At 69.6% G+C, this 55,709-nt stretch carries 44 protein-coding genes and 6 pseudogenes; 22 read left to right on the top strand and 28 right to left on the bottom strand.

The genetic code is table 11. The annotated features are described in order from the left end of the window. Positions 1–838 precede the first annotated feature (838 nt). The 3 genes and pseudogenes from ACFVYA_RS30290 to ACFVYA_RS30280 form a co-directional block, all read left to right on the top strand. Positions 839–1,114: a hypothetical protein gene (locus ACFVYA_RS30290; protein WP_387049814.1), complete on the top strand. Its 276-nt coding sequence runs from the start codon at positions 839–841 to the stop codon at positions 1,112–1,114. Between the two features lie 316 nt (positions 1,115–1,430). Continuing rightward, complete coding sequence (locus tag ACFVYA_RS30285) at positions 1,431–1,601, top strand: hypothetical protein (protein ID WP_387049816.1); 171 nt, start codon at positions 1,431–1,433, stop codon at positions 1,599–1,601. 22 nt (positions 1,602–1,623) lie between these two features. Then, positions 1,624–2,004 (top strand): annotated as a pseudogene (locus tag ACFVYA_RS30280) (galactosylceramidase); the annotation flags it as partial. Positions 2,005–2,124: 120 nt separating this feature from the next. On the opposite strand, the pseudogene ACFVYA_RS30275 reads toward ACFVYA_RS30280, so the two are convergent. After that, positions 2,125–2,496 (bottom strand): annotated as a pseudogene (locus ACFVYA_RS30275) (serine/threonine-protein kinase); the annotation flags it as partial. 719 nt (positions 2,497–3,215) lie between these two features. Here ACFVYA_RS30275 and ACFVYA_RS30270 point away from each other — a divergent pair. The 6 genes from ACFVYA_RS30270 to ACFVYA_RS30245 all read left to right on the top strand — a co-directional run bounded on the left by ACFVYA_RS30270 (position 3,216) and on the right by ACFVYA_RS30245 (position 7,761). Continuing rightward, the gene (locus ACFVYA_RS30270; protein WP_387049812.1) at positions 3,216–4,076 is read left to right on the top strand and encodes an NAD(P)H-binding protein; all 861 of its coding nucleotides are present in this window, start codon (positions 3,216–3,218) and stop codon (positions 4,074–4,076) included. A 77-nt stretch (positions 4,077–4,153) separates the two neighbouring features. Continuing rightward, positions 4,154–5,095, top strand: coding sequence for an alpha/beta hydrolase (locus ACFVYA_RS30265; protein ID WP_387049811.1), 942 nt, complete (start codon positions 4,154–4,156; stop codon positions 5,093–5,095). Positions 5,096–5,125: 30 nt separating this feature from the next. Next, the gene (locus tag ACFVYA_RS30260; RefSeq protein WP_387049809.1) at positions 5,126–5,566 is read left to right on the top strand and encodes a peptidase inhibitor family I36 protein; all 441 of its coding nucleotides are present in this window, start codon (positions 5,126–5,128) and stop codon (positions 5,564–5,566) included. A 61-nt stretch (positions 5,567–5,627) separates the two neighbouring features. After that, positions 5,628–6,539, top strand: a complete 912-nt coding sequence (locus tag ACFVYA_RS30255) for a hypothetical protein (RefSeq protein ID WP_387049807.1) — start codon at positions 5,628–5,630, stop codon at positions 6,537–6,539. Between the two features lie 54 nt (positions 6,540–6,593). Further along, on the top strand, positions 6,594–7,058 hold the full coding sequence (locus tag ACFVYA_RS30250) for a cupin domain-containing protein (protein WP_387049805.1): 465 nt from the start codon (positions 6,594–6,596) through the stop codon (positions 7,056–7,058). A gap of 424 nt (positions 7,059–7,482) precedes the next feature. Continuing rightward, a complete protein-coding gene (locus ACFVYA_RS30245) occupies positions 7,483–7,761 on the top strand; it encodes a hypothetical protein (RefSeq protein ID WP_387049804.1) in 279 nt (92 codons plus the stop codon). Between the two features lie 372 nt (positions 7,762–8,133). On the opposite strand, the gene ACFVYA_RS30240 is transcribed toward ACFVYA_RS30245, so the two are convergent. Next, entirely contained in the window at positions 8,134–9,573 is a 1,440-nt protein-coding gene (locus ACFVYA_RS30240) for a PQQ-binding-like beta-propeller repeat protein (RefSeq protein WP_387049802.1), read from the bottom strand. Between the two features lie 661 nt (positions 9,574–10,234). Between ACFVYA_RS30240 and ACFVYA_RS30235 the strand changes: the two are divergent. Next, a pseudogene (locus ACFVYA_RS30235) lies at positions 10,235–10,394 on the top strand (IS3 family transposase); the annotation flags it as partial. 351 nt (positions 10,395–10,745) lie between these two features. Then, positions 10,746–11,918: a hypothetical protein gene (locus tag ACFVYA_RS30230; RefSeq protein WP_387049800.1), complete on the top strand. Its 1,173-nt coding sequence runs from the start codon at positions 10,746–10,748 to the stop codon at positions 11,916–11,918. 117 nt (positions 11,919–12,035) lie between these two features. On the opposite strand, the gene ACFVYA_RS30225 is transcribed toward ACFVYA_RS30230, so the two are convergent. Together ACFVYA_RS30225 and ACFVYA_RS30220 are read right to left on the bottom strand one after the other, a co-directional pair. Continuing rightward, positions 12,036–12,536, bottom strand: a complete 501-nt coding sequence (locus tag ACFVYA_RS30225) for a hypothetical protein (RefSeq protein ID WP_387049799.1) — start codon at positions 12,534–12,536, stop codon at positions 12,036–12,038. A gap of 1,061 nt (positions 12,537–13,597) precedes the next feature. Further along, on the bottom strand, positions 13,598–14,251 hold the full coding sequence (locus tag ACFVYA_RS30220; RefSeq protein ID WP_387049797.1) for an HAD family hydrolase: 654 nt from the start codon (positions 14,249–14,251) through the stop codon (positions 13,598–13,600). A gap of 716 nt (positions 14,252–14,967) precedes the next feature. On the opposite strand from ACFVYA_RS30220, the gene ACFVYA_RS30215 reads away from it, so the two are divergent. Continuing rightward, positions 14,968–15,768 carry an intradiol ring-cleavage dioxygenase gene (locus tag ACFVYA_RS30215; protein WP_387049796.1) on the top strand — a complete coding sequence of 267 codons (801 nt, stop codon included), beginning with the start codon at positions 14,968–14,970 and terminating at the stop codon, positions 15,766–15,768. Between the two features lie 375 nt (positions 15,769–16,143). Here the strand turns inward: ACFVYA_RS30215 and ACFVYA_RS30210 are convergent, their stop codons facing one another. Beyond that, the gene (locus ACFVYA_RS30210) at positions 16,144–16,725 is read right to left on the bottom strand and encodes a hypothetical protein (protein ID WP_387049794.1); all 582 of its coding nucleotides are present in this window, start codon (positions 16,723–16,725) and stop codon (positions 16,144–16,146) included. 28 nt (positions 16,726–16,753) lie between these two features. Here ACFVYA_RS30210 and ACFVYA_RS30205 point away from each other — a divergent pair, with 28 nt between their 5' ends. Then, the gene (locus tag ACFVYA_RS30205; RefSeq protein WP_387049793.1) at positions 16,754–17,176 is read left to right on the top strand and encodes a winged helix-turn-helix transcriptional regulator; all 423 of its coding nucleotides are present in this window, start codon (positions 16,754–16,756) and stop codon (positions 17,174–17,176) included. A gap of 1,063 nt (positions 17,177–18,239) precedes the next feature. Here the strand turns inward: ACFVYA_RS30205 and ACFVYA_RS30200 are convergent. Together ACFVYA_RS30200 and ACFVYA_RS30195 are read right to left on the bottom strand one after the other, a co-directional pair. Then, entirely contained in the window at positions 18,240–19,562 is a 1,323-nt protein-coding gene (locus ACFVYA_RS30200) for a ricin-type beta-trefoil lectin domain protein (RefSeq protein ID WP_387049792.1), read from the bottom strand. After that, a complete protein-coding gene (locus ACFVYA_RS30195) occupies positions 19,559–20,923 on the bottom strand; it encodes a PHB depolymerase family esterase (protein WP_387049790.1) in 1,365 nt (454 codons plus the stop codon). The genes ACFVYA_RS30200 and ACFVYA_RS30195 overlap by 4 nt, the downstream gene beginning before the upstream one ends. A 471-nt stretch (positions 20,924–21,394) precedes the next feature. Between ACFVYA_RS30195 and ACFVYA_RS30190 the strand changes: the two are divergent. Further along, a pseudogene (locus ACFVYA_RS30190) lies at positions 21,395–21,733 on the top strand (transposase); the annotation flags it as partial. On the opposite strand, the gene ACFVYA_RS30185 reads toward ACFVYA_RS30190, so the two are convergent. Beyond that, positions 21,696–22,091, bottom strand: a complete 396-nt coding sequence (locus ACFVYA_RS30185; RefSeq protein WP_387049788.1) for a hypothetical protein — start codon at positions 22,089–22,091, stop codon at positions 21,696–21,698. The pseudogene ACFVYA_RS30190 and the gene ACFVYA_RS30185 overlap by 38 nt on opposite strands. A 363-nt stretch (positions 22,092–22,454) precedes the next feature. Here ACFVYA_RS30185 and ACFVYA_RS30180 point away from each other — a divergent pair, with 363 nt between their 5' ends. The 3 genes and pseudogenes from ACFVYA_RS30180 to ACFVYA_RS30170 all read left to right on the top strand — a co-directional run. Beyond that, the gene (locus tag ACFVYA_RS30180) at positions 22,455–22,703 is read left to right on the top strand and encodes a hypothetical protein (protein WP_387049787.1); all 249 of its coding nucleotides are present in this window, start codon (positions 22,455–22,457) and stop codon (positions 22,701–22,703) included. Between the two features lie 75 nt (positions 22,704–22,778). Beyond that, positions 22,779–23,624 carry an SAM-dependent methyltransferase gene (locus tag ACFVYA_RS30175; RefSeq protein ID WP_387049785.1) on the top strand — a complete coding sequence of 282 codons (846 nt, stop codon included), beginning with the start codon at positions 22,779–22,781 and terminating at the stop codon, positions 23,622–23,624. After that, positions 23,624–23,896 (top strand): annotated as a pseudogene (locus tag ACFVYA_RS30170) (transposase); the annotation flags it as partial. The gene ACFVYA_RS30175 and the pseudogene ACFVYA_RS30170, both read left to right, overlap by 1 nt. A gap of 100 nt (positions 23,897–23,996) precedes the next feature. Here ACFVYA_RS30170 and ACFVYA_RS30165 read toward each other — a convergent pair. Then, entirely contained in the window at positions 23,997–24,062 is a 66-nt protein-coding gene (locus tag ACFVYA_RS30165) for a hypothetical protein (RefSeq protein WP_387049815.1), read from the bottom strand. 154 nt (positions 24,063–24,216) lie between these two features. Continuing rightward, positions 24,217–24,636 (bottom strand): annotated as a pseudogene (locus ACFVYA_RS30160) (DNA ligase D); the annotation flags it as partial. A 191-nt stretch (positions 24,637–24,827) separates the two neighbouring features. On the opposite strand from ACFVYA_RS30160, the gene ACFVYA_RS30155 reads away from it, so the two are divergent. Continuing rightward, positions 24,828–27,275, top strand: coding sequence for a glycoside hydrolase family 3 N-terminal domain-containing protein (locus ACFVYA_RS30155; protein WP_387049783.1), 2,448 nt, complete (start codon positions 24,828–24,830; stop codon positions 27,273–27,275). Between the two features lie 171 nt (positions 27,276–27,446). Here ACFVYA_RS30155 and ACFVYA_RS30150 read toward each other — a convergent pair whose 3' ends face one another. From ACFVYA_RS30150 to ACFVYA_RS30095, 12 genes are all read right to left on the bottom strand, one after another. After that, positions 27,447–27,668, bottom strand: a complete 222-nt coding sequence (locus ACFVYA_RS30150; protein WP_387049781.1) for a hypothetical protein — start codon at positions 27,666–27,668, stop codon at positions 27,447–27,449. Between the two features lie 34 nt (positions 27,669–27,702). Further along, positions 27,703–28,203, bottom strand: a complete 501-nt coding sequence (locus ACFVYA_RS30145) for an RDD family protein (RefSeq protein WP_387049779.1) — start codon at positions 28,201–28,203, stop codon at positions 27,703–27,705. 37 nt (positions 28,204–28,240) lie between these two features. Beyond that, entirely contained in the window at positions 28,241–28,861 is a 621-nt protein-coding gene (locus ACFVYA_RS30140; protein WP_387049778.1) for a response regulator, read from the bottom strand. After that, positions 28,861–30,048: a sensor histidine kinase gene (locus ACFVYA_RS30135; protein ID WP_387049777.1), complete on the bottom strand. Its 1,188-nt coding sequence runs from the start codon at positions 30,046–30,048 to the stop codon at positions 28,861–28,863. The genes ACFVYA_RS30140 and ACFVYA_RS30135 overlap by 1 nt, the downstream gene beginning before the upstream one ends. 25 nt (positions 30,049–30,073) lie before the next feature. Continuing rightward, a complete protein-coding gene (locus ACFVYA_RS30130) occupies positions 30,074–30,520 on the bottom strand; it encodes a hypothetical protein (protein ID WP_387049776.1) in 447 nt (148 codons plus the stop codon). Next, positions 30,517–30,888 carry a TetR/AcrR family transcriptional regulator gene (locus ACFVYA_RS30125; RefSeq protein WP_387049774.1) on the bottom strand — a complete coding sequence of 124 codons (372 nt, stop codon included), beginning with the start codon at positions 30,886–30,888 and terminating at the stop codon, positions 30,517–30,519. The genes ACFVYA_RS30130 and ACFVYA_RS30125 overlap by 4 nt, the downstream gene beginning before the upstream one ends. 229 nt (positions 30,889–31,117) lie before the next feature. Continuing rightward, entirely contained in the window at positions 31,118–31,357 is a 240-nt protein-coding gene (locus tag ACFVYA_RS30120) for a hypothetical protein (RefSeq protein WP_387049773.1), read from the bottom strand. A gap of 40 nt (positions 31,358–31,397) precedes the next feature. Next, positions 31,398–31,544 (bottom strand): hypothetical protein, encoded by a 147-nt coding sequence (locus tag ACFVYA_RS30115; protein ID WP_387049771.1) that lies wholly within the window; start codon positions 31,542–31,544, stop codon positions 31,398–31,400. Positions 31,545–31,565: 21 nt separating this feature from the next. Beyond that, positions 31,566–31,715, bottom strand: a complete 150-nt coding sequence (locus ACFVYA_RS30110) for a hypothetical protein (protein ID WP_387049769.1) — start codon at positions 31,713–31,715, stop codon at positions 31,566–31,568. 721 nt (positions 31,716–32,436) lie between these two features. Next, positions 32,437–32,856 (bottom strand): putative quinol monooxygenase, encoded by a 420-nt coding sequence (locus tag ACFVYA_RS30105; RefSeq protein WP_387049767.1) that lies wholly within the window; start codon positions 32,854–32,856, stop codon positions 32,437–32,439. Beyond that, positions 32,853–33,608, bottom strand: a complete 756-nt coding sequence (locus tag ACFVYA_RS30100) for an MBL fold metallo-hydrolase (RefSeq protein WP_387049765.1) — start codon at positions 33,606–33,608, stop codon at positions 32,853–32,855. The genes ACFVYA_RS30105 and ACFVYA_RS30100 overlap by 4 nt, the downstream gene beginning before the upstream one ends. Further along, positions 33,605–34,396 carry an alpha/beta fold hydrolase gene (locus ACFVYA_RS30095; protein WP_387049763.1) on the bottom strand — a complete coding sequence of 264 codons (792 nt, stop codon included), beginning with the start codon at positions 34,394–34,396 and terminating at the stop codon, positions 33,605–33,607. Before ACFVYA_RS30095 ends, ACFVYA_RS30100 begins: the two co-directional genes overlap by 4 nt. 65 nt (positions 34,397–34,461) lie before the next feature. On the opposite strand from ACFVYA_RS30095, the gene ACFVYA_RS30090 reads away from it, so the two are divergent. Continuing rightward, positions 34,462–34,884 carry a MarR family winged helix-turn-helix transcriptional regulator gene (locus ACFVYA_RS30090; protein ID WP_387049761.1) on the top strand — a complete coding sequence of 141 codons (423 nt, stop codon included), beginning with the start codon at positions 34,462–34,464 and terminating at the stop codon, positions 34,882–34,884. 131 nt (positions 34,885–35,015) lie between these two features. On the opposite strand, the gene ACFVYA_RS30085 is transcribed toward ACFVYA_RS30090, so the two are convergent. From ACFVYA_RS30085 to ACFVYA_RS30075, 3 genes are read right to left on the bottom strand one after another with little or no spacing between them, the layout of a single operon-like run. Beyond that, the gene (locus ACFVYA_RS30085) at positions 35,016–35,267 is read right to left on the bottom strand and encodes a hypothetical protein (protein ID WP_387049760.1); all 252 of its coding nucleotides are present in this window, start codon (positions 35,265–35,267) and stop codon (positions 35,016–35,018) included. Between the two features lie 3 nt (positions 35,268–35,270). Beyond that, positions 35,271–37,523 (bottom strand): hypothetical protein, encoded by a 2,253-nt coding sequence (locus ACFVYA_RS30080; RefSeq protein ID WP_387049758.1) that lies wholly within the window; start codon positions 37,521–37,523, stop codon positions 35,271–35,273. Positions 37,524–37,556: 33 nt separating this feature from the next. Next, positions 37,557–46,766 carry an RHS repeat-associated core domain-containing protein gene (locus ACFVYA_RS30075; protein ID WP_387049756.1) on the bottom strand — a complete coding sequence of 3,070 codons (9,210 nt, stop codon included), beginning with the start codon at positions 46,764–46,766 and terminating at the stop codon, positions 37,557–37,559. Between the two features lie 230 nt (positions 46,767–46,996). On the opposite strand from ACFVYA_RS30075, the gene ACFVYA_RS30070 reads away from it, so the two are divergent. Continuing rightward, on the top strand, positions 46,997–49,885 hold the full coding sequence (locus tag ACFVYA_RS30070) for a BTAD domain-containing putative transcriptional regulator (RefSeq protein WP_387049755.1): 2,889 nt from the start codon (positions 46,997–46,999) through the stop codon (positions 49,883–49,885). Between the two features lie 1,070 nt (positions 49,886–50,955). On the opposite strand, the gene ACFVYA_RS30065 is transcribed toward ACFVYA_RS30070, so the two are convergent. From ACFVYA_RS30065 to ACFVYA_RS30055, 3 genes are all read right to left on the bottom strand, one after another. Then, a complete protein-coding gene (locus ACFVYA_RS30065; protein ID WP_387049753.1) occupies positions 50,956–51,141 on the bottom strand; it encodes a hypothetical protein in 186 nt (61 codons plus the stop codon). A gap of 238 nt (positions 51,142–51,379) precedes the next feature. After that, positions 51,380–52,198 (bottom strand): DUF427 domain-containing protein, encoded by an 819-nt coding sequence (locus ACFVYA_RS30060; RefSeq protein WP_387049752.1) that lies wholly within the window; start codon positions 52,196–52,198, stop codon positions 51,380–51,382. 45 nt (positions 52,199–52,243) lie between these two features. Continuing rightward, positions 52,244–52,474, bottom strand: coding sequence for a hypothetical protein (locus ACFVYA_RS30055; protein ID WP_387049750.1), 231 nt, complete (start codon positions 52,472–52,474; stop codon positions 52,244–52,246). A gap of 523 nt (positions 52,475–52,997) precedes the next feature. On the opposite strand from ACFVYA_RS30055, the gene ACFVYA_RS30050 reads away from it, so the two are divergent. Next, positions 52,998–54,953: an NPCBM/NEW2 domain-containing protein gene (locus tag ACFVYA_RS30050; RefSeq protein WP_387049749.1), complete on the top strand. Its 1,956-nt coding sequence runs from the start codon at positions 52,998–53,000 to the stop codon at positions 54,951–54,953. A gap of 261 nt (positions 54,954–55,214) precedes the next feature. Beyond that, positions 55,215–55,658: a pyridoxamine 5'-phosphate oxidase family protein gene (locus tag ACFVYA_RS30045; RefSeq protein ID WP_387049747.1), complete on the top strand. Its 444-nt coding sequence runs from the start codon at positions 55,215–55,217 to the stop codon at positions 55,656–55,658. Positions 55,659–55,709 lie beyond the last annotated feature (51 nt).

The raw sequence follows: 55,709 nt of genomic DNA, 5'->3' as shown, positions 1-55,709 counted from the left end.
CCACTGCGGCACCCGGGGTCCTCAAGGGTAGGGATCTTCACCATTGTCAACCGGCGCGACCGCCGGCTTCCTGCACCCGCGTCCGGCCGAAAGCCGGATCCCGCGGGGATCGCTTACTCGTGACCGAGCACCACCTCCGAACTCGATGGGACTGCGGTACCCGCGCGGCGCTACCCAGCCGCTGCGGGCGATCCAATGATGTTCCCGTTCCCTTCTTTCCTGTGTTTTCCACTTACCAGTTACTACAACTGCTACTTCACTGCTCGATGCGCACGTCACTGCCGGAACCCTTCCACTGATCGGTCCCAGCACGCTGACGCCGCTGGTCACTGCCCGAAGCCCCGTTCACTGATCGGCCCCGGCCACCTGACATGTCCTGCAACTGCACTTGCACACAACAACTACTGGTACTGCTGATCTTCAACTACCGATACTGCAACTGCTGTAGTTACTGATACTGCTGAACGTCGCGGGCACACGTCCTCTGCCCGCGTCCTGCACTTCCGCTCCAGGACCGGTACTGCTCGGTCGAACCTTCTTCACGACCCGGTCCTGGAGTAATGCTCCCGGTCACCAGCCGAAACCTTGTTCCCTTGATCGGCTCCGTACTGCCTGACCGTCTTGTCTCACCTCGCGGGTAGTTACGTCCTCTCCCGCGCCTGCTTGACGTTGTCTCTCTCGGTACGAGGTGAACACTACACACGCCGGTCGTTGAATGTCTACCCCGGGCGACATAGATTTTCTGAAGGCAGCCGATCGGGTGACGAAGAGCGTGCACGACCGTGAGCGACGACATCACGCAGCAGAGCCCGCTCGATGGCGGTACGGCCTGGTCGGCGTGCGTGACGTGGCCGAGCACACCGAAGCCTTGACGCGGTTGCTGGAGCAGGGCCGGCGGGAGCGGTGCGCGGCCATGCTGTCGGAGGCCGAGGCCTACGCGGCGGCGGAGCCGCTCGGGCAGTTCGCGCAACTCGACCCGCCGGCCGCGTTGAACCAGCTGGCCAGCGCATTTACAGCCGTCTCGGCCCTGACACCCGACGGCCAGCCGCTCTGTCACGCCTGGATCTGTGATCCGGTCCTGCTCGGAACGGCCCTTGGCGCTGCCCTCCGCTGACCGCTCACCCGGGCAACCGTCAGGCGAGACGTCGTCGATCCGCCCTTGCGACGGCGGTTCGACGATGGTGAACAACTCGGCCACCCCCGCCACAGTCAGTACACGCCGGACATGTCCAGCAAGAGCCGCTGGGGTGCCTCGCGGTGAACCGGGTCGAGTTCGTCCGCATCCGCGGAGCGGTGGCCAGGCCCTCTCGCCCCTGATCGCCACCACCGCCACGCCGGGCTCAGGACGAGACGTCCGGAAAGCGGCCGAACACCCGCGCCGCCTTCCGGGCGCCGCCGAGATCTGTTCGCGGTCCTGCACGGGCTCATGAATGACCTGCCGCTACCGCTGCGGTGACACCTGCCCGAATCGACACGGCGGGCACCCGTCGATCATCTGCAGGAGGTCGATCACCGTCAACGGCGCCTCGGGTGGCCGCACGTTCGACGGGGTCGGCGCGGTCAGCGGTGGCGGGGGCAACAGCCGGCTGCTGATCGACTAACCCCGAGCCGCAGCGCGGCCAGATCCTCAAGGTCGAGATCGGCGGGGATACCAACTCCACTTCCGGGGCGGAAGCCAGCATCGAGCACGCGCGCGGGGTGATCAACTGCAACGCCGGTTACGAGTGGTGGATCATGGAGCAGGCCAAGGCGCGCAACCCCAGCATCAAGCTGGCGGCGTTGGCGTGGGGCGCGCCCGGCTGGATCGGCAACGGCACGTTCCTGTCCACCGACATGATCGGCTACTACCTGTCGTGGCTGGGGTGCGCGAAACAGCACAACCTCGAGATCGACTACCTGACCCCCGTGCAGAACGAGCGCCACTGGGACGTCGACTTCACCATCGACGTCCGCAACGCGTTGAACGCCAACGGCTACAGCGACGTCAAGCTCATCATGGGCGACCAGTACCCGGGGTGGGCCGGGGCCGACCAGGTCTCCGGGAACGCGACCTTCCGCAATGCCGACGTCGGCCGGCGGCCCGGCCAGCTCCCCCAGGATCTGTTCCGGCGCCAGGTAGGCCGCCGTGCCGGTGACCAAGCCGGTGCCGGTGATCCGCGTGGAGTCCAGCGCGTGCGCGATGCCGAAGTCGGTGATCACCGGGCCATCGGGACCGAGCAGTACGTTCGCCGGCTTCAGATCGCGGTGCACGATGTTCAGGCCGTGGACGTGGGCCAGCGCATCCGCCAGCCGGACCGCCAGCTCGCTCACCTCCTCCGCCGTGAACGGTCCGGTGCACAACCGCTCGGCGAGGTTCTCCCCGTCGATCAGCTGCATCACCAGGTACGGCGAGTCCCCCTCGGCGCCGCTGTCGAACAACGCGACGATCCCGGGGTGCTGAACGCTGGCGCACCGGTCTCGTACCGCCCGCCGATCATCCCGGCAGCTCGTCGTCATCGGCCCGTCCCATCCCGCTCGGCTGTTCCTCCGGTACCCACCACGGAAGCGCCCGCAAACGCGACTTCGTGTGCAGACCGGTCACCGCCGGTCGAGGTCACCGTCCGAAACACCGCTTCGCCGGTGCCGCTCCCGCCGCCGCTACCGGGGCTTCCCGCGCGGGGCAGGCGTCAGCGTCGCCGAACCTCACCGGAGACAGGGGCGGTGCCCCGATCGCCGCCCGGAAGGGGCACCTGTCCGCTGCGCTGATCACCTCGAGCCGGATCCGGGCCCTCTCCGGGTGACGAGCTGCTCGTTGACCCAGATGGCGACCTGGGTCCGGTTGGCGAGTGAAGGACGGACGTCTCGGGCAGCTCCGAGTCCACGTCCCGGAGCCATCCGGAGCGCCCTCGCAGTCGAACCAGATAGCTGCCCGCTCTGGTTGTCGAGGCGCAGGCGACCGCCCCGGCCGAACCGCAGCAGTGTGGCGCCGACCTTCGGCTCGCCGTCGACCTGGTCCATGGCGAACAAGGCTTCCCCTTCCGCACGCCACCTCGGGCCGAAAGCTGATTGTGCAGGTCGCGCACCGACTCGTTCGGCGCCACGGCCGTCCGGTGCCGCGATAGCCCGTATCGAGGACACTTGATACGTTCTTCATATGATATGGTCTCCGTATTACCTGAAATTCAGGCAGGCGGGTGACCTCGAACGGGGCCCGCCGCTCGGGGGAAGGGCTTGCCATGATCGTGCTCACCGGGGCCACCGGACTCATCGGACGCCTCCTGGCCGCCGAACTCGTCGAAAGCCACCAGGTTCGCGCCGTCACGCGCTCGCCGCGAAATGCGGGGCTGCCCGCCGGTGTCGAGGTCGTCGAAGGCGACCCGCAACGGCCGGGAACCCTCGTGGGCGCGTTGCGCGGCGCGGACGCGTTGTTCCTCCACTCGCGCGCCGTCGGCGATGCCGCCCATGACGTCGTCGCGCTGGCTCGAGACCTCGGCGTCCGCCGGGTCGTGGCGCTCGCTGCGGCCAATGTGGACGATCGGCTCGACGCGCAGCCGTCGCGCTTGCGCGGCGACCGCAACAAAGAGGCCGACGACGCGGTCGCGACCAGCGGTCTCGGCTGGGTCAGCCTGCGGCCCAGCTCGTTCGCGGTCAACGCGCTGACCGCGTGGGGCGGGCAAATCCGTGCGGGCGACGACGTCCGTTACGTGTACGCCGGCTTCGAGGAGTCGCCGCTGGACGAACGCGACCTGGCCGCGGTGCTGGCGAAGGCCCTCACCGACGACGAACTGCTCGGCCGGCGCATCGACCTCACCGGCCCGGAGTCGCTGTCCCATGAGGAGATGGTCCGGCAGATCGGCGTCGCACTCGGGAAACCGCTTCGGTTCCACGAAGTCCCGGCCGGAACCGCGGCGCGCGGCATGGTGGCCAACGGGCTGCCGGAGCCGTTCGTCGCCGCGATGATGGCTCGCTACGCCGCGCACCGAACACGCCCGCAGTTCCCGCCGACGCCGGAACTCGAGAAGATCCTGGGCCGCCCGCCGCGCACCTTCGCCGAATGGGCCGCCGACCACGTCGCCGACTTCGAGGCGGCCGGGTGACACCGGAGACGATCCGTCGCGGACGTTTCCGCGAGAAGGCTTTGCCACCGCCGAGTCGCATCAACCGGGAGGTCGTTGTGCGCGTGTCCGAAGACCGGGAAAAGGTCCGGTTCGTCAGCGGTGACGCCGAGTGCGTCGCCTGGCATTATCCGGGAACCAACGGCGCCTGCGTGATCATGACAGCGGGCGGTGGGGTGACCAAGGAACCGGGCACCGACCCGTTCGCCAGGCGATTCCACGAGGTGGGGTTCACCGTCCTCGCCCTCGACTACCGGCACTTCGGGGAGAGCGGGGGCCGGCCGCGCCAGGTCATTCGCGTCAAGGAGCAGCTGGCCGACTGGCAGGCGGCGATCGACTTCGCCCCCACCTTGCCGAACGTCGACCCGGCGAAGCTGGCGATCTGGGGTTTCTCCCTCTCCGGCGGCCACGCCTTCCGGCTCGCGGCGCGCAACCCCCGGCTGGCGGCGGCGATCGCGCAGACGCCGCTGGCCGACGGCCGGGTGGCCGCGCTCAAGACAATGCGTCACCGGAAGCCACTCCCGATGCTGCGTCTCATCGGCCGAGGTCTCCTCGACGCCGTGGGCAGCCTGTTCGGCAGGCAGCCCCTGCTCGTGCCGCTCGCCGGGGAGCCGAGCACGGCCGCGTTCCTGACCACGCCGGACGGTCTCGACGGCGACCGGGCGCTCAATCCGGGTAACCGCTACCCGGAATGGCAGCAGTCGATCGCCGCCCGTACCCCGCTCTGGTTCGGCTTCTACCGGCCAGGCCGCGACACTCCCCGCGTGCGGTGCCCGCTGCTGGTCCTCGTCTGCGACCAGGATCAGACGGCGTTCGCCGAACCGGGCGTCCGCGCGGCCCGGCGCGCACCCCGCGGGGAACTCGTCCGGATGCCCGGCGGCCACTACGAGCCCTTCCTGGACGGCCACGAGCAGGCCGTCGAGGCCGAGTTGTCCTTCTTGCACCGCCACCTGCTCGATCCTTCGCGAGCGGTTCGACCCGACAAAGCACAATCACACTGAGGAGAGCATATGATGTCGAAAGTCCGGAAAATGGCGATCGGCGTGGCCGCCGCCACCACTTTGATGGCCGCCGCGGCCCCGGCTGCCGAGGCCGCTCCGGCGCAGCCGGCGACGGTGATCCACGGATGCGATGCCGGCTACTTCTGCTTCTACTTCAACAGCAATTTCGCCGGCGCCCGCGCCGACTACGTGGATTCCGACGGCAACCTCGACAATGAGACGTTCAACGAAGGCGGCACCAACGGCCGCGGCGTCCAGGTGAAGAACAACGCCGCCTCGGCCGTCAACAACTGGGCCTACTACGCAACGGTCTACTACAACAGCGGTTGCAACGGCAGCTTCGCGTCGCAGACGTTCGGCGCCTACGCCTCGGGCAACTTCAACGCGACCATGAAGAACGAAAACGCGAGCTTCAAGTGGCCGGCGAGCTTCGGCGCCTACTCCGACTGCGCCAACCGCGATCAGTTCTAGCCGGACAGTTCGGGGTCGCGCCCACGCGGCGCGACCCCGAACGCCCCTCGGAGGTCCAGCCGTGGTCACATCCGACCGCTTGCCCCGCCGAGCGGCCGGGTTCGTCACCGCAGCCGTGACGATGGCCGCGCTCGCCGGCTGCTCGACGGCACCCGTTGCCACGTCCGGCTTCGACGCGGCTGATCTCGACGCCGCGCTGGGGAAGGTGCCCGCCGATCTGTCTGCGGTGCACGGCCTCGACCTCCCGCTGGACCGGTCAGTGCTGACACCGACCGAAGAACTGGAGGTCGTCAAGGCGCGCAACACCTTGATGGAGCACTGTCTTGCCGACCACGGACTCGAGTTCACCTTCCCCGTGGTCGATCCCGTGCGGGACGCGGCCAAGCCGCGGCGGTACGGTCTCGTCGACGCGGGCGAGGCCGCGGCCTACGGCTACCGCGACCCGGCGGTCTTCGCCGCACACGGCACCGGCACCACCGCTCATCAGCCTCCGCCGGACGTCGTCTCGGCGATCACCGGCGTGCACGCCGGCAAGGTCGGCGGCCGCGACGTGCCCGCCGGGGGTTGCGCGGGCGAGGCGAACCGGACACTCGCAAGCGACGCGAAGCCCGGCCAGGAACCGGTGAGCTTCGCACTGAGCGGCCGCAGCCACGAGATCACCCGGACCACACCGCCGGTGACCGCGGCGGCCGAAGCGTGGTCGCGGTGCATGGCGGCAGCGGGTTTCCACTACGCGCGGCCGGACGCCGCGATCAACGACCCCGCGTTCGCCGCGGGCCGGCCTTCTCCGCACGAGATCACCGTCGCCACCCAGGACGTGCGGTGCAAGGAGAGCGTCGGTTGGGTCCGGGCCTGGGTCGGGGTCGAGCGGGCCGTGCAGGACGTGCTGGTCCGGCGGCACACCACCGATCTGCTCCACGAGCGGGAGCACAAACAGCAGCAGCTCGCGGTGGCGCGCGAGGTCAACGGCTGACGACGAACCAGGACCGGAACTCCGATTCCGGTTCCCCTCGAGCAAAGGACACCCATGACCGACGACCGTTTCATCCTGCTCGAACCGGGCGCCGTACGACCCGGTCGAGTCCCGTTGCCACCAGCATTCGCGGTGAAGGCGATGACCGCGGACACCGAGGGCCGGTTCTCCATGCTGGAGACGACGGTGGCCCGTGCCATCCCCCGGCATGCGCACGACATCGCGGACGAGTGCATCTACGTCCTGGCCGGTGACCTCGGCGTCGAGTTCGACGACCGCGCGTTCACCGCTCCGAAGGGCACGTTCGTGTTGTTGCCGCACGGAGTGCCGCACGCGCTGCGCCCCGCGTCCGACCCGCCGCCGCGAGTTCTGCAGATCTCCTCGCCCGGCGGCTGGGAGTGCTACCTGGAAGATCTTTTCGAGGCCGGTCCGTCGGTACTCACCGATGGCGAGCTGGATCCGGTGAAGGTCAATCCCATCGCCTCCAGGCACCACATCAGGTACGAGGAGCCCAGCTGAGGCGTGTTCCGGCCGCGGACGAGCCCATCGATGGAGGCGCGGATCCGCAACTCCCGGCGGAGTCGCGCCAGGACGATCGGGTAGCGGGCGGAGCCGGCAAAGCTCCCGACCACCCACCGCGCCCGGCGCCGGCCCGCGACCCGTCAACCTGTCTCGTCGGAACATCCGGTCCTGCCGCTGATCGGTTGTCCGTCGGGGTGCACTCTCATGCGGCGTTGAAGGCGTTGAGGCGGGCACCCCGGCACCTCCCGTCGAGGCTTGAGTTCCCCGGCCCCGGCCCGGCTCGAGCGGGCTGCCACCCCCACCGTGCGACGGGCAGGACGCACCCTTGCCGGGTGGATACGCCTTGGGCGGGCTCATCGCGACCGCAGGTCTGGGCACGTGCCGTGGCGACAGAATTTCGCCCGCGGTGATACACGCGCTCATGGCTCCCGCGAAGGCGTTCACCGAAGAGCTGCCCCGGACGGCACGGCGGGAAATCCCCTCGGCGTTCATCGTCTGCGACGACGACCGGGCGATGCCCGAGCCGATCGTCAAGCGGGCCATCACGGAACGGATGACGACCGTGGTCCGGCACCTGCCCGGCAGTCACTCCCCCTTCCTTTCCCGGCCGGCCGAACTCGCCGAGCTGATCGACGAGGTGACGGCGGCGCTGCCGCTCGCGCGGCAGCTCGGCCGGCCCGGCCGCCCGTCGCTCCGGTGACCACGATTCGCATCCACCGTGGTCATCCGGCGCCCCGCGGACAACCCTGGTACCTTCGGGCCGAAGATCTCTTTCGAGGAGCGCAGTCGTGGCAGGTGACGTCGACATCTCCGGATAGCTCCGGAGTGTGCAGGCCCCCGGCAGTGCCGGTGCGGGCCCTGTCGACGTCCCCTTTTTTCTCCCGTCACATCGAGGTCTTCACCATGTCCGAAATCGTGACCGAGAACGCCGGGCATGCCCGGCGTTCTCGTTGCCTTGACGCACAGTGGACGGATCGCGGCCAGCAGCCTCACGGGCGGCCGGCCCGAACTCAGCTGGTCGGCCGCCGCAGCACCCGATCCCGGGCAGACCTGGTGATTCCTTGCCGAGGTACTAGCCGACCATTACGACGGGTGGTTCCTTGGTGCCGTCGGAAGCGATGACGGCGTACCTGTCGCCCACCTTGCGCAGGTCGACGTCGTAGACCCACCACTCACCGCGGACCGGGAGCGTCGCCGTTACGGCGCCGTCGGCCGGTGACAGCTCGTCGAGGTAGAGCCGGTTGGTCGCCACCACCAGCCCACCGGTCGTCGACTCGACCGTGACCACGTCACCGTCGATGGCCGTGCGCCACAGCTGTGTCCCGGTCTTCAGCGAGAACGCGGCCACGGCAGTGCGCCGGTCCTCACCAGGGGCGCTGACGGGAGCGATCAACAGGTCGTCCCGGACGACCAGCCGGCGGACCGGTCGCGCCCGCCAGTAGGCCTGCTCGACCGGCGGCATGTCGTAGTCCGGGCCGGAGCGGGGGATGCGGGCCTGCACCTGTCCCTCGTCGCTGAAGGAGATGACGACGTCCTCGGTCCGGCTGCCCTCCTCGACGGCGCGCACCACGACCGGGCGCGCCGCCAGCAGCGCCACCGAGGCCATCGGCGGTTCGACCGGCACCTCCGCCCGCCAGCGTTCCCGCCCGCTCGCCGGGTCCACAACGACCACGCGCAGGCCCGCGTTCCCGCAGTTGACCAGCATGGCCACCTGGTCGGCACTCGCTGCCACTCCGGCAGGTGTGCACCCCGGTTCAACGTCGAGGCGCCACCGTTCGTCGTGCTCGCGCAGTCCCACGGCGCTCAGCCCGGTGGGTTCGGTGAAGACCGCGAGCCCCGGGGTGACCGCCAGCTCGTCGCCGGCAATTGTGTCGCCGTACCGGTCGCTCGCCGTCCGCGTCAGCTGCCACAGGGACTTGCCGGTGCGCAGGTCCACCGCCACGACGGTTGCGCACGGCTGGCCGTCGGCCGCCCACCCGACCAGGCCGACGCCGTCCTCGACGTCCCGGCTCATCGTGCACAGCGCCGCGCGGCCCGGGACCTCCGTCGTCCAGGCGGTCCCCGTGGTGGTGTAGCCGACCAGCCGGTCGGTGCGGGCCCGCACCACGAGGTCACCGTCGACCCAGCTGCCCACACCCGTCACGCCGGCGGGCCGGTCCAGCGGAGCGGACCACCGCACCTCCAGGAACTCTCCGCGCAGTCCGTCGTAGACCAGCGCACCCGGCCAGACGCCGGCCAGCACCCCGACGACGGCGATGATCGCGCTCCAGCGGCGGTGGCGCCGTGGCAGTGTCCCCCGCTTCTCGAGGGCGCTGTCCATGAAGGCCAGTCCGCCCAGCCCCGCGAAGGTGCACCCGAAGGCGAGCAAGAGCACCCCGGTCAGCCCCTGCGGGCAGGGTCCCTCGAACCGGCCGCAGTTGCCACCCGCCTCACTGTTCAGCGCGGTCCACCCGAGCACGTGGAGCACGATCCCCATGCCCAGCACCGCCGCGGCGAGCACGAAACCCGCCATCAGGACAGGCGCACGCTTCCTCGGGGAAGGCGGACTCGGCGTCTCGGAGGGTTGTGCAGCGGGCACGGGTTGCCGGCGGAGGTTCGGCCTGCGTCTGCGGCGTCGCCGATCGGCCTTGTTCACGGTGCCCCTCCGCTCCGGACCTCAACGAACGCGGGACGATACCAAGATCCGCAACCTGGGAGGTGAACGGGACCGTGCACCGGTTGCAGCCTCCCGCCCGGCGATCCGTCGACCGGATGGATTCGGTACCGATGCGCGGTGCGTGCTCCGGCTGGGCGTCGTCCAGCCGCCGGCGATCGGCCTGCTGAGCGGCGGCCCACGGTCTCCCGGTGCAATGCCTGCTGTCCACGCGCCGACCCCGGGGTGATCCGATGCCAGGCGCTCAAGCCGGCGGGACGTGATTGCCCTGCCACCACGCTTGTCGACCCGTACTCCCGAGGTGACCCACCGTGATCGCGGCAGCACACCCGCCGCGGCGAGGCCCGATCTCCGATTCCTGCCCGGCCAACTGGTTGCGCGGCGCCGGCGTCGAGGACGGCACCCGGGACGAGTCCGCTGATCTGCAGGAACTGCGTAACGCAACCGCTTGCTCGAACAGGAGAACGAGATCCAGCGAAACGCCGCCTACCTCGCACAGGGCAATCTGCCGGATAAATAGATGGGCCGGGTCGGCGCGTGCGGTGACAACGCCGCAAATGGAATCATTCTTTCCTTACTGCAAAGAAACGTCCTGGACACGCGTCGCCGGCGCCCCCCGCGAAGAGCCGATACTGGCGATCGTGTCCTGGGTCGAGACGAAGTACCACCGCGAGCGTCGCGTCTGGGCAGCCCAACCCCGTATTCACTCCATTCAAAGAAACCCACTCGCATGGGGGTGACTGGCCACCCATCGTCTTGCCAACCGAGCTGAGGGGGTGAACGCTGTGGCCCGGGTAGTGGTCCCGGACCCTGGTCATCAACCCACTCGGAACCGTGGCAACAGCCCGGATCCACCCCACGAGTGGAGATTGATCATGAGACCGACAGCACGGATGACCACGGCCGGACGGGTCTGTCGGGGCCTGACCGGTTTGGGTCTCGCGACAGGGTTGACTTTGCTGGCCCCTGGCATAGCCAGCGCTGATCCGGTCGGGTGCACCCGAACCCCCAACGGGTCCGGGGACAACATCGTGTGCACCGCAGGCATTCCCGGCGGTCAAACTCTCACCGGCACCGCTTTCAACGACAGCATCACCATCACCGGCGCCCCCGTTGCCGGCAGCATCCTCGCCGTCGGCGGCAACGACACGATTCTCGTTACCGGCACCGCAGGCTCCATAGGCACCGCGGGCGGTGCCGGCGCCAACGGCACCAGCACACACCCGGCCGGTTTCGCCGGTGGGGCCGGCGCGGCCGGTGGTGTCGGCGGTATCGGCGTCACCACCGCCGGGATCATCGACGGCGGTGACGGCGTGGACGGCATCACCGTCATCGGTGGCGCAGGCGGCGCGGGCGGTCTCGGCGGAGGAGGCGGTAACGGAGTCCTCGGTGGCGCAGGGGGCGCAGGTGGTGTCGGGGGCGCCGGCGGCGCCGGCGGTATCGCCAGCGCGGGAGCCATCCACGGCGGTGCCGGTAACGACACCGTCACCGTCACCGGCGGCGCCGGTGGCCTTGGCAACACCGGCGGCAACGGCGGCAACGGCGGCCCCTCCGCCGGTGCGGGTGGCGTAGGCGGCGTCGGTGGCGCAGGTGCCGTCGGTGGGATCGGCAACTCCGGGAGCATCACCGGCGATGCCGACACGAACAACATCACCGTCCTGGGCGGCCTCGGTGCCGCAGGCGGTAACGGCGGGAACTCCGGCGCGGGGCACGGCGGCGGCACAGGTGGTAAAGGCGGCGTCGGCGGTGCCGGGGGTCTCGGTAGCTCCGGCACCGTCACCGGTGGTGGCAACGTTGACACGATCAAAGTCACCGGCGGGGCCGGTGGCAACGCCGGGACCGGCGGCAAGGGCGGCAACGGCAACGGCCTCGGCGCGCCCGGTGGCGCCGGAGGAGCCGGTGGCGCGGGCGGAGCAGGCGGTGTCGGTAACAACGGGACCGTCAACGGCGGGCTCGGTGACGACACCCTCACCGTGACCGGTGGCAAGGGTGGTAACGGCGGCGCAGGCGGAAACGGCGGCAACGGCTGCCTCCCCGGTGCGGCCGGCCCCGGCGGCTCCGGCGGCACTTTGGGTGCCGGCGGTGTCGGTAACTCCGGGACCGTCACCGGCGGTGGCGGCACGGACGTCATCGCCCTCGTCAACGGCATCAACGGTGTCAACGGCGCCAATGGCGCGGCCGGCGGCATTGGCGTCTGCCTCTGACGAACGGCAGCAGCGGCATGAAGGGCCAATAGCACCGGAAGGCAGCGGCAACACCACCGGCACACCGAAGGTGTTGCCGCTGCCGAGCAGCGGACAGACCCGGCAACAACACCACGGTTAGTGGACGGCCTTGAAGTGGACGAACCATGTGGTGTGGTAGGTCATGCCCTGGCAGCGTACGTCGGTGTCGGCTTTGAGCTTCACGGCATCAATCATTTTGTACGGGTGGTTGGCCTCGTGCTTCGCGAGGGTGGGCAGGTGGGGGTCCGCGCCGACGGTGGACAGTTCGATCTGGTCGTGGCAGTAGGGCTTGTCGGCGGGGTTCGCGAGGGTGTCGATGACGATGTCGCCGGCGGAGATGGGCTGCACTTCGGCCTTCGTGTTGGCGTGCGGGTTCGTCAGGGTGAGGGTGACGTACGCGGTTTCACCCGGCAGCAGAACGCCGATTTGTGTGCCGGGAACCGTGGCGTGGATGACGGACTCGGGCGAGCCTGCCGCGCCGTTCGCGATGTTGTGCTGGACGACCGCGCCGATCGAGAAGACACTGACGGCCACTACGGCGGCGTGGATGAGCGGCAGTGGATTGTTCTTCCCCTTACTACGCATGGTTTTCTCCATTCTCGCATCCATCGATGGTGTGCGACAACCGCGAGGCCGGGGCAGTCTCGTGGTTGTCGTTGGTGCCGCCCGTTCGGGGGTGGTTCCCGGCCTAGCGGACGGCCTGGAACTGGGCGGTCCAGGCGGAATCTTTGGTCCGAGGGCCAGGAAATGGGTCGGTCGTGAACCTGGGCGGAGCGGTGGTGCACTGCGGGACGGTTCCGGCGGTCAGGGAGTAACGGGCTCCGGTTCACTGGAGCCGGAGGGCTCGTCGATGGACGTGGTATCGGTCGGCGCGAGCGGGGTGGTTCCGGGCGCGGAAGGCGTCGCCGGGGCGATCGGCTGACCTGAAAGCGAATCGGGGGATGCCGTGGGGGCCCGCGTGGCCCAGCTCGGCGACGACGATCAAGGCGATGACCGCGCCACGTCGGATGGTGCGTCGGCGAGCAAAGGCCTTCACGGCCAGGCTCCCGCAGAATCCTCTCTTCCAGCGACTGGCTCGCCGCTGCGCCGACCCGGTCTGCCCTTCATGGGTTACTCTTCCTGTGCACAATTTCAGAAGGCTTGAGTGAATTGCTCGTCGAATGGGTTGCCAAAAAACGGAGTGCGACGAGGTCTCGTAGGTTGACAGCCAAGGTAGCGGGCCGCCAACTGCCACTCAGCGGCTCCGCTGTGATCGACCAGGTGAATCATGTGGTGTCACCATGGATGTCGTGCCGCAGACACCTCACCGTTACGCACTTTCTTGGTTTATGCTTAGACCGTTACAATTGGGCAAAGCCAAGGAGGAAAAAGGTGCAGACGGGTCGTTCGTCCAGGTATCGGACCAGCAGGTTACGAACAGGCCGACATCGAAGCCCGTAGGAATCCTACCGGCACGGCAGTGAAAAAGTGTCCGTAGTGGATTGTTTCTGCAGCGTGAAGTGCTCGCTGAGGTGCCGTGGCGAAGCACTTATTACTACAAGGCACTCGGGCGGCGCGTGGTAGAGCATTCGTGACGATGTGCGGGACTACGTGTGGGTTGCAAAAGTCGGTCACCGGCGCTGGCCAGTGGCTTTACGCGGCTCGTTCGTACTCGTTGATCATGCCTCCGAGAAGCCGCTGCCGCTTGACTCGCTGAGAGTTGAGGTCTGCCAGGACGGCGTCGAAAGAGGCTGCGAACTGGCCGGCCTTTGCGATGTCAGTTGTGCGGCCGTCGGAAAGTCCAGCACCGCGGTGACCGGGTTCGGCACCGCCACGCATGAAATCCCGGCGGCATTCGCGGCGGTGACACCGACCGGCGTGTCCTCGAACGCGATCGCCGCCTCCGCTCCGACCGCGTCGAGCGCGGCCAGGTAGACGTCCGGGGCCGGTTTCGACGGACGGCCGTCGCCGGTGACCACGGCGTCGAACGCGTCCAGCAGGCCGACGTCACGCAGCCGGGGAACCACCCAGTCCCGAGTCGCTCCCGACGCCACCGCGAGCCGAAGGCCGTGTTCACGAGCGGTGTCGAGATACGTCACCACGCCGGCACGAGGGCCCTCGTCCTCGAGCAGTGCAACTATCCGCGCCTTCGCCTTCAGCCAAGTCTCCCCTGGGTCGAGCGTATCCGTGCGGCGGCCGAGCCAGGCGAGCATCGCCGACCGGGGAAGCTCGGTATCGTGCTCCCTGAACGTCTCCTGCCACGCGCGCAGCGCCGCAGACTCGGTGTCGACGAGCAGGCCATCGAAATCGAAGAGCAAGGCGCCGGTGAACATCCTGCGCACTCTTCCCAGGAGCGACTCGCTTGGCAACCGCTGACTCCATGAACACCCGAAGATCAACGAGTAAGGCCGGGGCGAGACCCTCAGGCGGTCGATTCATGCTGCCAGGCTCGCCCCGTCCAGTGCCTCGCCAAGCACGTCGCCCGCGGGGCGCCGGGCATCGGCCTGCTCCTCGAACTCAGACCGGACGATCTTGACGAGCCGGCGAGCCCGAGCAGCGCCACCCCGAGTCGGACAGGCAAAGTCGAGGTTGACTCTCCGGTACACCGTCGTCCGAGTTCGCATTGACAGCCGGCTCCGGCCGCCCTGTGACGCCGGCGACCGGCACGCGACTCGTCGCCCCGATCGCCGGCAACAGGCCAGGGCCGACCTCCGACCAGCCGATCAGCAGTCGACGCGGTGGCCGGGACTGGGCATGCCCCAGGTTCCTCAACGACTGGGTGGCCGACCAACAAACTGTCCGATATAGAATCAAGCCGTTTCCGGCACCCCTCGGCGAATTCGTCGAATTCGCACGACCGCTCGCATCTTATAAAGCCGACGACTTTCGACGGGACCCATTCGCTCCAGCGCGTTGCCGCAAATGTCGTAGTCAAGACTCAATAGAAAGCGATATCCGCGCGCGATATCAAAACGTTGCCGAATTCCCAGCGTTCTCCTAGATTGCCGTTCGACCCTGTGTTCCCATCACCCGGACACAGGAGGCGTTGGTGACAAACCACCACGACCACGACATCTTCGACCGCGGGCTGGCCGCGGATCTCGAGACGTTCTACGACCGCCGTCGCGCGCTCAAGCTCCTCGGCGCCGTGGGCCTCGCCGCCGGCGGCGCCGTCGCAGCCATCGCCGCCGGCGGGGCCGGAGCCGCGAGCGCGGCCGTGGAAGCGTGCGTCGGCAAGGTTCCCTCGGAAACGGCAGGCCCCTACCCCGCCGACGGCAGCAACGGTCCCGACATCCTGACGCAGAGCGGCATCGTCCGCAGCGACATCCGGTCGAGCTTCGGCCCCTTCAGCGGCGTCGCCACCGGTGTCCCGCTGCGGTACGAGATCACTCTCCTCGACGCGGCCACCTGCGCTCCCCTGAGCGGCGCCGCGCTCTACATCTGGCAGTGCGACAAGGACGGCGCCTACACCCTGTACTCGGCGGGGAAACTGAACCAGAACTACCTCCGCGGCGTCCAGGTTGCCGACCGCACCGGCACCCTCGCCTTCCAGGCGATCTTCCCCGGCTGCTATTCCGGCCGCTGGCCCCACGCCCACTTCGAGGTCTACGACACCCTCACCCAGGCCACCGCCAGCGCCACGCCGCGGCGCACCTCGCAGCTCGCCATGCCGGCGGCGATCTGCGAAACCGTTTTCAGCACCACGGCCTACGCGACCAGTTTGTCGAACTACCGGCGAATCAGCCTCAGCAGCGACATGGTCTTCAGGGACGGCTACAGCCGGCAGATGCCCACCGTCACCGGTGACGTCACCACCGGGTACACCGCCAAGATCACCGTCAGCGTCTGAGATATCCGTGGCCGGCCGGCGTCGGGGCCGGCCGGCCGCCTCATCCGCCGTCAGGCATTCATCTGGTGTAAGCGTTTACATCACTCAAGCCCTTCTCGTCTGGTTCCGCCCCTGAGGCATGCGCAGGTGGTGGTCACGGAACCATGGCGCCGGCTCTGGTTGCCGGGCGGTCCGATGTCCCGCGTCGCGACGCGCATCAGGTTCGGTGGCGAGGGTACGGGGTGCTGACTGCCTGACTCCGCCGACGACAAAGTCACGGAGTGGTACCGCGCGCGATGTGTGGGGTGGCCTGGTTCGGCCACCCCACCCGCCGCAGGCTCGTGCAGTCCGCCACCGGACGGCGCGACTCCGAGGTGCACCTCCCTCGGATTTTTCTCAGCGGCGAATCCGGCGATCCACAGCCATCCAGTTTGTTTCCCACGTCGTTCCGCCGTCAGCCGAGAACGCCTGCTCGAACCTCGCCTCGTCCGCGGTCGGCCGGGAAATGAGGAACCGGACCTCGATCGGCTGGCCGCCGAGCTGGTCGTCGCCGTAGAACTCGCCTCTGCCGTTGTGGAAGCCGCCGTACACCGCTGGGGTGAGCAGGCCGTCGCGGATGTTGACGAACGTCAGGCTCCACCGCTGTGACTGGGGCTCGTACAGCCGCATGTTGAGGGCGTCGATGCGCCCGTTCGGCCCTGAGACCTGGAACTCGAGGACGTTCGCCCGCCCGTCCAGGAGTGGCCGCACGGTGCTGGTGCCCGCGAACTGGAGCCAGGTGTCCGCGGTCTCCGACAGCGGCTCGGCGAGCACCCGCACCGTGCTGCGCCACGTGCCGATCTCCCACGCGAAGTCTTGTTGGCCATCGGCGGTCGTCGACGACGCGGGCGGCGTTGAAGCGTCGCCTGACGCCGCCGTCAGGACCAAGATGAGGGCCGAGAGGCCCGCGATGAGGATTCGTCTGTATGGCACCGTCATGGTTCGACTATCCGAGTGGAGCACCGCCATGAACAAGAAGGCACCTGCGGGTAACCCCTCCCGCCCCAACCCGCTGCCCGGCTGCCCGATGGCCGCGGCGTTCGCCGCGATCGGCGGGAAGTGGAAGCTGACCCTGCTCTACTGGCTCGCCCACGGCGAGTGCCACTTCGCCGGCCTTCGCCGCCGAGCCACGCCCATCGCGCCCAAGGTGCTGGCCGAACAGCTGCGCGAACTCGAAGCCGACGGTCTCGTCGAACGCGTGGTGACCGGACCGGTCCCGGCGCGCGTCCTCTACCGGCTCACGCCCTACGGGACCACTGTCCTGCCCGTCGTCGAAGGAGTCAGGGTCTGGGGCGAGACCCACCTCCAGCGCACCGGGGCGGCCCCGGACTCGGCGATGAGCTGTGCCAATGCTCTCGAGCCCGCTGGAATGACTTCGGCCGTTCAGTGAGTTCGGTGCTGTAGCCGCCGTCGACGGTGAACACGGCGCCGGTGATGGTGCCGGCCACCGGTCACCGGCCAGGAACGCCGCGAGATTCGCGACCTCCGCGGGCCGGGTGAAGCGGCCGGTGACGGCGTGGGCGGCGGCCTCGCCGGTGACCGACCCCGGATTCGCCCCGGTGGTGGCCGCGACCGTCTCGGCGACGCCGCCGGTGCCGAGACACAGGTCAGTCGCGACCGGGCCCGGGATGATCGCGTTGGCCCGGACGCCGCCCGCTGCTCACGCGCAACAGCCGCCACGTCACCCTGACCTCGCGCGGCGAGCGGTTCCTGTCCCCTCGCCCACCGGTTGCCGGCCACCGCCGACCGGATGCTGCGCGAACCCTGCGCCGCAGCACCTGCGGATCGCCCACATCTTCGAACTGGACATCAGCCGGGTCGTCGCCGACGCGTTCCTCCTTGCTCGAAGACCACCTCGACGTCGCGGTCGTCCGCGTCACCACCGCCATGAAGACCGAAGTCGGGCTGTTGGCCGCGGCGCTCGCCGAGTAGTACATCGTGGCCAAGCAGGCGAACAGCCACGGCCCGGACGAACGCCGCTCCACGATCACCGGCACGTCCGAGCCCCGCGGCAGCTGCATCACCTTCTGCTCGGCCACCACCGCCGTCGCGGCGTACCTGTTCCCCCGGCTCGCCAAGCCGGGTCCCGCCGCCACCATCCCCGCGGCGTTCGTCCTTTGCGGACTCGTCCTCGCGCTGGCCTCCTCGGTGCCGGTCGTGGTGCTCGGCGCGGTCGTGACCGGCCTCGGCAACGGGCTGCTGCTGCCCGCCCTGCTCACCCGGGCACTGGGGCGGCGCCACCACCGGCCTCTCCCCGGCCCTGCTCGTCGTCGGTGCCGGCGCACTTCTGCTCGCCGTGGCCGTCGGGATCGTCCGCCCAGCACGATCGGCCGCCGGTTGATCCGCCGGCAGCTTCGCTGCCCGGGCCGCTTTCTCCAACTCGCTGACGGCGTGTACGCGCTGACCGCCGACGGCGACCCGAACATCGGCGTGATCCGGGATGCCGGCGTGTGTCAGTTCCGGGTCCATTGCTGGTTGGCGCCGTGGTTGCAGGTCCACACGATCACCTTGGTGCCGTTGGCCGTTCCGGCACCGGAGGCATCCAGGCAGAGTCCGCTTTGGACGTTCGTGATCGTGCCGTCGGCGTTGGTGTTCCACCGCTGGGCCGTTCCGCCGTCGCAGTCGCCGATGACCGCCTTCGCGCCGGGTGAACTACCGTCGGCGCCGAGGCACTTGCTGCCGTAGACCTGCAGCTGCTTGCCCGCGGTGGTCTTCCAGCGCTGGTTGTCCCCGCTGTTGCAGTCCCACAGCGCCACTTGCGTGCCGTTCGCCTGGACCTGGCCCGGCACGTCCAGGCATCGGCCGGCGTTGGCGTTGACCAGCCGGGACGTGTCCGTGGGCGGGGTCGTCCCGCCGGGCCCGAGCGGGCAGCTCGCCTGGTACTTCGAGATCCCCCTCGTGTCGGACAGGGACGGGCACAGGAACGACGAGTACCGGGTGTCGGCGTCCATGAACACCTTCATCCACACCATCATCACCCGGGCGAAGGCGCCGGAATTCCCGCCGCCGCCACCGGCGGCGAACCCGTGGCCCTCACCGGCGATCTCCGGGTAGGCGCGCTGGGTGGCCGCCGGGATGGTGGAATAGGCGCTCGCCAGGTACGACGGCGTGACCGTCGTGTCGGTCTGCCCACCGAACAGCACGGTCGGGATCTTGATGCCGGACAGGTTTCCGTTGGGCACATACGGTGCCATGCCGACGGCGGTCAAGAGCGAAGGCCGGCGCGTACCCGCGACCAGTGCGCCGCCGCCGCCCATCGAGTGGCCTCCCACCGCCAGCCGGTTCCGGTCGACGCGGTCCCGCACCGGGCTGCTCGTCACCAGCCAGTCCAGCGCGGCGAGCAGCTGATCCGCCCGGGCGTCGGCGTAGTCGTCGAGGCTGTTCGTCTCGATGCCGACGACGACGAACCCGAAGGACGCCAGCCGCGGGCCCAGCCACGCGTACCACCGCCACTCCGTGCCGTAGCCCGGGGCGATCGCGATCGCCCCGAAGGTCCCGCCGGTCGAGTCCGCCGGGTAGTACACGACCCCGCCGCCGAGACCGTTGCCCTTGGGCACGGTCGTCTGCGCCGTGGCGAACGTGCCGTGATCCGCCGCGATACTGGCCGCGGTGGGATCCGGTCCCCGCTGGTAGGGGTTGTCGGCGGCCGACGCCTGCGCGGCCGTCGTCAGCGCGAGCACGACCCCGAGCACGGCCAGGAGCACCGTGCCGCGTCGCCGGAACCGTCGCCACATCGTGGTGTCCTCCTTCTCGCGCGAGCCGGCTGCCGTGGTCACCGGGCGGCCGTGGTCGAGGCCGGGCCGGTCCACTTCTGGTTCTGGCCGGCGCTGCAGGTGCCCAGCCGCACGGCGGTCCCGTTGGCGGTCGAGCCGGCCGCGACCTCCAGGCAGAGTCCGGACTGCGCGCCGGTGACTGTGCCGTCGGCGTTGCTGCGCCACTTCTGGTTGGCCCCGCCGTGGCAGGCCCAGATGATCACCGCCGTGCCCGGGCTGGTTCCGCCCGCCTCGGCGTCGAGGCAGCGCAGCGTGTCGCCGGAGTAGACGGTCAGTTCACCGGCGGCGGTGGCGGTCCACGTCTGGTTCGACCCGCCGTTGCAGTCCCAGAGCTGCAACCGGGTGCCCTGCGTCGTCGACCGGCCCGGAACGTCGAGGCACCGCCCCGCGGCCACCGAGCGCACCGGACCGCTGCGGGTTCCGGTGCCGCCGCCGTTGTCGAGACCGAGGAAGGAAATCGCGTACGCGAGCATCCCGGCCTGCGGCAGGGTGTGGCCGGTGCCCGAGACGACGATGCCTTCCACGGCGGCGTGGGTACCGGTGTCGCCGTAGCGGTTCCGCGTCCAGGACGACTGCGGGCGGTCGGTGGCCGACGGCGTCTGGTTCAGCCCGTGGAGGGCAGTCCACTGTTTGATCTCTTCGCCGTAGTTGGGGTAGGCCAGCGTGGTGTCCTGGTCGCCGTGCCACAGCTGCATCCGCGGGTAGGCGCCGGAGTAACCGGGGTACATGGCGTGCGCCTGGTCCGCCCACTGCTGTGCGGACTTGACGACGTTCCCGCCGGCGCACTGGCTGTTCCACAACGAGCCGTCCGTGGTCGCGAAGCATCCCGCGGGCACGCCGGAGAACGCGGCCCCGGCGGCGAACACGTCCGGGTATTCGGCGGCCAGGACGTTCGTCATCATGGCCCCCGAGGAGAAGCCGCTGACCACGATGCGGCCCGGGTCCACGTCGTAGTGCTGCCGGGCCCACCCGACCATCGACATGATGCCGGTGGAGTCGCTGCCGCCGTTGCGGGTCAGGCCCGCCTTCGTGGAGACGTCGAAGCAGTGCCCGTCGCGGGTGGCCTCGGGCACGACGACGAGGTAGCCGTACCGGTCGGCCGCCGTCGCGTAGTCGTGCCCGTTGCCGTTGAAGATCCCGCCCGCCGAGCCACCGCAGTAGTGGACCAGCACGAGCAGCGCGGGTTTCGCCGCCAGCGAGTCGGGCGCGTAGACGTACATGCCGAGATTGGTGGGGTTGGCGCCGAAGTCGGTGACCCTGGTCAAGGTGGCGGCCGCCGCGGAACCGGCGGTCAGGAACGCCACGGTGACGGTCAACGGCAGCATCAGCACCACCGCCAGCAAGCTGCGGATCACCCGTTTCATCACTTCCTCCGCCCTCATCGCCAGATCCACTGCTCGGCAGACCGCCGGAAGCGGCCTTCCCGGGGTCAGGTCCGCATCGCGACCCGGACGGGATTGGGGTACTCCCCCTTCAGGAATGCGGCTGCTGCGCGCCGTGAATTCGTCCGGTTGCCGAACCAGAGAGACAGGAATCACGATAAGAGCGGTCGACGACGCGGTCAATGATCCTTGACCCGCCGGTGAAACTTACTTTTCGGCGCGGTTCCGGGCTCGGCCGGGAATTGTCCCGAATCCGAGGTGTCGAGGTCTTCCCGGGATCCGTGCGGGAGTACAGGTGGAGCACGCAACGACCGGATCGGGTTCGGCTGCACGGTCAACCGCAAGGACCGGGGTATCACCTGGAACGCGCCACCGGACCGGCGCAGGACTCGCCGAAGCCGAGCAGGGTGAAATGCGGGCCGCGGAAGGCGTCGAACAGCCGCCGTGGCGCGCCGGCGGCTGACCGAATGGCACGAGGCCGGCGTCTGGCAGCAGCTGCACGAACGCCTGCTCGCCGAACTGCGCGCCGGCGGGCTGCCGGACCTCTCCGCCGCACTGGTCGACTCCACCCACCTGCGTGCCCTCACAGGGGGACCACACCTGATCCAGGCCCGGTCGACCGGCCTCGGGCACCATCCGCTGGCCGGTCGAACGCACCTTCGCCTGGCTCAAAAACTTCCGCCGCCTGCGCATCCGCACCGAACGACGAGCCGGCTCCTCAGCTTGGCCTGCTCGGTCATCTGCCTCCGCAAACTCATTCTGAACCGTCCTCTTGACCCAGGTTGCAGATGATGGTCTGCTGGGCTGAGCCGGTGTTTCCGACGCTGTCGCGGACCGCGACTGTCACGACCAGGACAAAGCTGAAGCACTGTCCGGCGAAAAACGGCTGGGATGCGAACGAGCCGCCGTTCCAGGACTCGACGTACGGCGCGGTTCCCCCGGCTGGGCTGACTGAACACACGAAGACACGCCCGCCGCCGCAACTGAGGTGTGGCACGACGGTGTCGGCAGGACGTACCGTGGCCGCCTGGGCCGGGAAGGGAGCGACGGCCAGCGCGGCGCCCAGGCCGGCGGCCGCGAACCAACGCGCGGCTTTCTGTTCCTTCGTCATCAGATCCCCCGCCTGGTAGTCCTGGCGCCATTGCGCCATCGACCATATATCGGGCGTATGCCGAATAGGAAGCTCCGTCCGGTCCGCGACAACGAATTGACCTTCTTCGAGTCATCTGCCCGCAGTTCTGGACCAGCGTCGCTCGCCTGACCGTGGTTCTCGTGTGCCGCGGCCGCCGGCGAACCGGCCCCGCAGCGTGCCGGGGCGCCCAGGGCGGACAGGCTCATCGACATCGCGCGCCTCCACGAACTGGAGCGCATCCAAGCCTTCGCGTTCTCGGCGGCGACGTCGAGAACGAAGGCCGCTTCTTCATCGTGTCGAGCCCCATCCGGACGCCGGGTCGCCTTACCACGAAGCCAGCGGTAACACCGAACGGGCCGTCGGCTTGCGTGACGAGGCGATGTGAATCGGCTGGCCGATCTCGATCGCGTCCTGGATGCGGTGTCGCATTCCCGCTCGGCGTTCGAGCAGTACCACGCGTTGTGGACCGCCTGCTTGATGCTGGGGTCACTCGAACCTCGCCAACGCGAGCGAATCGTCGAGGCCGTCGAGGAGCAACTGGGCGCGACGGGGCGGATCAAGGCGGGCTCTCAGCGTCACGTGCTGGCGCAGCGGATTCTTCGCGCCCTGTCCGTACGAGAAGATGCGTGAGCAAGCAAAATCCGGTCGTGACCGCACACCGGCTCGGCTCGCTAAGGTGGGCCGAGCCAACCCGAGGGAGCGACCATGACCGATCAGGAAGGTGCCGACTGGATTCCGGCCGGCGCGGATCTCTCCCGGCCCAGTGCGGCGCGGATCTACGACTACCTTCTCGGCGGGGACCACAACCTCGCCCCCGATCGAGATGTTGCCCGGAAGCTCACGGCCATCCAGCCCCGAGTCGCCGGTGTCGCCCGGCGGAACCGGGCCTTCCTCGGGCGGGTCGTGCGGTTCATGCTCGACCAAGGCGTCCGGCAGTTCCTCGACCTCGGCTCCGGCATCCCCACCGTCGGCAATGTGCACGAAGTAGCCCAGGAAGTCGATCCGCTGGCCAGGGTCGTCTACGTCGACTACGAACCCGTTGCCGTTGCGCACAGCCGGATGCTTCTCAAAGACAACCCCCGCGCCGAAGCCCTTGAAGCCGACGCAACGAACGCAGCAGCCGTTCTGCAGTCCGAGACAGCCAAACGGCTCCTCGACTTCGACCAGCCCGTCGGGCTGCTGGCCATCACCCTGGGCCACTACCTGCCCGAAGTCCGCGGGGTCTTCGCCGCCTATCGGGATGCCCTTCCGCGCGGGAGCTACTTCGCCCTCACCCATCTCACCAACGACTTCGCCGTCCTCAGTGATCCGCGGATTGCCGAGACCATGCGCTCCACGCAAGACAACATCTACCCGCGGACGAAAGACGAGGTCCTTGCCCTTCTCGACGGCTTCGAACTTGTCGAACCCGGGCTGACCACCTCGGCGAACTGGCGGCCCGATCGGCTCGCCGGCGTGGTCGATCCTCAAGAGGACGGGTTGTACGCCGGGGTGGGGGTCAAACTCCGGTGTCCTGAGTCGTTGGTTCAGCGCCAGACTGGGTTGTGGTGATGCCGAGTCCGAAGCCGGCGCCACTGACCCTGTCCGACGACGAACGTCGAACGCTGGAGGGTCGGACCCGGCGCAGGACGACCGCGCAGGCGCTGGCGTTGCGGGCCCGGATCGTGCTGGCTTGCGCCGAGGGCGGATCGAACACCGAGGTGGCCGGGCAATTGAACCTGGACCGTCACACGGTGACCCAATGGCTGACGCGGTTCGTGGCCGACCGGTTGGACGGCCTGAGCGACGAGCCGCGGCCGTCGGCACCAGGAACTCCTCGGGTTCCTGCACACCATCGACAAGAACGTGCCCGCCGAGCTGGACGTGCACGTCGTGCTGGGCAACCTGGCCACCCGCAAACACCAGCGGTGAAAACCTGGCTGCTCAAACATCCGGGTGATTCTGGGACCAGTCGATGAAAACCCGGCCGGTCCGCTGGTTCTTCGCCATGACCGCGGTGACCGGCTCCGGGTGCCGCGGGCAAGCTGCTGGGCGAGCCTCTTGGCGTAGGCCGACGGCGCCGCCGGGTCGTCGGTCGTGATCGCGGCGTAGAGCTCAGTTCGAGCGTGGCCATGTTCGCCGCCCACACCAGCGCCGGCAGCTCCTCCAGCAGCGCGTAGTCGATCGTGCCTTCGCCGGGGCCGGCGCGGGAGCCCGTGCTGGGCAGCGCGACGGTGGGCAGCCAGTCCGGGGCGCCGTGGGGGACGTTCTTCTCGAAGAACTGCTGCTTCCCGTCGCCAACGCCGTCGGGGAACCGGATGAACCTGACTGGGCGGCCGGCGAGATGCGGCAGAAGAACCTCGGCGATGCGGGAGTGGTAGTTGATCACCTCGCCCTTGGTGAATCCCGACGGATAGAGCTGTTTGTCGAGGTTGGACAGGGTGAGGCGCCGGTTTCCGGCCTGCACGGCGACCTTCGGGCCGATCGGTGCCGGCGCGGTCGCAGGTGGGTCTGGCCCATTCGTGCGCGCTGCCGGCAACGGCAGGGCCGACGACGGTGCCAACCCACGCCGGCAAGGGTGCATTGAGATCTTTCCCCGGGGATCAGAGCGTGCTGCAGCAGAGGCGACCCCGGAATGCTCAGCAACCCGAAAGGTGAACGGCAAGCCAGTCGGTGTGACGGTGTCTCAGTGCGTCGCGGTCCCACGCATGCGGAAGGTGCCGGTGCGCGCACCCATGCGGCCGGTCCGTGCCGACCACGGCTGAAGGAGGTCAGGTGTTCCGCAACCACAGGCGCAGTACCCGCGCCACCGTCACGGTGCTCGCCGCGGCGGCCCTGCTCGCGGTCCCCGCGTTCACCGCCGGCAGCAGTGCCGCCGTCGATCCGGGCCTCGCGCCGTGGCTGGACGCCCGCCGCCCGGTGCCGGCGCGGGTGGAGGCCCTGCTGCACGCGATGACGCTGCCGGAAAAGGTCGGCCAGATGGACCAGCAGCTGGTCACCACGCTGACCGACCCGAACGGCACGACGTGCGGGAACAACGGCTTCAACCTGCCCAATCCCGAGTGCCTGCGGAAGATCCTGGTCGACGCCCACGTCGGCTCGGTTCTCGCGAGCGGTACCGACAATCCGGTCGACACCACGGGCAAGGGCGGGGTGGGCAACACCGGCTACGACTGGGCCACCGAGTACAACATCATCCAGCAGTTCGCGATCAAGAACTCGCGCCTGCACCTCCCGGTGGTGTTCGGCGTCGACGCGGTACACGGCTTCGGCCACCCGTGGCAGGCGCCGCTGTTCCCGCAGTCCATCGGCATGGGCGCCACCTGGGATCCCGCGCTCGCCCAGGCCGGTGGCAAGGTGACCGCGGACGCCCTGCGCGCCACCGGCTGGAACTGGAACTTCGCACCGGCCCAGGACATCGCGCGGGACAACCGGTGGGGCCGCACCTACGAGACGTGGGCCGAGCAACCGGCCCTGGCGGCCGCGATGGGTGCCGCGAACATCAAGGGGATGCAGGCGCCCGGCAAGCGCGGTGAGCTGAACGTCAGCGCGACGGTCAAGCAATTCGCCGGCTACTCGCAACCCGTCAACGGCCACGACCGGGCCGCGGCGCTGCTCCCCATGAACTACCTGCAGACGACGATCCTGCCGCCGTACGCGGCCGGGATCGACGCGGGCTCCGGGGCGGTGATGGCCAGCTCCGGTTCGATCAACGGCGTTCCCGCCACCGCATCGCACCACCTGCTGACCGACATCCTGCGCGACCAGCTGCACTTCCCGGGCGTCGTGATCAGCGACTACCAGGACGTCTCCGCCTTGCAGACCGCCTACCACATCGCGGCGGATCTCCCGGGTGCCATCGCCGCCGCCGTGAACGCGGGCGTCGACATGAGCACGCAGGTCTTCGACCCGGCGGGGTGGCAGGCCGCGATCCTGCAGGCCGTCGACACGGGCAAGATTTCGCACGCGCGGATCGACCAAGCCGTGCGGCGCATCCTCACGCTGAAGTTCCGGCTCGGCCTGTTCGACCAGCCGTGCGTGGCCGACCCGGCGAAACCGTGCGTCGACGCGAACGCCGCCGACGCCGCCGTCACCGCGGGCCGCGAGCAGACGCTGAAGGCCGCGCGGGAGTCGATCACCTTGCTTCGCAATGAGAACAACGCGCTGCCGTTGCCGGCAGGCGCGAAGGTCGTGGTGACGGGCCCGAGCGCGGACTCGATGACCGACCAGCTCGGCGGCTGGAGCGTGAGCTGGCAGGGCGTGGCGGGTGCCGGGCACGTGTGCTGCATGGGTCCCGAGAACCAGATCCCGCCGGGCACCACCGTGCTGGACGGCATCCGGGCGGCGGACCCGGCCGCGGTCTACGCGCCGGACCAGGCCGGCGCCGTCGCGGCCGCGGCGGACACCAGTGCCTATGTGGCGGTGGTGGGTGAGAAGGCCTATGCGGAAGGGCTCGGCGATAACCCGGCGCCCGCCCTGGCGCCCGACCAGCAGGCCCTCATCGCGGCACTGGAGGCGACCGGCAAGCCGGTGATCGTCGTGGTTGTCGCGGGCCGTCCGGTCGGGCTGGGCCCGGCGGGGAAGGCGAACGCGGTGCTGATGGCCTACCAGGGCAGCACGGAAGCCGGCACGGCGGTGGCGGATGTGTTGTTCGGCAAGACGAATCCCGCGGGCAAACTGCCGATCAGCTGGCCGTCCGACGCGCCGGCCGTCGCCGGTGACTTCGCCGGCACGGCGCCGTCCCCGCTGGGGGACCAGCCGAAGTTCTTCGACCAGCTGCCCAGCACCGCCTACGGTCCGGGCAACGCGTACAACCCGCAATTCCCGTTCGGCTACGGCCTCTCGTACACGACGTTCACCCACACGAACCTGGCGATGACGCAGAACGTCGCGCGCGACGGCACGGCCACCGCGACGTTCACCGTCACCAACACCGGAACCCGCGCCGGCACCGACATCGTGCCGGTGTACGTGGCACAACCGGTGAGCCCGGTGGTCGTCCCGCCGCAACGGCTGGTCGGCTTCGCGCGGGTGACGCTCGACCCGGGCCGGTCACAGGTGGTGCGCGTGTCGTTCCCGGCGGCCACGCTGGCCGAAAGCGCGCCGGACATCGACGCGTCCGGCCCGCCCGCCGTGGTGCCGGGCAGTTACGTGGTGCAGCTGAACAAGAACGAGACGACACCGTACACGGTGGACGTGTCGGCGCCGTTCGTGATCCAGTAGCGCTCGCCGGTCCACCCGGTCGGAGCGTGCCGCAGCCGACTTCCTCTCGATCCGGTCGCTGCGCCAGGAAGCCGCCGAAGCGCAGAACGACACGAGCAAGGAGAACAGCTTCCGGCAGTACCGGCTCACCCAGTGGGTGCAGCGGGCGCACCGCTGGATGCCGATGCACCTCTACCGCCGGTGCGCGGGCACCGTCGCCCCGGCGCCGGATCGGCTGCGCGCCGACCTGGCCGGCCGCCGGGCCTGCGGCGGACTCGATCTCGCGGCCGAGCTCGACATGACCGCGTCGTCACTGCTCGTGCCGGACGGCCTCGACGGCGTGCCCTCGATGCTCTGGCGGTTCTGGCTGCCGTCGAGGTCCGCCACCCGGCCGCCGTCTCCTACCTGGAGCACCGGACCTCGAGCGGCTGACGCACGCCCGGTCGCGCTACGCGCGGTCGGCCCGGACCACGAGCGTCCGCGCCACCAGGTCGCCGATCCGCTGCCGCCGCCTGGTCGCCACGATGCTGACGACGGCCACAAGTCCGAGCAGCAGCCCGTCGACCGTGAGGAGCACCCACCGGATCAGGTAGGCGCGCGCCCTGGGCTGCCCCCCGCGCAGGGTCTGCACCCGCAGACCCATGACCAGCATCCCCGGGGTGACCCCGCCCCGGCGCACCGGAACCCAAATCTGGATGACGATGTCGCAGGCGTAGGTGACCGCGAGGAACGCGATCGCCGGTCCCCACAGGATGAGCTTCGGTGGCGCGAAACCCCACTGCACCAACGGAATGGCGACCAGACCGGCGCCGAGCGCGGCGAACACCCCCACGCCGACGGCAAGAGCCCAGTCCAGTACCGCTTGGACCACCCGGCGCGCGGCCATCCCCCACCGCTGTGCCGGTTCACCCGCGCGGTCGGTGGCCGGCGGTTCCGGTGAAGTGGTCACCGCGCTGACAGCACACTCGGCGAGTCTTCCACACCGGTCAACCATCGCCGTCAGCCGAGCGAAGCCCGAGCTTGCGCTGCACGCTCGCCAGGTGCGTCTTGACCGTCGACAGCGAAACGCGCAGGTCGTCGGCGATCTCCGCGTTGGTCCGGCCCCTCGCGACCGCGAGCACGACGTCGGACTCCCGGTCGGTCAGGAGAGCCGGCGTCCCTTCCGCGCGTCGCCGGGCCTTTTCGGTGAACCGGGCCAGCAGGCGCACCGTCACCGACGGCGACACCATCGCCTCGCCGTTGGCCGCGGCGCGCACCGCGTCGACCAGCACGCGCGGCCCGGCGTCCTTGAGCAGGAACCCGGAGGCGCCGCCGAGCAAGGCGGCGTAGACGTTCTCGTCGGCGTCGTAGGTCGTCACCACCACAACCTTCAGAGGGTCGACCACGGCCGGTCCGGCCAGCAGCTCGGTCGCCCGCAGACCGTCCACTCCGGGCATCCGGATGTCCATCAGCGTCACGTCGGGCCGCAACCGCCGCGCCAGCCGGACCGCGGTCTCCCCGTCGGCGGCCTCGGCGATCACCTCGATGCCCGGCGCGGCGTCGAGCACCAGCCGGAAACCGGTGCGCACCATCACCTGGTCGTCGGCCACCAGTACCCGGATGCTCATCAGATCCCCCGCGGCAACGCGTCGAAGGGAGCGTCTTCGCCGCCGAGCGGCAAGCGGGCCGCGACCCGCCACCGCGAGCCCGCCTCGGGCCCCGCGGTCAGGGTGCCGCCCAGCATGGCCAGCCGCTCGGTCATGCCGATGATCCCGAACCCGCCGGGCGACGGCAGCGGAGTCGCGGGCACGCCGTCGTTCCGGATCTCCAGCACCAGCTCGTCGGCCTCGACGCGCGCGGAGACCGCCACTTCGGTCGCCGCCGGCGCGTGCCGCCGGGCGTTGGTCAGCGCCTCGGTCACCACGCGGTGGATCGTCGTGGCCAGCTGGGCCGGCACCGGAAGCTGGTCCAGCTCCTCGGCGATGTCGGCTCGTGCGAAGGAGCCGGTGGCCGCGCGCACCACGTCACCGAGGGCGGCGCCGGCCGGTGGCGGCACACCTTCGGTGTCCCGCAACATGCCGACGAGCCGGCGCGCGGCGGCCAGCGCCGCGCTACCGGCCTCCTCGATCTCGCGGTAGACCGCGGCGTGGTTGTCCGCATCGGCCTTGGCCTCGGTGATCGCGCGGGCGGCCTGCACGCGTACGACGATCCCGCTGACGTGGTGGGACACCAGGTCGTGCAGCTCCCTGGCCAGCTGCAGCCGTTCCTGGCCGCGCACCCGCTCCAGCGCGTCGCGTTCCCGGCCGTCCGCCGCCCGCAGGATGAGCCCGACCCCGAGGCAGGCGCCCCAGTACGCCGCGGCCGCCACGGCCAGCAGCGCCTCCGGGAGGTCCGGTCGATAGCGCAGCAACGGCGCCGCGATCATCACGACGCCCAGCGCCGGTGCCAGCGCGGCCGCGCGTCTCGGTTCGAGCTTGCGACCGGCCGAGGCAGCGAGCACCCCGGTCGCGACGATTTCGGCGATCGGCGGCTGGCTCCGCGCGCCGGTGATGCTCGGCACAACCGTGCCGAGCACCGACAGCGCGGCGACGACGCTCCCCAGGACGCCGATGTGGCGGGGGAAGCGCCGCCGCAGCACGACCAACACCGGGACAGCCGTGCCGGTGGACACCAGCCCGCCCAGCGGGGCGGCCCAGCCGGTTCCACCCCCGGGCCCGCGCAAGGCCAGCAGCACGTCGGCGACCATCGCCGCGACGAGCACCACGATCTCGGTGCCGAGCATGCCGCGCCGGGCTCGGGCTCCCGTTCCGCGCATGGCTGTCATGATCCACCGGCCGGGATCAGCCCGCGCGCCGGGCTCCGGCGATGTAGCGGTTGGACGGTGGCAGGTAGCTGACCACGGTCGCGACGACCGCGACCCCGCAGCTGACGTAGCCCGCCCACGACGGTTCCGTGGTCAGCAGTGAAGCGCCCTGGAGCAGGGTGAACACGGTGAGCGTGACGCGGGCCCAGTTGCGTCCGGCCTTCAGCTTGAACGACAGCCACAGGTAGACCAGCGCGATGACCACGGCGATGGCGACCGGGACGGCCTGCGCGACCAGGGTGAGCCGGTCGAGCTGGTCCTGCGTCATCGACGGGTTGGTGCGGCGCAGGGCCGCCGCGATTTCGTCGCGCGCGCTCAGGACGAGCAGCCCGCCGGCGATCGCGGAGACCGTGGACACGAGGAAGCCGAAGAAAGCGGCGATGATCGTGCCGGGCGGGTTCGCCCGGACCGTTTCGGTAGTCATACCGGGAAGCTAGGTCCCGCGGCGGCCCGGCACCCGCTGAGTCGCGCCCCTCTCGTACTTTCGGCCGAGGAAAATCTCATGCTCGACCACCGCGCGCAGCCAGCCGAACAGCGCCGTGCCGGGCGGATCGGTGGCCCGCACCCGGACGGCCAGCGCACAGAGCGCGCGGATGCGCTCCCATACACCGCGTCGATCAGCTGCTGCCGGGTCGGGAAGTGCCGGTACAGCGTCGCGTTGCCCACCCCGGCCGCGCGCGCGATGTCGTCGAGGGACGCACCCGCCCCCTCGGGGTTGAACGCGGTTTCGGCGGCCACCAGCAGGTTCTGACGGTCGCGCCAGGCGTCGGCGCGCAGCCGCGGGTCGGGCATCGGAGCACCTCTTGCCGATTCGGGGACTAACCCCGTATCGCACCGGGGAGCAAACGGGAATGGTCCCCGTTACGCGCAAGGAGGACACTCGGGTGACGACCCCATCGTTGAGCCCACCGAGGTGAACCGGGTGATCCTCGCCGCCCGCGCCGCCGGCGACTTCGACACGGCGTCGGTCGGGATTGCCACGGGTGAGCCACCCGCGTCGAGCGCTCGCCGATGCAGGTCGTCAACGCTGTGGACCTCCATGTTGTCCCCCGGGGCTCGTGGCGATGCCGAAGAACTCACTGCCCACGCGGGCCGAGCTGAACCCGATCCGCGCGCCGGCGGCCTCCACTTCGATCTGGTGGGGCTCGCCACGCGAAGGGAAGCGGAACTTTTCGGGAATTCCGAGCCCCCGGAAGAACGCGGCGCAGCGCTCCACGTCATCGCACCACAGGTTCACTTGGACAGCGTCGAAGTCCGCCACGCCCGTACGCTATTGCGCACGAGCCCCCCGGCCACAACTTTTACGCCGTGGCCCCGTGCCGCAGTGAGCCCCGGAAAGCCGGGCCGTCGAAGCGCATCAGCTCGTCGACCACTTCGCCCGTGACCGGGTGCCCGGCGATCCGCTCTCTGGCGCCCTCGGTGAGCAGCACCGCCCGGCACGCGTTCACGATGAGGCCCGCGGTGGCCAGTTAACCGGCGAAGACGAGCTCGACGCCGTCGCCCGGCCGGCCGGGGGAACCGTGGACCAGGCGGCTGATGAACGAATCTCCCGGCTCGGCCGCGACCGCCGAAAGCAGCGCCTCGAGGTAGTCCCGCAGCTGCTTCCCCTCCGGCGTCACCGCGGTGTGCGCTCTCGTCGACGGAGCACCCCGATCGACACCAGAGGCGCGCCCGGGAGACCGACGTGAAGGAGCTCGCAGCCATCCCGCGGCTCGTTGGCCGGCGACTGGCGTCAGGTTTTTCGATCCTCCTCCGCAGGCCTGTTCTCGCCGAAACCGGTGACCACGTCGGCACATGCCAACGGCGTCCGTCCGATGGGTCCATTCCCCGACGTCGAGGAACTCCCCGAATTCGACCAGGAGTGACTTCCACGGGTTGTTCTCCTGTGCGTCAGCGAAGAACCCGTAGTACGGATTCCGGAGATCCCCATAGGCACGGCGGGCATGCTCGAGCAGCTCCTCCGACCGGTCGTCCTTCCCTAGTGCCGTGGCGAACCGTGCATTGCCTTCTCAGGGTGCGTGCTGACGCGCACAGTCCACTGCCACTTGCCCTTCGAAGTACGACCAACAGGGTACGGCAGTCGGAGTTTCCGGATATGCGGCTGCCCCTTCTTGGCCTGGCGGCGCTCTACGAGCAGGAGCCGGACTGGGCGCACGCCGCGCTCGGCTTCGGACCCCGACTCGGTCTGCTGCAGCGCGCGAGGGCGATCGGTCCCGTCCAGATGCCACAGCGGTAACGCCGAAGCGGTCGGCTTCGACCATTTCCCGGCCCCCGCGCACCCGGCCGGTCGTCGTCCCCCCGCAAGGCCGCGGTGATGGTGCCGCCGGACGACGCGTTCGCTCACCTCGCGCCGGTAGCCAGTCTGTCCACTGTGGTCGGTCCGCACCCTGGCTCCAGCGACTTGTCGGACAGCTCCTGGCCCGGCAGCTCGACGAGCTGGACCAGCGCGCCGGCGTCGGCGGTGCTGTGCTGAGCCAGCTCGGTGAAGAAGTGCGCCACGTGGCCGGTGGCCAGGTGCGCCCGGAACGCCTCGGTGTCGGCGTAGATTTCGTACAGGTGGAAAACGCCCGGCTGCGCGGCGTCCCGGAAGGACCGGAACTCGACGCAGCCCGGCTCCTGCCGGACCGCCGCGGTGAGCGTCGCGATCGCCGCCGCGAGCTCGTCCTCGTGTCCGGGGATCGCCCGGACGACGGCTACCATCGGCCGCTCGCCGGGCGGGAGGTCGTCGGCGACCTCGGGCATGTATCGGCGCTCGCTCACGGGACCACCACGGGGGTTCCGGGCAGGACCATGCGGACTTCGGTCTCCGGGGCGAGCCGAGCCACGGCGTCGGCGTAGTGCCGTGGGTCCTGGTCGCCCTTGGTGATCAGCTTGTCACCCATGCGTCCACTGTGGAACGCGTAGTGGTGCGGGATGGCCATCGCCGGCTTCAGCGCGGCCGTCAGCCCGGCGGCTTCTTCGGCGTCCATGACGACCTGGGTGAGGTTCATCGGCCGGATGCACAGGCCGTTGGTCGGCAGGATGGCCAGGTCGACGGGGCCGAACCGGTCCGGGATGGTGTCCAGCTCCGGGACGCGCAACGAGTCGCCGCCGAAGAAGACCGTGCGCCCGCCCGCCTGGAGGACGAAGGTGACTTCGTGGACGCCGTGCTTGCCGGGCGCGGCGGTCACCGTCAGGTCCCCCACCGTCGCGGCTTCCCATGCCTCGACGACGCGGACGTCGCCAAACCCCTTGCCCCGCGCGATGGTCGCTACCGTGCCCGGGCCGATCAGCGGCGTGCCGAGGTCGAACCCGCCGTCGACGAGCGCGTCGAGGTCGCAGTGGTCGTAGTGCTCGTGGGTGACGACGACCGCGTCGATCCGCCCGAGCGACCCGACGGTCGCGGCGACCGGTTCGCCTTGGTAGTAGGTCGGGGTCTGGGTGAACCACGGGTCGGTGAGGACGCGGCTGCCCCCGATTTCGATCAATTGGCAGGCGTGCCCGATCCGGGTCACGGTCAACGAAGTGGTCATGCCTGCTCCCCGAGGTCGAGCAGCGCGCCCAGCAGTTCTTCGGGCGTTTCGAGCTGCGGCAGGTGGCCGGTGCGCGGGAGCAGGGTGAAGGCCGACATCGGGATCGCCGCGGCGTAGGCCTTGCCGTAGTCGGGGTCGACGATGCGGTCGCTCTCGCCCCACACCACGTGCACGGGGAGGTCGAGGCCGCCGAGCCGGCTCGCGAGCGTCGGGTCGGACATGCTCGGGCCGGTGTAGCCGATGAGTGCCTGGATGTCCGGGCTGGGCCCGGTGCCGCCGCCCGGCGGGACGGGCGCCTTCGCCGGGTCGTGCCAGGAGAGCGCGCGGATTTCGTCGACGCTCAGGCCGCTGACGTCGGTCGGCGGGTGGCTGTCGACCTCGATGCCGATGCCGTCGATGATCACCGCGCCGCTGACGCGCGGGCTCTCCTGCAGGGCGATCTCGGCGGCGAGCCAGCCGCCGAAGGAGTTGCCGATCACCGTCACGTCGGTGAGGTCCAGCTCTTCCAGCAGTGCGACGTACAGGCGTGCCAGCTCGGCCACGCCGGTGAGGCTTTCGGACTTGGGGGTGCCGCCGAAGCCCGGATGGGTGGGCAGCAGCACCCGGGCGTGGGTGCGTTCGGCGAGGAGGTCGGCGAAGCCGGACATCGTCGCGGCCCCGCCTCCGCCGTGCAGCAGCAGGTACGGGCGCGTGCGGTCGCGGTCTTCGACGGTCACTTCGACCGGGCCGAGGGTGTGGGTTTCGGTGCGGGTGGGCCGCAGCGAGCCGGCGGCGGGGAACGTGGTCATGTCAGCAACCTTATATAAGGTTGCTGATGTAAGCAACCTGTCTTTCGTGAGTTACAGTGAGGCCCATGAAGTACCACCCGGGCGAAGTCTCGCTGGCCGTCAAGCGTCTGCAGCACCGGCACCACCGCGCACTGAGCCGCGCGCTGGCGCCGTTGGGCCTTTCCCTCGTGCAGTGGGACACCCTGCGCCACCTGCACCGCAAGCCGGACGCGTCGCTGCACGACCTGGCCGTGCTGACGTTCCAAACCGACCAGTCCTTCGGCTCGCTGGCGACGCGGATGGCCGAGCGGGGCCTGATCGAACGCGTCCCGGGACCGGGCCGGGCAGTGCGGCACCGGCTCACCGAAAAGGGCGCGCGACTGCGGGCTGAAGGGCAGGAGCTCGTCGACCAGGTCGTCGAGTCCTCGTTCCGGGACCTGTCACCGGCCCAGGTCGACGCGCTGGGCGACCTGCTGGCCATCGCGCTGGGGCCCGATCCGACCGCTTAGCCGGCGGCCCGCCACACCCCGGAGCAGTGCCGACGGCAGGAGCTCTCGGCGGCGCCCGACGGCCACGATGTTCCAGAGCGTCGTCACGAACCCGGGCAGCGGCAGGAAGGCTGGCTCAACGGTCTCGTCCACTACGACCGCGAGTACCACCTCTTCGCGCGCCCATGAACATCCGCCGCCGGCCCTCGGCCCTCGACGCGAAGAAGGCCCCGGTCGATGCCCTGGCCGGTCCCCCAGACCAGCGAGTACAACCGCTGCTCGGAGACGACCTGGTTGGCCTGCAACAGCAACGCGGCCAGTACGGCCCGCGGCTTCGGCCCGCCAAGGGGAACGGGCCGGCCGCCCAGGATGGCGGCGACCGGCCCGAGAACCTGATACTTCATGCGTTACGAGGTCGGCAGCTGCCGGTCGTAGAACCGCACCGCCCCGTTGGTGTTCCGGAACGCGATCAGCCAGGACTGCCCGTTGGAGTTCACATACGGCGTCGTGGCCGGATCCGTCGCGGCCGGATCGGTCGCCGCGATCGTCTTCGTCCAGTCGCCCCAGGCGTTGCTCCCGGTCGCGGTCTCCCAGACGTGGTAGATCTCGTTGTCCGTGCCGCGGACGACGAGCGCCACGCGGCCCAGCGCCGGGTCCAGGATCGCCGAGGGCGCACCGGCCGAGACGAAGTTCCCGATCGCGGTGTAGTCCGCGGGCCAGGAACCGTCGCCGTTCTGCAGCTTCGACACGATCGTGCCGTCGGCGCCGCGGACGAACACCTGCAGCAGGTAGCCGGGGCGCACGACGACCGCGGGCTGCCCGGACAGTCCGGAGCCGCCGAGATCGGTCCACGCCGACAGGCTGCCGTCGTTGTAGTACTCGATCGTCTTCAGCGCGCCGGCGCCGTTCAGGCCGAACACCCGCACCCCGTCGCGAACCTGGACCACGGACAGCGTCGCGGTCAGGTTCTGGTCACCAAGGCTGCGCCAGAACGGCACGGAGCCGGACTGCGCGTACGCCCAGAGCTTGCCGTCGACATCCACGGCGAATTCCACGACGGTCCCGTCGGCGAGCTTCGACGTCACCGGCGCCGAAGCCATGGAACCGCCGAAGTCGGACCACGCGTTCCACGCCGGCCCGCCCGCCGTGGTCTGGCTGTCCGTCCAGATGTCGCTGTCGGAGTACTGCGCCGCCACCTGGATGCGGCCATCGGACAGCTGGGTGAGCGTCGGCTGCCCGGAGAACGCCTCGTTCCCGGAGATCACCGTCCACTGCACCGAACCGAAGTTGTCCACATCGGACTGGTGGCCGTAGACGACCCGGCCCGCATTGTCCACATAGGAGTATTCGAGGGTGCCGACGGTGGCGCCCGCGACCGGAGCCGCCTGCATCGCCGTGATCCGCGTGTTCTGCGCGACCGGCACGCCCGGCAGCGGGTCGGCGTACCAGCCCTGCAGGTCGGCGATCAGGTGGACGGTGCCCGCGCTGGTGTTGCGGACGCGGATCTTGCCGTCCGTGCCCGGCTTGAGCACCACCATGTTGTCACGCCAGTTCCCCGCCTCGAAGTCCATGACGGACAACACCGATGGTTCGGTCGTACCGACCGGCCACGCCTTGAGATACCCGGCCTTTTGCGGGCTCACCACGATCAGGTTCAGTGCCGCACCTTCGATGCCACGGGTCGGCAGCCCCTTGGTGCCGCCCACCTGGATGTCGAGCGTGGCGTTCGCGGCGATCGGCAGCCCGGCACCGACGGAACGCGTGTCAAGCACCCGGCCGGCCACCTGCCGGTAGCCGGCGCCCTGCGTCGAACTCGACGAGTAGTAGCCGTCCACAGCGACGATCAGGTCGACGGCGGCACTGCCCTTGTTGGTGAAGGTGACCTGCCCGCTCGCCGGCAGGCTCAGCACGGCACCCGACTGGGTGGAGCCGGTCTCGTAGTTGAACACCGGCCGCGCGGTGCCGCCGGCAGGCGACACCGCCAGCCAGCCCGCGGCCGTCGCGCCCGGCACGGTCAGGTTCACCGATGCCGCCGCCGCTCCCGCCGGCACCAGGCTGCCGGTGATGGTCACCGTGCGCGTGGCACCCGCCGCGATCTTGCCGGTCGACGTGCCCGTCCCGTTGCGGGTGTCGATCACCCGGGTGTGCGTCACCGGGAAGAACCCGCCACCCGTCGTCCCCTGCTCCGCTTTGTAGTAGCCCTGCACTTCGACTGTGACGTCGGTCTTGCCTGCCGAGTTGTACAGCGACAGCTTGCCGTTGCTGCCGACCTTCACCACGGCCGTGTTCGAGATCTGCTCGCCGGCGGCCGCGGAGACCATGGTCAGGGTCGGGCGGGTGGCGCCGTCCGGCCACAGCTCGGCCCAGGTGGCCACGGTCGGCTTGATCAGCGACACCCGGACCAGCACCGCGCCGACACCCGTGGCGGGCACGGCGCCGACACCCAGCACGGGGAAGTCCACCGTGGCGGCGGCGCCGACCTCGGTGCTGATCCCGCCGGTGCCGTTGCGGGTGTCGAGCACCACCGGTGTCGACGGCAGCGGCACGTAGTCGCCACCGTGCCCGGCCGCGTCCGCGTGCGCCGCGGGGGCGTGCGGCGCCGTGGTCACGGCGGTGAGCGCGACCAGCGCCGCCAGTGCCACTGTCATCTTTCTGAGCACTGCTTTTCTCCTTGTGCGATTACCATTTCGTGGCTACGGCGTGCTTCCGACGGGCACCGGTCTCCCGTCCTTGATCCCCTCGCCCATGTTCATCCATTTGTGGTATTTCGGGCTCCATACCTTGTTCTCGATGGGCTTGTGCAGGGAGAACGTGTTTCCCGTTTCGAGGCTCGCGCCCTCGGCATCCATGTCGTACTCGTAGGGCACCGTGCGGGGTCCGTGGTAGTGCTGGATGACCGTGTAGAGGACGTAATCGACCTTGCCCGTCTTCAGCTCTTTCTCGGTCTTGTCCTCGAACCAGCGCATGTTCGGCGAATGGTCCCGGTCGTTGGCCGGGTCGGCCACGTTGGCGTTCGTGCTGCGGCTGCAGGTCGACAGGTTCCTCAGGTCCGTGCCACTACCGCCCAGCACTGAAGCGAGCGAATGGCAGTTGTTGACCCACGAACGGGGACTCCCGCCGCCGATCGCCTTGACGAACGTGCCTGCCCACTGGTAGCCGGGCGGCCTGATTTTCGAACTGGTGCCGGTGCCTTCGCCGAGATCCGCTTTGGTGACGCAGGCGATCACACCGACCGCGCGATCGCCGTTGGACGAGTCCCGCTCGAAGTAGAACGGTTCCGGGAACTGCTGGCGGCAGTCCCGGGCCTGCCTGCTCTTGTTCTGTGTCTTGTTCTCGGGTTCGGTGTTGACCTGCGACGCCACCGACACCACGGTGACGACCACCCCGGCCGCGTCGACCGCCGCCTGGTAGATGTTCTTGGCCTGGGCCTTGGTGTCGGTGACCACGTTCTCCACCGTGGACACCACCGCCGCGGCCGCCGTCGGCGCGGACGAAACGAGCGTCGGCAGGTTCGTCACCGCCGTGGTCGCCGCCGCGCCCACCGCGATCGTCACGGTCTTGGCCGCGTGTTCCGCGGCGTCACGCGCTTCCTCGGTGATGCGCAGGGCACGCCGGTAGGCGGCCTCGGCGGCTTCTTCGGCAGCCTTCTTTGCCCAGTCCACATAGGACCCGCCGCCACCGCCACCGCCGCCGTTACCGCCACCGCCGCCGTGCGAGCCGCCACCGCCGCCGCCCGAGGAGTACGGCGACCGGCCGCCGCCACCGCACTGGCTGGTCCATGGGTGCGTGTCGCAGAACATGTCGTGCACCGACTCTTTGTGAGCACTGCGGAAAAAGGCGTCGCAGGACATCCCGTAGTAGGCCTCGCAGGAGTCGTCCGCCATCCTGGTCGGCTTCACGACGTTGTAGAGCATCTTGAGTTCCTGCTCGACCAGGTCGAACTTGATGCTCCAGTGGCCGGTCGGGTCGGTGCTGTTCACCGGGTCGGCATTGCCGTACAGGTAACGGTTTCCGTTGCTGGAAGGGGTCGGCGACAACGACACGCTGTCGCGCGAGCCGAACGAGCCCGTGCCCGGGTCGTACCACCGCGCACCCATGTCGACGCGGCCGGTGCCGGGGTCGGTCCAATCGCCCTGGTAGCCGAGGTTGCCGGTGGTCCCGGTATGCGCGATGACCTGGCCGAACGGGCCGTACGCCGTCGATCCGGACAGTCCGTTCAGCGCCGTGTCGGCCGGGTCGAACGCGCCGACCACGTCGTCGTGCCGGTCGCTCAGGGCCAGCCGGTTGCTGCCGCCGGAGCGGACCGCGAGCAGCTCGCCGCCGGAGCCACGGGCATAGGTCTCGCTGCCGTCGGACACCGGGTCGTCGTCTTGTCCCGCATAGGTGAACGCGGTGCCGTTGCGGCTGTCGACCCGGTCGAACCCGTCGTAGCTGTAGGTCTGCCCGGGAGCGGACGTGAGCCGGTCGAAGCCGTCGTAGCCGAATTGCGCGGTACCACCGGAACCGGTCTGCGAAGCCAGCGTGCCGCGCGCGGTGTAGGTGTAGCTGGTGCCGCCCGCGGTCAGCAGCCGGTTGCGCTCGTCGTAGGTGGCCGTGGCCGACCCGGCCTTGGTCCGGTTTCCGGCGGCATCCCACTCGTACCCGGTCGTCACGCCACCGGTGGTGTCGCTGGTGAGCCGCCCGGACTGGTCGTATTTGTAGCTGACCGCGCCCGCGCCCGCGGTGCCCGCGGTGGTCTTGTCGGACAGCTGGTTGTTCAGGTCGTAGTGGTACGTCGTGCTCGCGACCTGCTGCGACGCCGAGTTGGTCAGGATGTCGGTGCCGACCCGGCCGAAGTCGTCGTAGGTGAAGGTCCGCACGCGCCCGGCACCGTAACCGACGGTCTTGACGTTCCCCGCGCCGTCGTAGCCCAGCTGCTCCTTGACCCCGGTCAGCCCGTCGGTGACCGAATCGAGCCGCGCCTTGACGTAGCCGTAGTTCGTCGTACCTGCCGCGTCGGCCCGGCTGGTCTGGTTGCCGTCGCCGTCGTAGGTGAAGGCTGCGGTACCGGAAGGACCGGTCGAGCCGAGCAGGTTTCCGCGGTCGTTGTAGACGTAGGAGTTCATGCCCGCGCCCGCGTTGGTGCCGACCGCGCGCCCGGCCAGGTCGTAGCCGAGGTGGCGCGGTGTCGTGGGCGTCTCGGCGCCGGTTGCGGTGCCGTCGGTCGGCCGGTTCGCCGCGTCGTAGGTCACCTGCTGGACGACCCCGCCCGGTGCCACGTCGCGGACCGCGTTGCCGTTCTCGTCGAAGCTGGTGGTCCAGGTTCGGTCGACGGCGTTCGGCTGGGCCGCGGTGGCCGGCTCGATCGTGGACTCGACCAGGCCGAGGCTGTTGTACGTCGTGGTGGTGGCGTTTCCGCGCCCATCGGTGAAGCGGGTCATGTTGCCCGCGGCGTCGTAGCCGAACGACGAGGTGATACTCGTCTTGGCGTCGACCGGCTCGACCTGGCTCACCAGCTGGTTCGCTGCGTCGTACGCGAACGTCCTGGTCGCCTGCAAGGCATCGGTGACCGAAGTGCGGTTGCCCGCCAGGTCGTAGCCGTAGTGCGAGGTCCGCAGCGTGGTGCCGTCCGGCTTGAGGTCGGCCGAGGCGATCACCTGGCCCAGCAGGTCGTAGCCGGTCTGCGAAGTGCGGCCAAGGCCGTCGGTTGCCCGGACCTGGCGACCCGCGAAGTCGTACCCGTACTGGGCCGGGATGCCGGACGGATCGGTCGTCGTGGTCAGCTCACCGACGGCGTCGTAGCCGTTGACCGTCGTGGCCCCGGTCGGCGAGGTCTGGCCGACCACGTTGCCGGCGTCGTCGTGGCGGATCAGCGTGGTGTATGCCGCCGACACCGGACGGCGTTCGACCTGCGTTCCGGTCGCCTGGCGGTCCAGATCGTCGTACGTGGACTCGCTCCGCGCGCCGGTCGGATCCACTATGGACAGAACGGCACCCGTACGGGAGTAGGTGTACGACGTCACGGCACGGTCGTCGTTGGTCGCGCTCGGCGCGTCGACCGAAACCGTGCGGTCGAGCTGATCATAGGTGCCGCGGATGGCGTTGCCGCGCGGATCGGTGACCGTCGTGACGTTGCCGTTGGCGTCGTATTCGTACCGCGTGGTCGGCGTGAGCGCCTGGCTCGCGCCCGGCGGCAGGTAGCTCGGCGCGGTCCGGCTGGTCATCCGGCCCGCGTTGTCGTAGGCCACGTGGGTGGTGTTGTTCAGCTCGTCGGTCAGCTCGACCTTCTCGCCGAAGGTGTTGTAGCCGACCTTCGTCGTCGGCGCGACCGGGCTTGCCGGGTTCCCGCCGGACTCGACTGGCCGGACCGGTCCGGTCACACCGATCGAGCGGCCCAGCTCGTCATAGCTCAGGTGCGAGGTGAACGCCGCCTTGTCCGCACCGGCCGCGTTGCCGCGCGGGTCGGTCACCGCGGTCGGCAGGCCACGCTGGTCGTAGGCGTACGTCGTGGTGCGCGACGTGGTGCCGTCCGTCGTGGTCGTGGTCAGGCGATTGCCGGCGTCGTCGTAGGTGTAGTCGGTCGTCGCGGGCGTGGCCGAGACGATCCACGGCACGTTCGACGCATTGCCGGAAACCGCGACATGGGTGACGTTCCCGGCCGGGTCGTAGGTGAAGCCGGTCGTGCGCGCGAGCCCACCCGGATCGACCACCGTGGACAGTGGACGGCCGTTGCGGTCCGGCGTGTGCTGCGTGACCGTCGTGCCGTTGCCGGTCACCTGCTTGGTGAGGTGGCCCGCGGCGTCGTAGCTGTCGTCCTCGAGCACGTAGTCCTTTGTGGACCCGTCGGCATTGTGGAAGTTCTTCAGCACCGCGCGGTGCAGCAGACCGTCGCCGTAGCGTTGGTACTCCGTCCGCCTGCCCATCGCGTCGGTCGAACTGGCCAGCCGCCCCGCGAAGTCGTAGCTGTAGGCCTGCAGCACCAGGTAGTCGCCGGTGCCGGTGGGCGGTGCGCCCGCCGGATCGCTGTGCCAGTTCCGCAGCCGCACCTCGGCGACGCTGTTGCGCGCGGTGTAGGCGTAGTCGTAGTGGTTGCCGTTCGGGTCGGTCACCGAGGTGAGGTTGCCGAACTGGTCGTAGCCGGAGCTGGTTTCGTTGCCGTCGGGGTCGGTGACCCGGATCGGCCGGTCGTGCTCGTCGTAGTCGGTCGTGGTGACCCGGGCGGGGTCGCCGCCACCACCGATGTCCGCGACCTGGACGCGGGTCGGGTCGCCGTCCGCGTCGTAGGTGGTCGTCGTCTGCTGCTGGTGCTTGACGCCGGTCACCGCGTCGGTCGTCGCCGCCTCGGTCACCGTCGCCGGGCGCGACCAGCCGTCATAGGTGTAGGTCGTGACGACCCCGCCCGGGAAGCTGTCGGAAATCTCCTTCTTCGTGGTCGTACGGCCGATGGCGTCGTACGTGTACTGCGTGACCAGCCCGGACGGCGCGGTCACCTGGGCCAGGTCGCCGTTGGCGTAGTAGGCGTACCGCGTCACCTTGCCGCGTGCGTCCGTCGTGGTCGCCGGGAGCCCGGCCGGATCGCTGCCGCCGCCGAACGCCGCTTCGGCGCCGGAGGTGTAGGTGTTCACGATCTGGCTGCCGTCCGGGCTCGTCTGCGTAGCCAGTTGGCCGGTCGAGTGGTACGCGTACGTGGTCCGGTAGGTGTTGTCCGTCGCGCTCGCCGAACGGGCGTCGCGGGACTCGGTCGGCAGGTACGACTTCGGGTCGTACTGGTTGGCGATCGTCGCCGGGTACGTCGTGCGCGAGGTCTGGCAGTCGTTCACCGCCCGGCACGTGGTGGTCGAAATGACGTCACCACGGGCGTCGTACGTCATGGACGTCGAGTCGCCGTTCTCGTCGGTGACCGTGGCGAGGTTGCCGTTGGTGTCGTAGCCGTACGTCCGGATGCTCACGCCGTCGGCGTCGTAGCGGACGAACACCGGGCCGCCGGAGTCGCCGGGAATGGTGGTGCAGAACGCCGGATCGTTCGGATCGGGCTGCGTGCAGCTCTCGACCGGTGGCGGCGGTGTCTCGGCCGGTTCGCCCGGCGTGTCCTCGCCGCGGGCCTCGATGCCGAGGGGCTTGCCCTGGCGCAGCAGCCAGCCGCCGATCGCGTCGTACTCGTACAGGCTGGGCCGGTTCGCCGGGTCCAGCACCTCCACACTGCGACGCAGGTCGGTGTCCCCGCCGTAAACCGTCGGCGTGCCGAGCTTCCACGTGCCGCCGTTGTGGTCGGTGTATTCCTTGACCCGGTCGCGCACGACGTCGTAGGTCACCGACGCGACGACCTTGCCGCTCGGCAGCGTCACCTTGGCCAGCTGGTCGGCGGCGGTGGTGCCCGCCTTGTAGTGCGCGGAGACGATCGCCGCGCCCAACGGTCCACTGTAGACGGACACGTCGTCGATGGCGCCGGTGTAGGACCGCTGTGCCGCGGTGCCCCATGACGGCCACGACGCCGGCGTGGTGGCGTAGGCGGCACCAACCTGGTTGAAGGTCAGCAGCGAGGCGTCGATTTGCCGGCCGGTCAGGTCGGCGACCTTCGCGCCGTCCAGATACAGGGTCTGCGTGGTGCCCATCGAGGACAGCACGACCTGATGCCACTTGCCGTCGTTGACCGCGGTCGCCGACGTGATCGGGTTGATGCTGCCGGTGGCGAACTGCCCACGCAGCTTGCCGTCCGTGCCGACGTACAGCACCGGCACGCCGGTGGTGGACGCGGTGCCCAGCGCCTTGTCCTGGTAGCCGAGCAGCGGGCCGCCGGAACCGGTCAGCGAGTTCTTGAACCACAGCTCGACCGCCGCGTCACGGTTCTTCTTCAGCGTGCCCTTCGGCAGGTTCACCGAGGACGTCGTGCCGTTGAAGGACGCCGCGGTGTCCGTCGAACCGGCGAGCGGACCGGCCGTGCCGAGCGTGACGTTGGCGTACGTGCCGACGTCCTTGCCGAGGTTGACCGAGACCTCGCTGCCCGCCGAGGCGCCGTCGGGTTCGCCGAGCCGCCAGTACGACTCCGGATGCGAGTCCAGCACGGCACTGCGGTAATGCGATCCGGCCGTGTAGTCGTAGTTCGTGCAGGCCGAGCCCGGTCCGCACACCGTCTTCAGCGCGTCGGTGGTGTAGGTGTACGCCCAACTCAGCGGAGCACCGTTGACCGCGTCGGTCTGGATCGAGGAGACGTGGTTGCCGGTCCAGAAGAAGTTCAGCGCGCGCCCCGCGGTGTTGGTCACGCTGTTGGAAACCTGTGCCTTGGACAGCTTGCCGGTGTTGGTGTCGTAGGTCAGGATGACGGCGTGCCCCGCGTTGTCGGTCATCCGGCTCAGGCGGCCGGCCAGCGAGAACTGGTACGTCGTGCCGGACTTGTCCAGGAGCTTCCAGGACGTCGAGTCCACGGTCAGCGACGCGGTACGACCGGCGGGCGCGGCGTAGCTGCCGTCGGCGTTCTTGCCGAAGCGGACCTGCTGACCGTCCGGATAGGTCACCACGACGTTGCCGGAGCCGTCGTTGTCCGGCACCAGCTTCATGTCGTAGGTCGTCGACCAGCCGGCGCCGAACAAGCCGTCACGGCGCGGGTCGAGGCTGTTGTAGGTACGCGACAGGCTCAGCTGCGGCCCGACCGTCACGATCGTGGCGTCGACCGCCGCGGTGCTGTAGTTGCCCACCACCGGGTCGAAGGCCTGCTTCCGGTCGCCGGCCAGATGCGAGGTGATGTCCGGCTGCGGTACCGACGTCAGGATCGTCGAGTACGGCGAGTTCACCTCGTTGTTGGCGTCCTTGACGTACGCACGCCACATGTACGCCTTCGTCCAGCTCAGTGTCCCGGCGGGCACGGTCCACGCCTGCTTGGCCTGATAGCCCGAATCCGTGCAGTTGACCGGGTTTCCGGAGTCGTCGCGCAGGCAGACCTGGAACTTGAACTGCAGCGACGAACCCGGCGGCGCGTCGATGTCCAGTGCCCGCGCCCACAGCTGCGGGGTCAGGGTCTGCGCCTGGTACCCGTTGGGCGGATACAGCTCCTGGACGACCGGCGGGATGTCGAAGACCTGCAACACCAGCCGCCCGGGTGGCACCTGGTGGTCGGTGAACACCGGGCCGCCGGTCTTGACCATGGTGAAGTCGAGGAAGTACTTGCCCGGTGGCAGGGCCTTGATGGTCGCGTCCAGCGTCACGCGTCCGCCCCTGGCCACCGTCGAGGTCAGGTTGGCCGAACGCTGCTGCGTCACCGAGGCGCCGGTCGCGGTGTTGTAGGCGCGGTAGGCCAGGTAGTAGTCGCCAGGCGCCCACGCGGCTGCGCTCTTGTTGGTGACCGCGACCTTGATCTTGCCGTCCTGGTTCTGCAGCACGGCCGGGTTCGGCACCGGGTTCGGGATCGAGTACGTCGCGTTGTACGGGCTGTGCGTCACGTACAGCTTCGGCGGGTTGGCCGTGGCGGTACCGGTGAACCACTTGCCGGACAACGAGTCCGTCGAGCCGCGCAGCGAAAGGCCGTAGTTGGCCTGGGTGCCGTCGACCCAGCGCTGCACCAGATCGCGCCCGGCGGTGCCGAGGTTGATCGTCTCGCCCGCGGTCGGGCAGTCCGATGACGAGTGGCCGAACGCGATATAGCCGTGCGCGAACGACTTGCTCGCCAGCGAACCACCCACGGCCGGGCCCGGATAGCTGTAGCCGGAACCGCCGGACCACGAGCCGGTCACCGGGTGCACGTTCAGCTCGCGCGGCTTGCAGGAGTCCGAGTTGTACTCGGTCAGCCAGAGCTGCGCGCCGAAGATCGTGTGGTACTGGAGCTTGCCGACCAGGCTCGAGAACTTGATGTAGGACGCGGAATTGTGCCCGTTCACGGTACCGACGAGCAGGTCCTGGTCGCCCTTGGCCGAGCCGACGCCTTCCTGGACGTACATGGCGTCGTCGGCCGCTCCCCCGTTCACCGGCAGCTGCACGGTGGGGTCGACCTGGACGGGGTAGTGCCGCGCCGGATCGCTGAGCCATCCGGCATCCAGCGTGACCTCGAGCGCCGGCCCGCCGCCGGAGGTCACGAGCCGGTAGGTGACTCCGGCCGACCGCGCCGCGCTCGCGTCCAGCATGTCCCCCGCCGGGATGACCGCCTTCGTGGCACCGGAAGCGTCGGCCAGCAGTACCTGGCCGTGGTCCAGGTGCGGGGTCAAGCCGTCGAGCCGCAACGGGAAGACGTACGAAGTCGGGGCCGCGGACGAGTCGAGGACCAGGGTTTCCTTGACTCCGCCCGGCTTCGCCTCGAGCTTGAGGTCCACGTGCGGCCGGACCCCGGGATAGGTGATCGCGCTGCCACTCACCGTGCCGTTGACCGCCGAAGCGCCGTCGAGACCGAAGGACACCTGCCCGGCGTCCGTCGTCATGGTGGCGAACTGACCGGCCGACGTCGGCGCGAAGCGCAGCCCGGCGGAGTCGGCGGTGTTTCGCCAGCCTGAGCCGCCGTCGGCGGTGAGCGTGGTGTCGATCGGCGCCCAGCCCTGCGGCGTGCGGTAGTTCACCGGCACGGTGGAGAACTCGGTGGTCTCGGTGCCGTCGGTGTTGGCATAGGTCCGGTCGTTGGCGGTCCGCGCTTCGGGGAGCTCACGGCTGGTCGCCGGGTCGAAGCCCGTCGTCGCGGGAGCGGGCGGCGTCCCGACGGATCCCGCGTTCTGCTGCCACTTCACCGCGGGGTAGCGGCTGCGCAGCGTGTCCGGCAGCGTGTGGTTGCGTGACGGATTGCCGGTGGTCCGCGCATCGGCCGACGATGCCGATCCCCAGCGCTGCGCGGGCCCGTGCGCGTACCCCAGCCCGCCGCCGGCGGGCAGCCCGAGGAGGCCGTCGGCCGCGACGCCGCCCACCAGGACGGCGACGAGGCCCAGCGCGACGAGCTTGGCCGGGGCCGACACTGCCCCCCACCCCAGCCACAGGAACCGCAATCGACGTGATTTCCGTCGCGCCATCCGCGCCATGCCTCCCTGGCCGGCAGGGCCGCATACCCCGCTTTTCGAGCTTGACCAGGCGCGATGCGCCTGCGGGGACAGACAGTGACAACCGGATGTGTAGGCAACCTGTATTCGGCGTGTACGCCGGGTTGCTTAGATTCGGCTGAAGTGGCGTGATGCCGACAAGGAGGAACATGCGGTTTCGGGTTCTCGGCCCGCTCGAGTTCCTCGACGACGGCGAGTGGCGACGCGTCGGCGCGGCGAAATGGCGCACCTTGCTGGCCGTGCTGCTGGCCAAGCCGGACCGTGTGGTCTCGGCCGACAGGATCGCCGTCGAACTGTGGGGTGAGCGTCCACCCAAAACGGTGGACAATCAGATCTACGGCTACGTGGCCCGGCTCCGGCGGTTATTGAAGGCCGATCGCGATCAGTTGTTGGTTACCTGCTCACCAGGTTACCGATTGTGCGCCGGTTTCGAGGATATCGACGCCGGCCGGTTCACCGCCCTGGCCGAACAGGGCCGGGCGGCGCTGCGCGCGGGCGACGCCGGCACGGCGACGCGGCACCTGGACGCGGCGCTCGCGCTCTGGCGAGGCTCACCGTTCGAGGACGTCCCGGTCACACCGATGGTCCAGGCCGAAGCGGACCGGCTGACCGAGGCGCGGGCGGGTGCGCTGGAGGACTGGGCCGAGGCACAGCTCGCGCTCGGCGAGCACGCCGAGGTGGTGTCGCGGCTGGCCGATTTCGTCCCCCGCCACCCGCTGCGGGAACGATTGCGTGAGCTTCAGATGCTTGCCCTCTACCGGCAGGGCAGGCAGGCGGACGCACTGGCCGGGTACCTCGAGTTGCGCACGCTCCTGGCCGAAGAACTCGGCGTCGATCCCGGCCAGTCCATCCGGCACCGGTACGAGCAGATCGTGCGTGCCGACCCGGCACTGACGGAGGCTGTCTCCCGGGTGGATCCGGTGCGGCAACTGCCGCCCGACATCCCCGACTTCGCCGGCCGCGCCGAAGAACTGGCGCGAGTCTCCGGCACGGTGTCCTCCGGCTCGGAGGACGGGCCGCCATCGGTCGTGGTGCTGACCGGCGCGCCGGGCGTCGGCAAGTCGAGCCTGGCGGTGCACGCCGCGCACGCCCTGGCCACGCGCTTTCCCGACGGCCAGCTCTACCTGGACCTCGCGGGAACGTCACCGCGGCCCCGGGATCCCGCTGACCTGCTGGCCGATATGCTCGGCGCGGTAGGCGTCCGTGGCGAGTGGATTCCGGACGACCTGCGAGCGCGAGCAGCGCTGTACCGATCGACACTGGCCCGAAGACGCATGCTGGTCGTGCTCGACGATGCGGACAGCGCCGGTCAGGTACGGCCTTTACTGCCCTCGACCGGCAGCTGTGCCGTGATCATCACTACCCGCCGGCCGATCAGCGACCTGTCCGGCACCCGGCACGTCGAACTGGACGTGTTCGAACCCGCGACGGCCCGCGAGCTCTTCACCTCCCTCGTGGGCGAATCCCGGGTGGCAGCCGAACCCGAGCAGGCGGACGCGATCCTGCGGGCCTGCGGCAACCTGCCGCTGGCGATCCGCATCTCCGGCGCCAAACTGGCCGGACGGCCGAAGTGGCCGTTGCGCGTGCTTGCCGAACGGCTGGACGACGAATCGCAGCGGCTCGACGAGTTGCGCGTCGGCGAACTCGGCGTGCGGGCCAGCTTCGAGCTGAGCCTGCGGTCCCTGCCCGCAGACGCGGTGCGGGGCTTCGCCCTGCTGGGCCTGTTCTGCGGACCGGTACCGTCCTGGGTGCTCGGCCCGCTGCTGGACCGGGCCCATGCCGACCCCGTCATGGACCTCCTGCTGGACGCCAATCTGGTCCAAATCTCCGGCACCGACGAGACCGGCCAGCCCCGCTACCGGTTGCCGGGCCTTTTGCGCGACTACGCCGCGGAAACGGCGGCCTCGTATCCCCTGCCGACGCGACAGGCGGCCGTAGCGCACCTGCTCGCGACATGGCTGGACCTCGCCGAACACGCGGCCGGGCACCTGCCACCCAGCCTGTTCCGGCCGACTCCCGGCACGGCACCGCGGCGCCTCGGGCCCGCGGACGTCCGGCGGCGGGCCGCCGGCGACCCCCTGGGCTGGTTCGAGGCCGAGCGTGCCACCGTGCTCGACGCGGTCGCGCTGGCCGCCGACTGGGGCCTGCACGAGGCGGCCTGGGAACTGGCAGTCGCCATGGTGCCGTACTACGACCTCAGGAGCCTGCATCAGGACTGGCTGCGCGGCCACGAAATCGCGCTGGGCACCGTGCGCGAAGCCGGGAACGGACGCGGCGAAGCGGTGCTGTTGAACGATCTCGCGCAGGTACAGATCTACCGCGACCAGTTCGACAGCGCGACACCCAACCTGCACCGGTCACTCGCGCTCTACCGGCAAGCCGGCGACCGGCGCGGCGAAGCACTCGCGACGGCGGCCCTCGCCACGATCGAGCGCGCGCACGGCCGTTACGAGCATGCGCTCGACCAGGCGATCAGGGCACTGGATCTGGTGATCGCCACCGGCGACCAGCACATCGAGGCCCAGCTGCGCAACGGCATCGCGAGAATTCACCTGGCACAGGGCCGGACCGCCGATGCCCGGGCCTGGTTCGACGAAGCGCTGTCGCTGTCGCGCAAGCTGGGCGACGTTCACCGGGAAGCCGTTGTGCTCCGGGAGATGAGCCGGCTGTATGAGGATTCCGGCGAAGCACTGGAATGCCTGCAGACGGCTCATGACATATTCGACGACCTGCACGACGAACGATGCGTTGCGTACACCTTGTTGCGCATGGGCCGGGTGCACGCGGGGCGCCGGGACAGCGCGCGGACGGCCGAGGTACTGACCCGCGCGGCCAAGGTGTTCGAGCGCGACGGGGATCGGATGGGCGAAGCCAGCTGCTGGCAACTGCTCGGCGAACTGGACATCGGGTACGAGGACCCGGTGGCAGCGCGGACACACTTGAGCCGGGCACTTCGACTGTGGCTGGCATTCGGCAAGCACGAGCCCGCCATCGCGGTCGCGGCCCAGCTCCAACAGCTCCAGCTCGGTCGAAGCTGACCTCGGCACGTGCGACAGCTCGTCACCACGGGAACGCGCTGTCGACCTGCTCCAGCAGACCTCACCAACCCGATCGATGCAGAGCACCTCGGGACTGCCTGGCTGGTCCTCCTCCGTCCCCCACCTCCGAAGAATCCGCCGACCACGGTCGTGTGTACCGGCCTCTCGATCCAATTCGGCGCCTGCCGGCCCGGCTGTTTGCACTGAGCGGGTGGCCAAGGAAGTGCTCGAAGGACCTCGCGGTCTGCCCCGCCGTCCATACCGCGACAGAGCGACGCTCCCCGGTCCTGTGCCACAGCTCGGGAGCCCAGCCGTGGCCTGGATGTTTTCTCCGGTGAGCGCGGCCAGCGCGGCGGCGACTTCCTGGACGCTGGCCCGCACGTACGTGGTTGTGATTCCGGCGTCGCCGGCTGAGTCGGCGTGTCCTGCGTAGGCGCGGGCTACGGCGTAGCCGAAGTTGCGTTCCACCCAGGTCAACGTGGTGTGGCGCAGCCAGTGGGTGGAGATTTGCTGCGTGGCCACCCACTGCAGGTGATCTTGCGGCCGGAACGCGAGTGCGCCACCTCGGCGGCAGGCGGTCTCGGTGTGCAGCCGCAGCAGCAGACTGTCCAGCGCCGGATCGTTGCCGGTCGATGCGGCGGTCCGGTTGATCTCGGCCAGGCGGGTATCGGCCACCGCGCGCCGGGTGGAGAGCAGGCGGCGGGGTTTGGCGACCTTGCGGGCCGGGTTGTCGGCCGCGCCGGCGCTGCGGCCGCCGCGGGCGTTGCGCCGGGCTACGACGTTGACCTTCACGTACTCCACCAGCTGCTTGATCTCCGACGGGGTCGGCTCGTCGAGATGGCGATCGCCCCAGTGCTCGGCGATGCGGTTCCAGTAGGAGCCATACAGGCGGCGGGTGCCATCGGTGACGGCCGCCGAGACGGTCGAGATGTACTCCACGAACGTCGGCACCGGCGGACGGCTGACAGGCGCAGCGATCAGGTCTGCGGCCGAGACGCTCATCCGGGCCAGCAGCAGCCGCGCCGCGTCCAGCTCAGCAGCACTCGCCGCCGACGGCGGTGTCTGCGCGGTCATCCGAGATCACCGCCGAGCAGCTCGGCATGGCGTGGGTCGAGCACGTCGCCGAGCACGGCAGGCGGGTGCACGATCAGCACGTCCTGCCGGGGATCGGCGGCCAGCAGGACACGGTCCCCGGGAATCAGGCCACGGCAGTGCCGGGCGGCAGCGGGAAGCCGAAGGTGCCCCTGGTTGGTCACGCTGAAGACACCGCGTGCGTCAGGACGGACGAGGAAGAGCCGGAAGGACCAGCGGCTTGATCACGGCGCCGGTCACAACGACCACCCCGACAGGATGTGACGGGCTAGCCGAGAAGGCGCTGGATCAGCGTGTTGAAGTGCGTTCGGGCACTGATACGTCAGATGGGGCAGGTTTGCCCCGAGTATGTGTCCGAGGGGGGGACTTGAACCCCCGCACGTGGGCCCGGCCAGCTTGGTGCTATGACCACGGCGTGACCGGCCGCGGCAACCGCTCGCCGTCCAAGACGACGTCGACGCGTTCGGTGAGGAAGGCGATGTGCCCGGCGATGTCTCGCGCGTCGGACAGCGGCTCGTCGGAGGTCCAGGCGAGATCGCGGTACCCGCCCACCGACCAGTAGGTCGCGTGTCCCTTGTAGGCGCACGTGGTGCGCGTGTCCGACGGCGTGAGCAGGTCCATCCGGACGTCTTCGCGCGGCAGGTAGTAGCGAGGCGTGATCCCCGTCTCGAACAGCAGGCGGGGCGCGGCCGAGTCGGCCACCACCGTACCGTCGACCTCGACCTGCACCCGGCTGTCGCTGCGCCGGATGTCGATGCGTGAGAACGGGTCACGCGGGTGGCCGACGATCGGTTCGGCCTCCTCGAGCCACTCGTCGAAGGCGGCGAAGTCGAGGATGACATGCTCCCCGAGGTCGGGATCGTCGGGCCGGAAGCCCGCGCCCGGCAGGGTCACGCCGTCCACGGCCAGGGTCTGCGGCCGACCGGGGCAGGTGTGCATGGCGAACGCGGTTCGCGGGTCGAGGACCGGCGGGCCCCCCTCGGCCAGCTGCACCGGGTTCTCCGCCGCCGGTGTGTCGTCCGCCGGGGTCGGCGTCGCGCGGAGGTCCGACAGGGCGAAGGCGTACGAGGGCACCACCCGTTTCTGTTCCCAGACCAGCACGGCCCGCCGCGAGTCGGCGAACGTCCGTCCACTCGCGACCGCCCGTACCCGCTTGGCCACCGGTTCGTACCGCAGCTCGGCCAGGTTTCCGGTGAACCGCGCTCCCATGCGTGTCGCCACGGGTCCACGATCCGCGCCGGTCGGCACGCCGTCAACACCGGCTCGTTAACCCGCGGTCGTCGTCGCGGAGGATGTCGAATGCGTGCCGGCGTTGCGCGGCGAACAGCTCGAACGCCGTCTCCCGCTCGCGGGCTCGCAGAGCGCCGGGAGTTCCCGGTGTTCGGCGGAAACTGCCTGCTCGATCCGCCGCACAGCGGCGTCGATCGCGTCCAGCGCGGCGTCCGGGGCGTGGTGGTCGAACTGTTGTCTGCGGACCCACCAGCCGATCCCGGTCACCGAATCAGACTTCTACCCAATTCGTCATCTCCGTACTGCCCCGGAAGGGTTGAGCAGCCGCCAAGCAGTCCGGCAGCTGCACATGTCCGGCGCGAACGAGCTTCCCGAACGGCGGGGCCGGCCGTGCAGCGTGCGCAGGTCGTCCGACACGTCCGCGCGGGTGCAGAACCCGGGGGGTGCGGACCAGCGCCTCGGTCAGTTCGGAGTCCAGGCCCGCAGCGTGCTCGGCCAGCCGTCGCGCGGCCGGCGTCAGGCGCACGCGTCGGCCGTCTGGTTCGAGCAGCGGCGCACCGGCCTCATAGGCCGGCACGGCGATCTGCTGCGAGACCGTCTACGTGGTGGTGCCGAGCACATCGGCCACCGCCCGCATCGACCCGTGGCGAGAGATCTGTGCCGCGAGGGGCCACGCAATGGATTACCTACTAACGGACGTAGACGCCTGTCGCTCCGTCATGTTGATTGTTGAGTGAGTCTGCGCAAAGTTGCGCGGCTCCTGGAGGTACTCGTGCGTCGTCTTGTTGGAATGGCCGTCACGATAGCCGCCTGCACCTCGGTGGTCACGGTCGCCGAAGCCGTCCCCGCCGCAGCCGCGGAGCCGGGTTACTTCGCTGCCCAGCGCGTCGGCGAACGGCCGCCGATGGGCTGGAACAGCTGGAACAGGTTCGGCTGCGACATCAACGAGGACCTCGTCCGCGGTGCCGCCGACGCACTGGTGTCGTCCGGTATGAAGGACGCGGGCTACCAGTACATCAACATCGACGACTGCTGGGCGGAACAGAATCGCACGGCCGAGGGCAAGCTCGAACCCAGCCACGAACGCTTCCCACACGGCATCAAGACCCTCGCCGACTACGTCCACGGGCTCGGCTTGAAGCTCGGCATCTACACCAGCGCCGGCACACTGACCTGCCAGAAGACCATGCCCGGCGCGCTCGACCACGAGGAGGCGGACGCGCAGTCCTTCGCCGATTGGGGCGTCGACTATCTCAAGTACGACAATTGCAACAACCAGGGTCGACCTGCGATCGAGCGCTACACGAAGATGGGCGACGCGATCAAGAAGACCGGCCGCCCGATGATCTACGCCCTCTGCGAATGGGGCGAGAACAAGCCGTGGACCTGGGGGCTCGACGCCGGTGCGCAGCTGTGGCGCACCACCGGCGACATCAGCGACAACTGGGGCAGCATGACCGGCATCCTCGACCAGCAGGTCGGCCTGGAAAAGTTCGCGGGCCCCGGCGGCTGGAACGACCCGGACATGCTCGAAGTCGGCAACGGCGGCATGACCGACACCGAGTACCGGTCGCACTTCGCGCTGTGGGCGCTCCTGAACGCGCCGCTGCTGGCCGGGAACGACCTGCCCGCGATGTCGCCCGCCACCAAGGCGATCCTCGAGAACAAGGACGTCATCGCGCTGGACCAGGACTGGGCCGGCACACAGGGCCACAAGCTCCGCGACGACGGCGACACCGAGGTCTGGGCGAAGCCGATGTCCGATGGATCGGCCGCGGTAGTGCTCTTCAACCGTGGGTCGGCGAGCACGACCATCAGCACCACGGCGGCGGAACTCGGTCTCGAGGGCCACACCTTCCGGGTCCGCGACCTCTGGACCGGCACGGAAACCGAAACCGCGGGCACCCTGCGCGACGCCGTCGCGTCCCACGACTCGTCCGTCTTCCGGGTCTGGCCGTCGACGCACCCGTCGGCCGCGCCGATGACGACGCTGGCCCTGCCGGCGCCGGACTACGTGCCCGCCGACCGCCCGCTGACCACCACCCTTCAGGTCACCAACGACGGCAGCACGCCGATCACCCAGCTCAGGGCCGCCGTCGCGACGCCCGTGGGCTGGCAGCTCGACGGCCCCGGCACGTTCACGGTTCCGGCCGTACCCCCGGGGAAGTCGTGGCAGCAGCAGATCACGTTCAAGCCGGTGGCGCCGGGTGGCGAGCGCGTCAGGCTGGCGGCCAAAGCCGACTACTTCACCACGTGGGGCAAGCGCGCCTTGGGCTCGGAAGGCACGTCACCGCTCGTCTCCCGCCCGTCGTCAGGCACGACGGCGTTGTCAAAGGCCCCGTGGATGTCGTCCGACAACGGCTGGGGCCCGGTCGAACGCGGCACGAGCAACGGCGAGAGCCGGCCTGGTGACGGCCACCGGATCGCCATCGCCGGGGTCGGCTACGACGACGGCATCGGTGCCCACGCCCCCTCGAGCGTGCGGGTCTACGTCGGCGCATCCTGCGCGTCCGTCGGCGCCCTGGTCGGGATGGACGACGAGAACTCCGGTGGCAGCGTGGGGTTCCGCATCCTCGGTGACGGCAAGGAACTCGCCGCGACGGGCGTCATGCACCCCGGAGACAAGGCACAGGCGCTGTCCGCGCAGCTGACCGGCGTCCAGGTGCTGGAACTGTCGGTGACCGACGCCGGCGACGGCAACACCAACGATCACGCCGACTGGGCGAACGCCACGATCACCTGCTGAGGCCGGCAGCCGCCCGGTTGCCTTCGAGGTGTAAGCCTTGTCCGCCAGCACCCTTACCGTACGGTTCCCGGGCGGGCCACCGGCCGGTCGGCCACGGCCTGCAACGCGGTCAGGATCCGCTGCCACACACCCGGGCCGGTAGTGCACGGTGACGGTCAGGCGCGAGCCGGCCGGGACGCCCGGCGCGGCGGGCGCCGAGGCGGATCGCAAGCACCCCAGCCTGTGCCGTTGCCGTACCCGCCTCCAGAAGAAGTAGCGCCGTTGAGTCCCGGCACCAAGGCCACCAGCTGGGCCGAAACCACGCGGGCGCCGGAAGAAGCCCAGATCAGCTGGCTCACGACCGTCCGTGCCGACGGCCGACCACACGTGACACCGCTGGTCGCGGTGTGGCTGGACGGGGCGATCCACTTCAGCACCGGCGCCACCGAACAGAAGTACCTCAACCTCACGGCGAACCCGAACATCGTGCTGACCACGGGCCGCAACGCCTGGGACGACGCCCTCGACGTGATCGCCGAGTGCTGCTGCCCGATCTCGTCACCAGCGTCGAACAGCACGCCGAATGGACGAGGCAGCTGCTCGCCGCAGCGTCCGCTGCAACCCTCGGCGATCCGACCGCACAGACGCACCGACAGCAATGACCACATGTCCCCGGTTGGCCGGTTTCGCAACGCCCAACAGGGGGAGCATACTTGCGATTTGTGACGAGACGAGCGATTTGGATAGCAACTGCGGGAAGCATCTTCCTACTGGGCC

Source organism: Amycolatopsis sp. NPDC058278 (assembly GCF_042881395.1).
In the GTDB taxonomy this organism is placed as follows: domain Bacteria; phylum Actinomycetota; class Actinomycetes; order Mycobacteriales; family Pseudonocardiaceae; genus Amycolatopsis.
The sequence above is the reverse complement of the archived record's forward strand: the minus strand, read 5'-3'. Positions and strand labels throughout refer to the sequence as shown.

Excerpts from the sequence above, each read along its gene's own strand:
- ACFVYA_RS30285 (WP_387049816.1), top strand. The coding sequence starts at position 1,431 with ATGACCTGCCGCTACCGCTGCGGTGACACCTGCCCGAATCGACACGGC.
- ACFVYA_RS30270 (WP_387049812.1), top strand. The coding sequence starts at position 3,216 with ATGATCGTGCTCACCGGGGCCACCGGACTCATCGGACGCCTCCTGGCC.
- ACFVYA_RS30260 (WP_387049809.1), top strand. The coding sequence starts at position 5,126 with ATGGCGATCGGCGTGGCCGCCGCCACCACTTTGATGGCCGCCGCGGCC.
- ACFVYA_RS30250 (WP_387049805.1), top strand. The coding sequence starts at position 6,594 with ATGACCGACGACCGTTTCATCCTGCTCGAACCGGGCGCCGTACGACCC.
- ACFVYA_RS30245 (WP_387049804.1), top strand. The coding sequence starts at position 7,483 with ATGGCTCCCGCGAAGGCGTTCACCGAAGAGCTGCCCCGGACGGCACGG.
- ACFVYA_RS30240 (WP_387049802.1), bottom strand. The coding sequence starts at position 9,573 with ATGGCGGGTTTCGTGCTCGCCGCGGCGGTGCTGGGCATGGGGATCGTG.
- ACFVYA_RS30225 (WP_387049799.1), bottom strand. The coding sequence starts at position 12,536 with ATGGAGAAAACCATGCGTAGTAAGGGGAAGAACAATCCACTGCCGCTC.
- ACFVYA_RS30220 (WP_387049797.1), bottom strand. The coding sequence starts at position 14,251 with ATGTTCACCGGCGCCTTGCTCTTCGATTTCGATGGCCTGCTCGTCGAC.
- ACFVYA_RS30210 (WP_387049794.1), bottom strand. The coding sequence starts at position 16,725 with ATGACGGTGCCATACAGACGAATCCTCATCGCGGGCCTCTCGGCCCTC.
- ACFVYA_RS30205 (WP_387049793.1), top strand. The coding sequence starts at position 16,754 with ATGAACAAGAAGGCACCTGCGGGTAACCCCTCCCGCCCCAACCCGCTG.
- ACFVYA_RS30195 (WP_387049790.1), bottom strand. The coding sequence starts at position 20,923 with ATGAAACGGGTGATCCGCAGCTTGCTGGCGGTGGTGCTGATGCTGCCG.
- ACFVYA_RS30185 (WP_387049788.1), bottom strand. The coding sequence starts at position 22,091 with ATGGCGCAATGGCGCCAGGACTACCAGGCGGGGGATCTGATGACGAAG.
- ACFVYA_RS30175 (WP_387049785.1), top strand. The coding sequence starts at position 22,779 with ATGACCGATCAGGAAGGTGCCGACTGGATTCCGGCCGGCGCGGATCTC.
- ACFVYA_RS30140 (WP_387049778.1), bottom strand. The coding sequence starts at position 28,861 with ATGAGCATCCGGGTACTGGTGGCCGACGACCAGGTGATGGTGCGCACC.
- ACFVYA_RS30135 (WP_387049777.1), bottom strand. The coding sequence starts at position 30,048 with ATGCGCGGAACGGGAGCCCGAGCCCGGCGCGGCATGCTCGGCACCGAG.
- ACFVYA_RS30130 (WP_387049776.1), bottom strand. The coding sequence starts at position 30,520 with ATGACTACCGAAACGGTCCGGGCGAACCCGCCCGGCACGATCATCGCC.
- ACFVYA_RS30125 (WP_387049774.1), bottom strand. The coding sequence starts at position 30,888 with ATGCCCGACCCGCGGCTGCGCGCCGACGCCTGGCGCGACCGTCAGAAC.
- ACFVYA_RS30100 (WP_387049765.1), bottom strand. The coding sequence starts at position 33,608 with ATGACCACTTCGTTGACCGTGACCCGGATCGGGCACGCCTGCCAATTG.
- ACFVYA_RS30095 (WP_387049763.1), bottom strand. The coding sequence starts at position 34,396 with ATGACCACGTTCCCCGCCGCCGGCTCGCTGCGGCCCACCCGCACCGAA.
- ACFVYA_RS30090 (WP_387049761.1), top strand. The coding sequence starts at position 34,462 with ATGAAGTACCACCCGGGCGAAGTCTCGCTGGCCGTCAAGCGTCTGCAG.
- ACFVYA_RS30085 (WP_387049760.1), bottom strand. The coding sequence starts at position 35,267 with ATGAAGTATCAGGTTCTCGGGCCGGTCGCCGCCATCCTGGGCGGCCGG.
- ACFVYA_RS30070 (WP_387049755.1), top strand. The coding sequence starts at position 46,997 with ATGCGGTTTCGGGTTCTCGGCCCGCTCGAGTTCCTCGACGACGGCGAG.
- ACFVYA_RS30050 (WP_387049749.1), top strand. The coding sequence starts at position 52,998 with ATGGCCGTCACGATAGCCGCCTGCACCTCGGTGGTCACGGTCGCCGAA.